We start from the raw sequence: 50,878 nt of genomic DNA, 5'->3' as shown, positions 1-50,878 counted from the left end.
CTCCGACGGCACCCCTCAGACCCGGTGACACCACCCCCCAGGTCATGCGTTCGACAGGGGGCAAAAGTCATGCCGGGCCCGGAGGCCAGCGGTCCTCTTGCAGGACCGCAAAAAAACATAACGGGGGCGGTGCGGCAGCGGCCCGTGTTCGGGTGGTTCGTGGTCGCCGGTTCCTGCACGGGCCTGCTCAACCAGGCCGGCCATCCGGACATCACCATCTGGGGCGACCGGCTGATCGTGGTGGCGTGGCTGCTGCCGGTGCTGGGGCTGGCGCTGCTGCTGGAGCGGCTCACCGCCCCGCGCGCTTCACTCGATGGGGTGACGGTCAGCTAAGCGGATGACCTGATCCGGGAAGGGACGGCAAATGCCCTACACCGGATCTGGTTCCGTCTCCCTGGACGGCGGCGCACGCCCCCGGCGCCGCCCCCGCGGCGCACTCGGGGCCACCGCGCTCCGCGGCGGCCGCACCCGTCTGACCCGACGGCCGAGCCCCTACGTCGTGCTGGGCGGGCTGTTCTGGCTGGTGATGACCCTGGCGTACTGGCGGCTGCCGATGTGCTGCGACACCGGCCAGCACGCGGCGGTGATCGAACGCCTCCGCTGGGATCTGTGGCACCCGGCCCATCCGACGGCGGACCTGCCGGGCGCGGGCAGCCCGTACTACTCCCCGTACGCGGTCGTCCAGGGTGTCCTCGTCCGGCTGACCGGCCTGAGCGGCTGGGCGCTGGTGAGGCTGGCCGGGCCGCTGAACCTGCTGGTGCTGCTCACCGGGGTCGGCCGGTTCGTCAGGGTGTTGACGCCCCGGCCGTGGGCGCCGGTCCTCGCGCTGCTGTTCATGACGGTGCTGTGGGGCACCGAGCGGATCGTGTGGAGCGGCCACCTCGCGCTGATGTCGATGACGACGAACCTCGGCTACCCGTCCACGTTCGCGATCGGTCTGACGTTCTGGGCGTGGGCGTGGACGGGCGCACGCGCGCGGGGCGGCGGTCTGGCGCGCGGGGTGCGGTACGTCGGCCCGAGCGGACTCGGGAGCGCCTGGGCGTACGCGGGACTGGGCGCGCTGTACGGGCTGATCGTGCTGACGCACCCGATCACGGCCGTGGCCGCGTTGGCCGGGGCCGTCGCTCTCGTGGCGGCTTGGCAGGGCGGCTGGTGGGGGCCGGTGGTGGGGCGCTGGGCGCTGACGGGCGCGGTCGCTCTGGCGGTCGCGGTGGCGTGGCCGTACTACAGCGTCCTGTCGCTGGCCGGGAACACGAGCGTGGACGGCATGCATCGGCTGCTGTACACGGACATGGGCGGGCATCTGTGGCTGGCGCTGCTGGGGCTGCCGGCGCTGTGGGCGCGGGCGCGCAGATCGCCGCGGGATCCGCTGGTGCTGATGTTCGGGGCGCAGTGCCTGGTGGTGGCGTACGGCTGGGTCGGCGGGCACTACACGTGCGGCCGGATCCTGGGGCTCGCCGCGGTGCCCGCGCAGTTCGCCCTGGCGGTGGAGCTGGCGGCGCCCCGGCCGTGGGGGTGGGGGCGGCGGGTGCTGGGCGCGGTGGCCGCGGCGGGGGTCTGCGTGGGGTTCCTGACCGTGCAGGCGGGGGCGGTCGTCCCCCGGTCGCTGGACCCGGTCGGTTTCGCGCAGCCGCCGCGCTGGCCGGCGTACGCGTGGGCGGCGCGGCATGTGGGCGCGGGTGAGGTGCTGATCACCGACGGGTACTTCGCGGGGCACGCGATGGCCGGGTACGGGGTGAACCTGGCGGCGCCCACCTGGCCCGATCCGGCGCTGGACGAGAAGGAGCGCGCGCGGCGCCACGCGGACGTCCGGGCGTATCTGGACCCGGCGGCCACGCGCGCGGAACGCACGGAGATCGCCCGGCGGTACGGGGTGAGGTGGCTGCTGCTCACCCGGTCGCGCGAGGCGCCTCAGGAGGCGGTGGTCGTGGACTTCAGTCCGCGGACCGGGGAGGTGCTGGCGCGGATCGCTCCGTAGGGCGCGGATCGCTCCGCCGGGGTGATGCGGAGGCGCGGATCGCTCCGTAGGGGTGGTGCGGAGCGATCCGCGCGCGACGGCCGTGCGGCGACGGGTTACTCGATGACGAGCTCGACCGGGATGTTGTTGCGCGTGGCGTTGGAGTAGGGGCAGACCTGGTGGGCCTGCTCGACGAGCTTGCGGCCGGTGGCCTCGTCGACGCTGTCGGGGAGCTCGACGCGGAGGGTGGCCTTGAGGGCGAAGCCCTCGCCCTGCTTGCCTATGCCGACCTCGGCGGTCACGGCGGCCTCGCTGACGTCGACCTTGGCGGCGCGGCCGACCAGGCCGAGGGCGCTGGCGAAGCAGGCGGCGTAGCCCGCGGCGAACAGCTGCTCCGGGTTGGTGCCCTGGCCGTTGCCGCCCAGCTCCACCGGGAGGGCCAGGCCGAGGTCGAGCTTGCCGTCGTTGGTGACGGCGCGGCCCTCGCGGCCGTGGGTGGCGGTGGCGACAGCGGTGTAGAGCGCGTCCATGGGAAACCCATCCCTTTCACAGTTCACGTCACGTCCGGCGATCCGTCCGATCGCCGTGCACGGCCCCAAGTAGAGCACACAATTCAATTGGGCACAACTAAATGGTGGGCGGCGAGGTACTCTGGGGGCATGACCAGCGCCATCCCATTGCCCGAGGGGGTCTCCGAGGAGGAGTTCCTCCGCCTGGACCGGCAGATCTGCTTCTCCCTGCACGCCGCCTCGCGCGCCTTCAACGGCGTCTACCGGGTGGTCCTCAAGGAGCTGGGGATCACCTATCCGCAGTACCTGGTGATGCTCGTGCTGTGGGAGCAGGGCGAGCTGCCCGTCAAGAAGCTCGGCGAGTATCTGCGACTCGACTCCGGGACCCTGTCCCCGCTGCTGAAGCGCCTGGAGGCCGCCGGTCTCGTCCGGCGGGAGCGCAGCGCCCGCGACGAGCGGTCCGTCGAGGTGCGGCTGACCGAGGAGGGCACCGCCCTGCGGGAGCGCGCCCTGGCCGTGCCGCGCCGGATCTTCTCCGCGACCACGTTCGACGTCGACGAGATCCGCGACCTCCGCGACCGCCTGGACCGCCTCACCGCCGCCCTGGACGAGGCGGCACTCCAGGACCCCACGACCCGCTGACCGTCCCCGTCCCTCTGCCGGCGAAACCGCCCCCGGACGCCCCGGCGGACCACCCTCGGGCGCGGAGGGTTGCCGTCGGGCACGGCCGGCCGCCGTCGGATGAGAAGCACGCCCCAGGTGGCCCCCGTACTGCCCATCGGTCGGTCTTGATCGCTCTTGTCGGCCTTCGACGGCGTATCGCCGCATTCCCGGCTTTCGCGCGCCTTACGATCCGGCCGATGAGATCTCTCACCGTCGGCTGGCTCGCCACCCGCGCCCTGATGCTGTGGCTGCTCGCGCACGACCACCTCGGCCCGCTCGGCGAGGGCGGGGTCGCGCGCGAGGTGCACCAGCTGTACGCCCGCTGGTACGGCGTCCTCACCACCGGCACGTACCCGTCGGGGGACCGGCTGTGGCAGTACCCGCCGGGCGCGGGCCCGGTGCTCCTCTCCCCCGGGCTGCTGCCGGGGCTGACGTACTTCCAGGCGTTCGTGGCCCTGACCCTCGCGGCGGACCTGGTCGTCACGGTGGCCCTCCTGCGCGCGGGACGGCGCCCCGGACGCAGTCTGCGCGGCGCGGCCCTGTGGACGGCGGCCCTACCGCTGCTGATGTTCCTGCCCCTGGTGCGCTACGACGTGCAGGCCACCGCCTTCGCCGTCGTCGCCCTGCTCGCCCTGTCGCGCTCCACGCGCGCGTGCGGGGCGCTGGCGGCGGCCGGCGCGCTGGTGAAGGTGTGGCCGGCACTGACGCTGATCGGCATGCCGAGGGGCCGTACGACGCGGGAGGCGTGGACGGCGGCGGTGGTCACGGCGGGTGTGCTGCTGGGGGCACTGGCCGCGCTGTTCAGGGATCCGTTCGACTTCCTGCGGCAGCAGGGCGGGCGGGGCGTGCAGATCGAGTCGCTGGGCGGCACCGCCCTGGGGCTCGCGCGCCGGGCGGGCTGGCCGGGGACCGTGCGCCATCGCTACGGCTCGCTGGAGTTCGTCGGGCCGTATGTGTCGTCGGTGGCCGCGGCCCTGCTGGGGCTCACCGTGCTGGCACTCGGCGCGCTGCTGCTGTGGCGGACGCGGGCCCGCCGCTGGTCGCCGGCGACACCGTACGACGCCGCCCTGGCCGCCGTGCTGCTGTTCACGGTGACCAGCCGGGTCATCAGCCCCCAGTACCTGGTGTGGCTGCTCGGACTGTCCGCCGTGTGCCTGACCTCGCGGCACACCACCCAGCGGCCGGTGGCCGTCCTGCTCGTGGCGGCGACCGCCCTCACCACCGTGGTCTATCCGGTGCTCTACGACGACGTGGTCGCCTCCACCTGGCGGGGCTGTCTGCTGATGGTGGCGCGCAACGGGCTGCTGGTGATCGCGGCGGGCCTGTCGTTCGCCCGGCTTTGGCGGGGTACCACCGGGAATCCCCACCCGGTCGGCACGAACGCCACCGACGATCCGACGGAATCCCACACGCCCGAACGGAACCCCGACTCCACACGGGCCATCTTCCCGACGGGGCCGCGAAGTCCCTCTTAAGGGAAGATTGCACACAAACCTCTCATAGGTTCGGGGCAACGATGCTTCTTCAGCAGGCGCAGGTCACCGTCGTCGTCATCGGGTACGACGATGCCCTTCACGTGGCGGACGCAGTGCGCTCGGCGCTCGCCCAGGGGCCGGCCGTCCATGAGGTGATCGCGGTCGACGACTGCTCGACGGACGGCAGCGGCGATCTGCTGGAGGAACTGGCCGCCGCCGAACCCCGGCTGAGAGTCGTCCGGCGCGGGACCAACAGCGGCGGCTGCGGCACCCCGCGCAACGACGGCCTGGACGCCGCGACCGCCCCGTACGTGATGTTCCTGGACAGCGACGACGTCCTGCCGCCGGGCGCCGTCACCGCACTGCTGGACGCGGCGGTGGAGGACGACGCGCCGGTGGCGGCCGGGCTGTGCGTCCGCAGGGAGCTGCCTTCGGGGCGCGAGACGCCCTGGCAGCCCGAGGTGTACGCCCGGCGCGCGCTGGTCACCCATCCGGCCCGGCGCGAGCGCCTCGTCCACGACACGCTCTGCGTCAACAAGCTCTACCGAACCGCCTTCCTGCGCGACCACGGCATCCGCTTCCCCGAGGGACGCTTCCCGTACGAGGACTTCGTGTTCGTCGCCCGCGTGCTGGCCGCCGGGCCGCGCGTCGCGCTCGTCCCCGACCCCGTCTACGTGTGGCAGGTCCGGCGTTCGGCGGCCCGGCTCTCGCTCTCCCTCGACCGCTCCGACATCGCCAACTGGCAGGCCCGCATCCAGGCCGACCGGCTGTCGTACGACATCCTCCTCGGCGCCGGCGAGAAGCGCCTCGCGCGGGCCACCCGGACACGCTTCCTCGACCACTCGCTGCGCATGTACGTGCGCGAGCTGGACCTGCGCAGCGCGCACTACCGGCGCGAATGGTGGGGCCTCACCCGCGCGTACCTGAGCTGCTTCGACGAGGGCGACTTCACGCCGGCGCCCGCGCCCGGCCGCGTCGTCGCCCGGGTGATCCTCGCCGCCGAGGAACCGCGCGACCTGGGCCGCCTCAAGGAGATGGCGGCCCGACCGGCGCGGCTCAACCCGCCGTACGCGCGCGCCGGCGACGGCACACCCGTCTGGTCGGCGGACCTGCCCCAGGTGGAGCTGGACCACCTCCTCGTCCGCCCCGTGCACCTGCTGCCGGCCGCCGTCGACGCGGAGCTGCGGCCCCACGCGCGGAGCACCGTCCTCCGGCTGCGCCTGCACGAGCTGTACGGACGGATGGCGGACGCGGGCCCCGAGACGGTGGAGGTGGAGTTCGTCGAGCGGGACGACGGCCGCGTGGGCCTCGCCCGCACGGTGCCCCTCACGGCCTGCCCCGGGGCCGAGCACTGGGCGGCGGAGGTCCCGCTGGACCTGGCGGCGCTGGGCAGCGGCACCTGGGACCTGCGGCTGAGACTGCTGTTCCAGGACGGCAGCCGGCGCGAGACCACCGCCCACGCGGTCTCGGGTGCCGGGCTACTGCGCCGTCGCGCGCTCCCGAGCACCCGGCACGGAGTGCTCCTGGTGCAGCCGTACGCGACCCACGCGGGCGCGCTCGCACTGCGGCTCGCGCCCGGTTGGCGCGGATTCACCGAGGTGGTGCGCCGTCGTCTCAAGCGCCTGCTTCACTGATGACCGACCTGGTCGCACCCGCGCCGTCACCCGACGCGCGCGGCCTCACCCCTGGCAGGACCCCGCGGGTCCATCGACGAGAGGACAGTCGTCCATGACCTGGCTGATCACCGGTGGCGCCGGATACATCGGAGCCCATGTGGTGCGCGCGTTGCTCGACGCGGGCGAGGAGGCCGTCGTCTACGACGACCTGTCCACGGGGATCGCCGAGCGGGTGCCGGAGGGTGTGCCGTTGGAGATCGGCTCGACCCTCGACGGGGAGCGTCTGGCGCGGGTGATCCGCGGCCACGGCGTCACCGGCGTCGTGCACCTCGCGGCGAAGAAGCAGGTCGGCGAGTCCGTCGAACGGCCCCTGCACTACTACCGGGAGAACGTCGAGGGCCTGCGCACCCTGCTCGGCGCCGTCACGGACGCCGGTGTCCCGTCGTTCGTGTTCTCGTCCTCGGCGGCTGTGTACGGCATGCCCGACGTGGACCTGGTCACGGAGGACACGCCCTGCGCGCCCATGAGCCCGTACGGCGAGACGAAGCTGGTCGGGGAGTGGCTGGTGCGGGCCACGGGCCGGGCGACGGGCCTGTCGACGGCGTCGCTGCGCTACTTCAACGTCGCCGGGGCGGCGGCCCCGGCCCTGGCCGACACCGGTGTGTTCAACCTCGTCCCCATGGTGTTCGAGAAGCTCACCGAGGCGGCTCCGCCGCGGATCTTCGGCGCCGACTACCCCACCCCCGACGGCACCTGCGTCCGCGACTACATCCACGTCGTCGACCTGGCCGAGGCCCATGTGGCCACCGCCCGGCGGCTGCGGGAGGCCCCCGGCACCGACCTCACCCTCAACATCGGCCGCGGCGAGGGCGTCTCGGTACGGGAGATGATCGACCGGATCACCGCCCACACCGGCCACTCCCTGTCCCCGGTCGTGGTGGACCGGCGTCCGGGCGACCCCGCCCGCGTCGTCGCCTCGGCGGACCGCATCGCCACCGAACTGGGCTGGAAGGCCCGCCACGGAGTCGACGAGATGATCGCCTCCGCGTGGGAGGGCTGGACGCACCACCACCCTGCCCGGTGAGGGAGGCACCACGGCCCTGACCGGCGAGAGTCGGCCCCGCCGCCGATGGCCGCCCCCGTACCCGTCGCCGCAGCCTTGCCCGTGGCTGTGAGGCACCTCACCGCATTGACGTTGCGCTCGTAACCGCCCCTTTGGTACCAACGATTGACGTGCGCGCCCGTGCGACGGCCGTGAAGTCCCGCTCTCCGGTGGGAACCGAACGGTGCCGGTTGCGCGTGTGTACTGAGGGAAGCGAACGTTACGGGGGTAACGACGATGCCGGCTTGGGACATCGATCCGGTCAACGTGCAGAGCACGCTGAACTCGACCGGTGAGGCGGCGGGCGGTCTGGAGAAGGCCGCCAACTCACTGGTGACGAACATGGCGAGCGCGGCCGAGTCGGCCGGAACAGCCGTACCTGGCGGGCAGTTCAGCGGCCCCATGATCGGACCGGTCGCCGCCGGCACCCCGCGCGTGCCGGTCGGCCCGGTGGCGGCGGCGCTGAGCAAGTACCTGGAGGAACGGCAGAACAAGCTGGCGTTCATGGCGCAGCGGACCATCGACTCCGTACAGGGCGCCGCCAAGGCCACCAACGCGTACGTCACCGGTGACCTGGACATGGCCGCCCAGCACCAGGCCAACGCGCTCAAGGCGACGGTGGTGCCCCCGCCGCCCGGCGTCGGCGGCGACGGCGGGCAGGGGCCGAAGTGAGCGACGACATCCCCGTCATCCCGGAAGAGGTCCCCGAGTTCACCGGCAACCTGGAGCTGCTGGACCAGCACATCAGCGGCATCCGGTCGGCCGGGACCTCGCTGAAGGACTCGGGCTCGGCGATCGACACCCGCTTCGGCGGCCTGTCGGCGTACTACAAGGCGCCGGAGGCGGACCAGTTGTTCGCGACGACGGCGCCGGTCGCGGCGAAGGGCGAGGAGTTCTCCACCGAGTTGGGGACCGTGGCCTCCGCGCTCGACGACTACGCGGCGGCGGTCGGCCCGCTCAAGCAGAAGTTCGAGCAGCTCCGCCGGGACGCCATCGCCTTCCGCGCGAAGATCGCGGACGATGACGAGTGGCGTGCCGACGGTGACCTCGTCGAGGAGAACAACAACCGCCGTTCCGACATCAACGCCGCCTACGCCGCGTTCCAGGCGGCCGAGCGCGACTGCTACAACAAGATCGTCGCGCTGGTCGGCGGTGAGCCGCTGGTCGTCAACGACGGCTCGAACAAAGAGAACATGTACGGCTACCGCGGCGAGGACCTCGACCACGCCGGCGGACTGCCCTGGGGCGACCCGGTGGAGGAGTCCAACCCCTGGTACTACATCCACGAACACGTCTGGGACTTCGCCGTCGGCTTCGTCGTCGACGGCGTCTGGGGCACCATCAAGGGCCTGGGCACCCTCGTCGGCTTCAGCGGCTGGGACGCGGCCGGCCAGGCATGGACCGGCCTGGGCAAGCTCCTGACCGGCATCGCCATCACCGCGACCCCGCTGGGCGCGGCGTACTGGCTGACCCCGGCGGACAAGCTGCCCTCCTGGCTGCGCGACTCCCGCACCGCGGTCGTGGAGACGGGCAAGGCGCTGATCGCCTACGACGAGTGGGGCAAGAACCCCTCCCGCGCGGCCGGGGCGGTCACCTTCAACGTCGTCACCACCATCTTCACCGGCGGAGCCGGCGGCGCGGTCTCCGGCGCGGGCAAGGCGGGCGCCATCGCCAAGGCGATCTCCTTCGCCGGCAAGGCCGGCAGGATCGTCGACCCGATGACGTACATCACCAAGGGCGTCGGCGCGACCGCCGTGAAGATCAGCGACGTCATGGCGAGCCTGCGCGGCATCACCGACGGCACCCACATCCGCCTCGGCGAGGGCACCTACCGCATCGCCGACACCCCGAACCTGACGGACGAGCTCCCGGCGGGCCTGAACCCCGAGAACAGCGTCCGCATGGAAACCCCCAAGGGCGAGGTCGTCTACCTCGACACCAAAACCCTGATCATGCACAACGCCGACGGCACCGTGCGCGAGTCCCTGGACGGCATCAAGCACGAGGGGACGGCGGCGGAGCGGGGCGCCGAAGTACGGACTCCGGAGCAGGAGTTGGTGGGGGCCGGGGCCAGGGTCGGTGACGGCAGTACGGCTGCGGGGCGAGTCGGGGACGACCTGAGCGGCACCGCGCGCGTGGGTGACGACCTCGGCGGCACCGGGCGGGTCGGGGACAACGGCCTCCCGGGTGGGCGTGCCGATGATCTGGGCCGTGGTCCCTCCGCGAGCCATGAGCCGCCGACCGGTCCGCGGGACCCCTCCACCCCGCCCCCGCATGGCGACGGCCCCACGGCGAACGGTCATGCCGACGACGGGGCCCGCCCCGGCACGGGGCACGAGCCGGGCCCCGTCGGACACGGAGACGACGGAGTTCGTCAGGGCGGCCATGGCGATGGCCATGGCTCGGGTAGCCATGCCGACGACGGCACGTCACCGCATGGGCAGCCCGACGGTGCCCACCACGGCGACCGGGACGTACGGGAACCGGGCGGTTCGATCGCGGAGGACGCCGCCCGCCGGGCCGCGCCCCCCACCGAGATCGTCCCGGGACAGCCCTTGCCACCAGCCGGGCCCGGCACGAAGATCCTCGGTCAGGTACCGCCGGGCCGCGTGGAGACAGTGGAAGTCAACGGCTACAAGGTAATTACCAAGGTCGATGGCAAGAACGTCGAGCATTTCCTCAAGGAGCTGGGATATCAGCGTGCCGCTTCCTATCTGGAGGCGAAAGAACTGGGGACGTTTCCCAGGAAGCAAACAGGGGCCTGCGCCGGCCCGGTCATGGATCTGCGGACAGGCATAGTCGCCGAAGGAATCAACGGCAAGGCCACCAACATCATCCCGCCGGATCACGTCCACCCGACCATCGCGGCCCGATACGGCGAAATCGGCGATCCCCCACCGGGGCCGGACCACCCGCTCGGGCACGCCGAGGTCAAGGCAGTCAACGAGTTGCTGTGGGAACGGCAGAAGCGAGGCCTTCCCGACGGGGAGGAAGCGCTCGCCGACATGATCGCCTCCATCGAGTTCCCGTACCTGAACCATATGAAGACGGGGCTTCCCGTACGGCCCGCGGCTTTCTGCGTGAACTGCCACCATATGCTTCACGGTGTGGACAGCCTGCACGGCAGGTTCACGGGCTCCCCGCCGACCGATGACAATTGGATCCCGCAATGACTTCAGTACCACGAATCGACATCGACGACCCCGAGGTCGATATGGATTACGAGCAACGTCTGCTGTATCGGGGGCGCCCCTTCACCGGAGAAGTCGAGGAGCGCTCAGGCGGTGTTGTCATCAGTCTGGACTCGTACGTCGACGGCCTCCAGGACGGTCCCAGCCGCGAGTGGTACAAGGACGGCACCCTTCGCTCCGAGGCGACGGTACGCAAGGGGCGCCCGGTCGGAGTCGCCAGGGAATGGCACCCCAACGGCACGCTCGCCTCGGAACAGGTGTTCGCCGAGAACGGCCTGACCATGCTGCAGGACTTTCACTGGGACGAGAATGGGCAGCCCACCAAGACTTGGCGCAAGGAACCTGAATGACCCTGCCGGTCACCGGCATCGATGCGCTGTAGAGGAACTCTCGGGACGGTGCTGAGTGATGTCGACGCTCCTCCGCTCTCCGAGAGAGTGCGCGTCATGGACGTGGGATCTCGAAGAGTACGCGCCTCCGGGCCTGGAATCCGCGCTGTCCGTCGCCGCTCGGATGTCCGCCGTTCTGCGTGAAGCCGAGCTCCTTGCACCCGAAAGCCTCGAATGGGACTGGTTCGTGGACGGCAGCGGCGGCACCGGGCTCATCACTCGTATGTCACTTCTGGGTCCGATCGACGATAAGGAGGTACCCCCTGCGCGTCGCGCGGAGCCGCCCCGTGGGCTTCCCCGACGCCCAGGTCGGGAGCATCCTCGTCGCGGGTTCCGGGACCTGGATCGACGCGAGGGGGGAGAAGCGCGGGGAACACCGGCTGGTCGAATTGACGGTGGCGCCCGACGCGCCCGGGATCTGGGCTGAACTGGCCGTCTTCCACGACGTCTGGGGCCCCTTCGACTTCCGGGGCCTGCCACATCCGGAGGTCGAGGAGCAGAACGCCCCGCGCCTCGCGGTGGCCCTTCAGACGCTCGACGCCCTGCTGGGGGGTCTGCGCCGAGCCCGGCGACGGTTGGCCGCGTAGAGCCGTTCGGTGCGGCGGTTCCGGCGATATGCGCTTGCGTCGGGCTGGTCGTCCAAGGCAGCGTCTGCGGCCGGCCCAGAAGAACAGGAAGAGGACCATGCGGAGCGACGACGTCGATCACGAGCTGATCCGGGCGGCGGCGCACGTCGCCCGTACCCGTTGTCAGGGCGACAACCACACCATGGCCGCGGCGGCCCGCGCCCGGGACGGTCGGATCGTCACCGCGGTGAACGCCTATCACTTCACCGGTGGCCCCTGCGCCGAGCTGGTCCTCATCGGCGCGGCGGCCTCCCAGGGCGCCTACGAGCTGGACACGATCGTCGCCGTCGGGGACCGGGACCGTGGGGTCGTGCCCCCGTGCGGCCGGTGCCGTCAGGTGCTGCTCGACTACTTCCCCGACCTCAAGGTCATCGTCGGCCGGGCCGACCGCCTCCGCGCAGTCCCCGTCACCGCCCTGCTCCCGGAGAGCTACATCTGGGCCGACCACCAGCTCGACACGGACTAGCTCCAGCCACAGGCCCAGCCGCAGCCCCAGCCCCCAGCCCCCTACAACGCCCGCAACGCCGCCGCCGTGGCCCGCGTCAGCCCCTCCAGATACCCCTTCGGCAGCTTCGGCGTGCGCACCACCACCGACCGCCAGTACAGCGGGCCGGAGATCAGATCCAGCGCCAGGTTCTCGTCGACGCCCTCGCGCACCTCGCCCCGCGCGACCGCCGCCGCGACGATGCCCGTGGCGACGCTCTGCTGCCCCTCGCTCAGCGCCTTCTGCATGGCCTCGGCGATATCGGGGTTGCGGGCGGCCTCCGCCTGGAGGTCGGGGATGATCTGGCCGGCCACGGGGTGCCGCAGGGCGCGCGACGTGACCTCGTACAGCAACCGGAGGTCACCCTCCAGGGACCCCGTGTCCGGCGTCGGCAGCCCCTGGACCGCCACGGCCGACACGAGGTCGAGCACGAGGTGCAGCTTGGAGCGCCAGCGGCGGTATACCGCCGTCTTGCCGACGCCCGCGCGCCGCGCGATCCCCTCGATGGACATCCGGGCGTAGCCGACGGCGGCCAGCTCCTCGAACACCGCCGCCCTGATCGCCTCGGTCACGTCCTCGCGGAGCACGGCCGCCCCGGCGGGCGCCCGGCGGGGCGGCCGGGGCGGCGGCTGGGCCGCGGAGGAGTCGGCGCTGGTCGTCATGCCGACCAGCATAGGGGCGTCACGACGAAACGGTTGCGTTCCGACGTCAGATCCGCTTACGCTCACGTAACGACGATACGGTCCCGTCCCGACGTAAGGGCGGGGCAAGAGAAGTACCGGGAAACACCGAGAAAAGTAAGAGCGGCACCCGCCCCGTCGCCCCACCCCGCCCCGCCCCGTCGCCCGCCCCCACCTAGCGAAAGCAGCGGATGTGAGCCAGGTCCTCGACACACCGCCCCCGACCGACACCGGCACCCCGACCGCCACCGGCACCCCGGCCCCCGCCAAGACCACCGCCGAGACCCCCGCGCAGCTCGCCGCGCGCCACGGCCTCACCGTCAGCGGGGCCCGCCCCTCCCTGGGCGCGTACGTGCGGCAGCTGTGGGCGCGGCGGCACTTCATCACGGCCTTCGCCACGGCGAAGCTCACCGCGCAGTACAGCCAGGCGAAGCTCGGCCAGATCTGGCAGATCGCCAACCCGCTGCTCAACGCGGCCGTGTACTACTTCATCTTCGGCGTCCTGATGGGCACGAAGCACGGTGTCCCGGACTATGTGCCGTTCCTCGTGACCGGCGTGTTCGTGTGGACGTTCACCCAGAGCTCGATCATGGCCGGCACCCGGGCGATATCCGGCAGCCTCGGCCTGGTCCGCGCCCTGCACTTCCCCCGGGCCTCGCTCCCCGTCTCATACTGCCTCCAGCAGCTCCAGCAACTGCTGTTCTCCATGGCCGCGCTGGCCGTGATCCTGCTGGCCTTCGGCGTGCCGGTCACCCTCTCCTGGCTGCTGATCGTGCCCGCCCTGGCCCTGCAGTTCGTGTTCAACGCCGGTGTCGCGATGGTCATGGCCCGCATCGGCGCCAAGACCCCCGACATCTCCCAGCTGATGCCGTTCGTGCTGCGTACGTGGATGTACGCGTCGGGCGTGATGTTCAGCATCGACAGGATCCTCGCCAACCGCGATCTGCCGTACGCCGTGCATCTGTTCCTGGAGTACAACCCGGCGGCGCTCTACATCGACCTCATGCGGTTCGCGCTCATCGACAGCTTCGAGGGCGGCCAACTCCCCCACCACGTCTGGGCGGCCGCCGCGGGCTGGGCGCTCCTCGCGGGCGTCGGCGGATTCATCTACTTCTGGAAGGCTGAGGAGACCTACGGCCGTGGCTGACACCAACACCCTCCCGGGTACACGGCGGGACACGCCGGGCACCACCGACGCGCCCGCCCCCACCGCCGAGCACGAGCACGTTCCCGCCGTCGGGGACGAGCCCGTCCCCACCGTCGTCGTCGACGGCGTCGACATCGTCTACCGGGTCAACGGCACGGGAGCCGGGCGCGGCAGCGCCACGGCCGCGCTGAACCGCATGCTCCGGCGGAAGAAGAGCGAGAGGGCGGCCGGTGTGCGCACGGTGCACGCCGTGCGGAACGTGTCCTTCACCGCGTACCGGGGCGAGGCCATCGGGCTCATCGGCACCAACGGGTCCGGGAAGTCGACGCTGCTCAAGGCGGTGGCGGGACTGCTGCCGGTGGAGAACGGCCGGATCTACACCGACGGCCAGCCCTCCCTGCTCGGGGTGAACGCGGCGCTGATGAACGACCTCACCGGCGAGCGCAACGTGTACCTCGGCGGGCTCGCGATGGGGATGTCCCGTGAGCAGGTCCGTGAGCGGTACCAGGAGATCGTCGACTTCTCCGGCATCAACGAGAAGGGCGACTTCATCACGCTGCCGATGCGGACGTACTCCTCCGGCATGGCGGCGCGGCTCCGGTTCTCCATCGCCGCGGCCAAGGACCACGACGTGCTGCTGATCGACGAGGCGCTGGCGACGGGCGACCGGTCGTTCCAGAAGCGGTCCGAGGCGCGCATCCGCGAGCTGCGCAAGCACGCCGGGACCGTCTTCCTCGTCAGCCACAACAACAAGTCGATCCGCGACACATGCGACCGGGTGCTGTGGCTGGAGCGCGGCGAGCTGCGCATGGACGGGCCGACGGACGAGGTGCTGAAGGAGTACGAGAAGTTCACCGGCGGCAAGAAGTAACCGCCCTCCCGGCCCAGCCCCCCGAACGGCCCGGGCCCCCAACAGCCCGGGCCCCCTCCGACCCGCCCCCCGTCACCTCTCCAGGAACGCGAAGAGGTTCTCCCACCTGTCCACGATCTCGGCCGTCCCGTAACGCCGTACGTTCTCCCTCGCCCTGTCGCCCATGCGGTCCCGCAGGGCCTTGTCCGACATCAGCAGGTCCAGCTTGCGGGCCAGTTCGGCGGTGTTGCCGGGGGGTGCCAGCAGGCCGTCCTCGCCGTCGGCGACGATCTCGTGGACGCCGGGCGCGCAGTCGAACGCGGCGCACGGGACGGCCATCGCCATCGCTTCCATGAGGGCGAGCGGGAAGCCCTCGCCCCGCGAGGAGAGCGCGAAGACGGAAGCCTCCCGGAGGGCGGCCGGGACGTCGGCGGTACGGCCCATCCAGGCCACCGAGTCGTCGAGGCCGAGTGCCGTGCACTGCTTGCGCAGGAGTTCCTCGTCCTCGCCGGACCCGTAGATCCGCAGGGTCCAGTCGGGGTGGGAGGGGGCGACCTCCGCCCAGGTGTCGAGGAGCATGTCGACACCCTTCTCGTCGCTCAGCCGGCCGATGCTGACGACGGCCTTCCCGGTGCGCGGCGAGGGCACGTCGGGCAGCCAGGGCACGGCGTTCGGCATGAACGAGGCGTTGTTGAGGCCCTCGCCGATCCACAGGTCGGCGTCCTCGCGGGTGAGGACGAGCATGCGGTCGACGTCCGCGTAGTACTTCAGGACGCGGCGGAAGCGGGAGCTGGCCTTCGCGGTCTCGTACGACTCGTGGCTCATGCCGATGACGGTCAGTCCGCGGGTGTCGGCGAGCCGCACCCACTCCATCGCCCACACCTGGGTGACGACGACGACCGCTCCCGGGCGGGCGGCCTCGAAGATCCGGGTCAGCCGAGCGGCCCGGTCCCGCATGCTCGCGTCCCGCGCCCGGCCGGGGGCGGGCGGCTGACCGTCGTACAGCCTGGTCGTCGGGTAGGGGAGGTCGCCGAGGTCGTACGGGTCCTCCGGGGTGGCGATGCCGATGACGTGGACGCGGTGGCCCCGCTCGGTGAACAGCCGGGCCATCTGGTGGGTCCAGCTGGTCACCCCGCCCAGTTCGTCGACGCTGTTGGCGACGAGGAAGATGTCCCGCCGCCCGTCCCGCTGCCCGGTCACTTGCGCCTCCAGTCGGAGAAGAACTCGTCGACGATCCGCCGCGCGGCCGTGCCCTTGTCGTACTCGCCGAATGCGGCCGTGAACCGCTCCCGCGCGGCCGCGTACTTCACCGACTGCTCCTCCAGCGAGGAGCCCGCGAGGACGGCGTGCAGCTCGTCCTCCGTGCGGACCACCGGGCCGGGTGCCCGTTCCATCAGGTCGAAGTAGGTGCCGCGGCCCTCGTGCACGTAGGCGTCGTAGTCGTACGTGAAGAACAGCATCGGGCGGTCCAGGAGCGCGTAGTCGAACATCACCGACGAGTAGTCCGTGATCAGCGCGTCGGCGAGGACGAGCAGGGGCGTCACGTCGTGGTGGCCGGAGACGTCGATGACGCGGCCCCGTACGGAGGGCGGGAGCACGACGTGGTTGAGGTAGTGGGCGCGGACGAGGAGGACGTACTCGTCGCCGAAGGTCTCCGCAAAGCGCTCCACGTCGAACGGCAGCGCGAACCGCTTCTGCCCCGACTGGCGGAACGTCGGCGCGTACAGCAGGACCTTCTTGTCGGCCGGGATGCCCAACTCGGCTGCCAGGGGCGGGCGTTCGGTGGCACCTCGGGTCTGGACGAGGACGTCGTTGCGGGGGTAGCCCACCCGCAGCAGAGCCTTCTCGCGGAGGCGGAAGGCCTTGGCGAGGGTGCGCACGTCGTGCTCGGAGCGGATCAGGAAGCGGTCGAAGCGGTCCAGGGTGCGCTGCTGCTCCGCCTGCGCGGCACGGGACTTGAGCCTCCAGCTCGGCTCGTCGAAGCCCATGCGCTTGAGGGCGGAGCCGTGCCAGGTCTGGAGGTACGTCGTGCCGGGCCGCTTGGTCAGCTTCAGCGGGTAGCTCTGGTTGTCGATCCAGAACTCGGCGCGGGCCAGCGCCCTGAGGTAGGGCAGGGACCAGCGGCGTACGAGGGTCGCGTCGGAGGGGAAGCCGTCCGGGCGTCCCGCGTACGACCACACCGCCTCGAAGTCGAGGCCCTGGCGGCGCATCTCCTCGTAGATCGCCCGGGGGCTGTCGCTGTACTGCCGGCCGAGGTGGCTCTCGAAGACCACCAGGCGCCGGCGCGGGGGCAGCCGAAGGAATGCCTCATGATAAAGGCGGATTTTGGTGTCCCCGGAGGTGGCCTTCTTGCGTAGTGCCTTGGCCTTGCGGTAGCCGGTCTTGGCCAGTCGTCCGGGGGTGCCGCGCAGGCCGCGGACGACGAGGTCGTTGGCCTTCTTGTCCGGGACCAGCCGGAAGGCGAGGTGGCCGCGGGCGGAGATGTGCGGCTCGACGCGGTCGGCGACCAGCCGGGTGAGGCGGGGGCGGACCGGCAGCTGCCCGGTCGCGAGGCCCGGTTCGGCGGCGGTGAGCCGTGTCGACGTCCGCTCACCGTCGACATCGAGATGGAGGCGGACGTCCCACACGGCGTCCACGATGCCGAGCGGCCGCAGGACCTTCTCGATGTCGGCGGTGGCCTCCCACGACACGTACGGGCCCTCGTGCCGTACGGCGGCCACCGGCACCCGGAAGGTCCAAAAGCGGACGCCGGGGCGGCGGGCGTAGAACTCCAGCTCGGCGGTGAGCCGGGCGCCGGGCGGGATGACCCCGAGGGGGTTGGTGACGCGGCCGGCGAGCCGGACGACTCCGCTGCGCCCCGGCCGGGAGTACTCGGTGAGCTCGTTGCGCAGGAACATCTTCCCGACCGGCCGTGCGTGGTAGCCGAGTTCGGTGACGTCCAGGATCCGCCGCGCGAAGGGGTCCTCCTCGATGTGCTCGGCACACCAGTAGATCCGCCCGTCGCGCTCGACCATCGGAGCGGACACCTTGTCGCGGTTGGTGAGGGTGTCCACGGCGGGCAGCAGGTTGTCCCAGTCGCGCTCGCGCAGCAGATAGGCGCAGATCGCGTGGATGGGCTCGACCTCGTCGTACGCGGCCGGGTCGATGGACGCCAGATAGGCGTTGGCCAGCGCGGCGAACTCCCGACGGTAGGCGGCGTCCCGGAACGGCAGATCGCGCAGGTGCAGCACCAGGTCGTGCTTGAGGAACTTGACGTCCTTGGCGAACTTCAGCTCCGGCAGCCCCCGGTCGGCGAGGAGCCGGTCGACCCTGCGGTGGATCTCCATGCGGTGCGCGAAGTTGGCGATCTCGGCCCGCCGGTTGCTGATCGACTCGGCGCCGGGCCGCTCGACGACGTTCCAGTCGTAGACCCGGTTGGGGATGAGCGTGATCCGGCGGGCGGCCGCGTACACCTGGGCGGAGAAGAACAGGTCCTCGTAGTGGATGCCGACGGGGAACTCCAGACCGCCCTCGACCAGGAAGTCACGCCGGTAGCACTTGTTGGTCGACAGGGTGTCGTACACCAGCAGGTCGGGCAGCTCGGAGACGGAGTCGAGCGTCCGTGTGCGGGAGTACAGCCACGGATACCACTTGACCTCCTTCTTCGTACGGGTGTCCACGTGGACGCGGACGCACAGCCCGGAGACGAGGTCGGCGCCGGTCGTCTCGGCCGCCTCCAGCATGTTCCGGCAGGCGTTGCGCTCCAGGACGTCGTCGCTGTCGAGGAACAGGACGTACTCCCCGCGGGCCCGCCGGATGCCCTCGTTGCGGGGCGCGCCGCAGCCGCCGCTGTTCTCGGGGAGCCGGTACGCCCGTACCCGGTCGGGGTGGCGGGCGGCGAGCCGGGCGGCCACCTCGTACGAGCCGTCCGAGCTGTGGTCGTCGACGATCACGACCTCGACGCTGCGCAGCGTCTGCTCCAGGACCGACCGGACGGCCGTGGGCAGCCTGGCCTCGTCGTTGTAGACGATGACGACGACGGACACGGCCGGCCCGGCGGGTACGGCAGGCCCGGCGGGTACGGCAGGCCCGGCTGTCGCTGATTGCGGCTGCTGCTCCACGTTCACCCCAAACATCATGCTTTGCTCCCTCTATAAGGCATAGCGCCGTTGAGGGCCACTCAGGTAGAGGCCATGGGAGGTACCCGGGTTGCGTCCGGGGCGGGGTGGGGCCGCGTCCCCCGCGATACCCTCCGAGGGGACGTGGGAGCGGGAGCAGAGGGGGCCGGTCGATGCGCGGGGTGGTGCCTGGGCCGCTGCGGGCGGACGATCCGCGGGAGATCTCCGGGTATCCGCTGTACGCCAGGATCGGCGAGGGCGGCATGGGAACCGTGTACCTCTCCCGCAGCCGGGGCGGCCAGCCGGTCGCCCTGAAATTGGTCCGTCCGGAGTACGCCGACAGCCCGGCCTTCCGGGAACGCTTCGCCCGCGAGGTGGCCGCCGGCCGCCGGGTCTCCGGCTACCACCTGGTGCCGATCGTCGACCACGACGCGGCGGCGAGGCGCCCCTGGCTGGCCACGCGCTACGTACCGGGCGTCCCGCTCGGCGAGGCCCTGGACACCCACGGCCCGCTGCCGATGCCGACGGTGCTGCAACTGCTGGCCTGCGCCGCCCACGCGCTGGACGCCGTGCACACCGCCGGGGTCATCCACCGCGACATCAAGCCCGCCAACCTGCTCCTCGCCACCGACGGGCCCTGGCTGCTCGACTTCGGCATCGCCCGGGCCGCGGGGGCCGCCACCCTCACCACCGCCGGCCGCCTCATCGGCACGCCGCGCTACATGTCCCCCGAGCACGCGCTGGGCCGCCGGGTCACCTCCGCGTCGGACGTGTTCGCCCTCGGCCTGCTCGCCGCGGTCGCCGCCACCGGACGCCACCCGTACGGCCGGGGCAACCCGCTCGCCATCGCGACGCGCATCGCCGCGACCGACGTCGACCCGCCCGCCCTCGACGGCATCGACCGGCCCCTGCTCGACGTGATCCGCCGTTGCCTCACCGCCGACCCCGTCGCCCGCCCCTCGGCCGCCGACATCGCCGAGCACTGCGCGGGAGCGGCCCGCAGGGACGTCCGCGACTTCACCGGCTGGCTCCCGGCCCCGTTCGCGACGTCGGTGGCCATCATCGAGACGGCGTTCCACACCCTGTCGCTCACCGAGGCCCCGACGGCTCCGGTCCCCCCGAGCCTGGCGCAGGCACCGACGGTGCGCGGGGTCCCGGCGACGGCGCCGATCACCGTGCGGGACGAGGAATGGCAGCGCCGGGTACGGCGCGAACCCTAGGCCCTTCTCCGGCATCACGTACCTGTACTCACACGGAACCGTAACGCCAGCTCCAGGTGTCGTAAGTGCCGTATAAGCTTCGGAACCGCTTCAAGTGCCCGCACGCGGCACAGGAGTTCGGCACCGTACCGGGGGAGGCTCCCATTACCACCAGCACTGGCGACATCCTGAGCCCTCTGGGACCGCAGGACCCACGAGAGACCGCCGGCTACCACTTGCAGGCCCGCATCGGCGAGGGCGGCATGGGCACGGTCTATCTGTCGCACACCCGAGGCGGCCAGCCGGTCGCCCTGAAGGTCATCCGCCGGGAGTACGGCCAGGACGCGGACTTCCGCCGCCGCTTCGAGCAGGAGGTGCAGGCGGCCCGCCGCGTGCAGGGCTATCACATCGTCCCGGTGGTCGACCACGACACCACCGGCGAACTGCCGTGGCTGGCCTCCGCGTTCATCGCCGGCATCCCCCTGCACGACGCCCTCGTCGCGTTCGGGCCGCTGCCGCTGCCCGCCGTCTTCCAGTTGGTCGGCTGCGCGGCCCGCGCCCTGACGTCGATCCACGCGGCCGGCGTCATCCACCGCGACCTCAAGCCCAGCAACATCCTGCTGGGCACCCAGGGCCCGTACGTCATCGACTTCGGCATCGCCCGCGCCGCCGACGCCACCCAACTGACGCAGTCCGGCGGCCTGATCGGCACCCCGCAGTACATGTCCCCGGAGCACGCCCTCGGGGAGCAGGTCACCCCGGCGACCGATGTGTTCTCCCTCGGTCTGATCGCGGCGGTTGCCGCCACCGGACGCCACCCGTACGGCGACGGCGGCGCCATCACGATCGCCGCGCAGATCGCCAACACCGCCCAGCGCCCGCCGCAACTCGGCGGGTTCGACGAGCAGTTGCGGCCCCTGCTGGAGCGCTGCCTGACCGCCGACCCGGCCGAGCGCATCGGCACGGAGGAACTGGCGGCGCTCTGCCAGGAGTTGGCGGGCCGCGGCCTCAGCGACTTCAGCGGCTGGCTGCCGGAGCCGCTCACCGCCGAGATCGCCCGGCGCGAGCAGTCCGCGCAGACCCCGCCGCAGCCGACGGCACCGCAGCTGCCCGCGGCACCCCCGACCGCACCTCCGACCGCACCTCCGGTCACCGCTCCCCCGACGGCGCCCCCGGCGACCGCACCTCCGACCACGCCCCCGCCGCACGACCCGGCGGCGGGCACCACCCAGGGCGTACCGCAGCCGACCCCGATGGCGGGCTTCGGCCCCGCCGCCCAGGGCCCGGCCCCGGGCTACGGCTACCCGCAGCCCGCCGCCCAGACGTACAACCTCACCCCGCAGGCCCCTGCCCCCGCCCCGACGCCGCCCAAGAAGAGCCGCCGGGGTCTGAAGGCCGGGCTGATCGCCCTCGTCCTGGTCCTGGCGGTCGGCTCGGGCGCGGCGGCCGCGGTGTACCTGATGAACGGGCAGGACGACGACAAGAGCTCCAGCAACACGGCGAACGGCGATAAGGCCAAGAACGAGGAGAAGGGCAAGCCGAGCCCGACACCGACCGAGTCGGAGACGGGAACGGACGACGGTCAGGGGGACACCACCGGGGGCACCGGTACGACCCCCACGGGCTCCGCGCCGCCCGCCGAGGGCGCCAAGTACACCAAGATCGTCGACAGTGTGCCGATCACGGTCCGGGGCCCCGACTCCGGCCTCGACAGCACGTACGTGGACCTCGACCAGCCGCTGGTGGACCCCACCAGCTCCCAGATGGACTACGAGGACGCGGAACTGCGCATCGACGGCTCGGCGGTGTCGTTCGGCACCTCCATGGGCGAGGCCAGCGGCTCCACGGACAAGGAGTGCCGCGCGGGGGCGGACCAGAACCCCTACACGGACAGCCTGTCCGCCGAGTCCATCAACCGGGACGAGCAGATCGCCAAGGGCGACTACCTCTGCACGATCACCAGTGACGGCAACCTCGCGCTGTGGGAGGTCACCGAGGTGAAGTCGCCCCAGGACCAGGACTACATGCCCGACATCCGCGGCACCGTCACGGTCTGGAAGATCACGACCTGACGCACCACATACAGGGGGGGCGCCCTCGCGTGCGCGCTACGAGTGGCTGCGCAGCAGGGTGCGCATCGTGCGCATGGCCACCGACAGGTTGGCCAGGTCGAACGCGTCGGAGCCCTGGATCTCCTCCAGCGTCGTCCGGGCGCGGCCCAGGATCGGCGCGTTCTTCTGCTCCCACACCTTGAACCGCTGCTCCGGCGTGGACGAGCCGTTGCCGGCGGACAGCACGTCGGCGGTGAGGGAGGCGTGCGCCGCGTACAGGTCCTCGCGGATCGCCGCGCGGGCCATGGACTGCCAGCGGTCGGCGCGCGGCAGCTCGATGATGCGGTCCATGAGCTGGGTGATGCGCAGCCGGTCGGCGAGGTCGTAGTACACCTCGGCGACCTCCATCGGCGTCCGGCCGACCCGGTCGGCGACGGCGACGATGTCGAGCGTCGGGAACGCCGAGGAGAAGCCCGCCACCCGGGTGGCCAGTTCCTCGGGGACGCCGGCGCCGGCCAGCTCGTCGTAGATCTGCTGGTACCACTCCAGGTCCGCGCCGCGCAGCAGCTTGGGCAGCTCGCCCCAGACGAGGTCCACGCCGTCCTTGAAGAAGGCGATGGTCTCGCTCAGTTGCAGCGGCTGCGGCCGGTTGTTGAGCAGCCAGCGCGTGCCGCGCTCGACGAGGCGCCGGGAGTGCAGCCGGATCCGGGTCTGGACGCCGGCGTCGACCTTGTTGTCCAGGCCCTCGACGGCGTCCCACACCGCGCCCGACCCGAAGATCGCGCGGGACGCGGTCTGCGCCCGGACGATCTCCTCCAGCGATGCCCCGGTCTCCTCCCGAAGCCGGTGCAGGAAGCTCGTACCGCCCGTGTTGACGGTGTCGTTGACGAGCAGGGTGGTGACGATCTCCCGGCTCAGCGGGTGGCTGTCGATGTGCTCGGAGAACTGCTGGCGCAGCGCGGTCGGGAAGTACGTGTGCAGCAGGGTGCGCAGGTACGGGTCGTCCGGCAGCGAGGTGTGCAGCAGCTCCTCGGCGACGGTGATCTTCGTGTACGCGAGGAGGACGGCCGTCTCGGGGCCGGTGAGGCCGTGCCCGGTGTTCAGCCGCTCACGGATCTGCCGGTCGGTGGGCAGGAACTCCAGCGCCCGGTCGAGGTGGCCCTCCCTGACCAGGTGGCGCATGAAGCGCTGCTGGGCGTGGAGCATGTCCTTGGACTGGGCGAGGGCGTTGGCGATGGCCGTGTTCTGCGCGTAGTTGTTGCGCAGAACCAGCCGGCCGACCTCGTCGGTCATCTCGGCGAGCAGTTTGTTGCGCTGCTTGACGGTCATGTCGCCCTCGGTGACCAGGCCGTTGAGCAGGATCTTGATGTTCACCTCGTGGTCGGAGGTGTCCACGCCCGCGCTGTTGTCGATGGCGTCGGTGTTGACCCGTCCACCGTTCTGCGCGAACTCGATCCGGCCGAGCTGGGTCAGGCCGAGGTTGCCGCCCTCGCCGACGACCTGGACGCGCAGGTCGCCGCCGTTGACGCGGATGGCGTCGTTGGCCTTGTCGCCGACGTCGGCGTGGGACTCGGCGCTCGACTTGACGTACGTGCCGATGCCGCCGTTCCACAGCAGGTCGACCGGGGCCTTGAGGATCGCCTTCATCAGGTCGGCCGGGGTCATCTTGGAGATCTTCTCCTCGATGCCCAGGGCGTCCCGGATGTGGCTGTTGATCGGGATGGCCTTGGCGGTGCGCGGGAAGACGCCGCCACCGGTGGAGATCAGCTCGGCGTTGTAGTCCTCCCAGCTGGACCGCGGGAGTTCGAAGATCCGGCGCCGCTCGGCGTACGAGGTGGCCGCGTCCGGGTTCGGGTCGATGAAGATGTGGCGGTGGTCGAAGGCGGCGACCAGCCGGATGTGCTCGCTGAGCAGCATGCCGTTGCCGAACACGTCACCGGACATGTCGCCGATGCCGACGACGGTGAAGTCCTCGCTCTGGGTGTCGACGCCCAGCTCCCGGAAGTGCCGCTTGACGGACTCCCAGGCGCCGCGGGCGGTGATGCCCATGCCCTTGTGGTCGTAGCCGGCGCTGCCGCCGGAGGCGAAGGCGTCCCCGAGCCAGAAGTTGTACGACTCGGCGACCTCGTTGGCGATGTCGGAGAAGGTCGCGGTGCCCTTGTCGGCGGCGACGACGAGATAGGTGTCGTCCTCGTCGTGCCGGACGACGTCGGCGGGCGGGACGACCTCTCCGGCGACCATGTTGTCGGTGATGTCGAGGAGCGCCGAGATGAAGGTCCGGTAGCTGCGGATGCCCTCGGCGAGCCAGGCGTCGCGGTCCACCGACGGGTCGGGCAGCTGCTTGGCGACGAAGCCGCCCTTGGCGCCGACCGGCACGATCACGGTGTTCTTGACCATCTGCGCCTTGACCAGGCCGAGGATCTCCGTACGGAAGTCCTCACGCCGGTCGGACCAGCGCAGACCACCGCGGGCGACCTTCCCGAACCGCAGGTGCACGCCCTCGACGCGCGGCGAGTACACCCAGATCTCGAACGCCGGGCGCGGCGCCGGCAGATCGGGGATGGCCTGCGGGTCGAACTTCATGGAGACGTAGTCGTGCGGCTTGCCGCCCGCCGCCTCCTGGAAGAAGTTGGTGCGCAGCGTCGCCTTGATGACGGTGAGGAAGGACCGCAGGATGCGGTCCTCGTCGAGGGAGGCCACCTGGTCGAGCGCGGCGTCGACCTCTTCGAGGAGGGCGTCGACGATCTCGCGTCCGGCCCGCTGCCGGTCGGGCGACATCCGCGCCTCGAACAGCGACACGAGCAACCGGGTGGTGTGGACGTTGTTGCGGAGGGTGTCCTCCATGTAGTCCTGGCTGAAGGTGGACCCGGCCTGCCGCAGGTACTTGGCGTACGCGCGCAGCACCATGGCCTGCCGCCAGGTGAGCCCGGCGCTCAGCACCAGGGCGTTGAACCCGTCGTTCTCGGCCTGCCCGGTCCAGGTGGCGGCGAACGCCTCCTGGACCCGTTCGCGGGCGTCGCCGCCGAGGAAGTCGCCGGCCGCCGACCGGGGCATGCGCAGCCCGAAGTCGTAGATCCAGGCGGTCGTACGGTCCTCGCGGCGCAGCTCGTAGGGCCGCTCGTCGATGACCTCGACGCCGAGCCGGTTGAGGACGGGCAGCACCGCGGAGAGCGAGACCGAGCCGCCCTTGCGGTAGATCTTGAACCGCCGTTCGTCGGGCGCGGCGCCCACGGGCTCGTACAGGCTGAGCGCGAAGTCCTCCTCCTCGCCGAGCTGTTCGATGTTGACGAGGTCGGCGACGGCGGAGCGGGGGCTGTGGTCGGCCTTGTAGCCCTCGGGGAAGGCGTTGTGGTAGCGGCGCAGCAGTTCGGCGGCGCGCTCCTCGCCCAGTTCGGCGTTGAGCGCCTCGCCGAAGCCGTCGGCCCAGGAGCGGGCGGCCTCCACCAGGCGGGCCTCGACGCGCTCCTTGTCGGCGTCGGTCAGCTGCGGCAGTTCGGTGCCCTGCGGGACGCGGACCACGAAGTGCAGCCGGGAGAGGATCGACTCGGTGTTCCAGGCGGTGAAGTCGACGCTGGTGCCGCCGAGTTCCTCCTTGAGGATGTCGATGATCCGCAGTCGTACGCCGGTGGTGTACCGGTCGCGCGGCAGGTAGACGAGGGCGGAGTAGTAGCGCCCGTACTCGTCCTGCCGCAGGTAGAGCCGCAGGCGCCGGCGTTCCTGGAGGTAGAGCACGGAGGTGACGATGGACCGCAGCTCGTCGGCGGGCGTCTGGAACAGCTCGTCGCGCGGGTAGGTCTCCAGGATCTGGAGGAGGTCGCGTCCGTCGTGGCTGTTGGGCGAGAACCCGGCGCCCCTGAGGACCTCGTCGACCTTGCGGCGGACGACGGGGACGCGGCGGACGGACTCGGTGTAGGCGGCCGAGGAGAACAGTCCGAGGAACCGTCGCTCACCGACGACGTTCCCCTCGCTGTCGAACTTCTTCACGCCCACGTAGTCGAGGTAGGACGGCCGGTGGACGGTGGCGCGGCTGTTGGCCTTGGTGAGGATGAGGAGCTTGTGCTCACGGGCCTTGGCGCGGGCGTCGGCGGGCAGCCGATCGAAGGAGGAGCTGACGGGGTGGTGGTCGGGCCCGGCGTGGTGCGGGTCGGCCCGCAGGATCCCGAGCCCGGTCCCCGGCACGGCGGCGAGCGTGTCGTCGGAACGCAGTTCGTACTCGCGGAACCCGAGGAAGGTGAAGTGGTCGTCGGCGAGCCAGCGCAGCAGCTCGCGGGCCTCCTCCACCTCCTGGTCGCGCAGGTCGTCGGCGGTGGGTTCGGTGGGCAGCCCCTCGGCGATCCGCAGCGCCGCGTCCCGCATCTTCTCCCAGTCCTCGACGGCCTCCCGCACGTCGGACAGCACCCGCAGCAGGTCGTTGGTGATCTGCTTCAGGTCGCCCCGGTCGGTCTCGCGGTCGATCTCGACGTGGATCCAGGACTCGATGTGCGCGTCGTGCGGAAGCGTCTCGCCGGCGGCCACGGCCGCCGCGGCGGCGGCGACGGCGGACGGCTCGCTGACCAGCTCGACGAGCTTGCCGGTCACATCGCGTCGGACGACGACCTGCGGGTGGATGACGACGTGGATGCCCCGTCCCTGCCGTGACAGCTCATTGGTCACGGAGTCGACGAGGAAGGGCATGTCGTCGGTGACGACCTCGACGACGGAGTGGCTGCAGGTCCAGCCGTTCTCCTCCACGGTCGGGGTGTGGACCCTCACATTGGCCGTGCCCTGAGGGCGATTCTCGGCCAGTCGGTAGTGGGAGTAGGCGGCTCCGAAGACGTCGACCGGGTCACGGCCGCTCAGGTCCTCCGGGGCGGTGTGCAGGTAGTAGCGCTGGAGGAACGCGAGCACGGTGTCGTGGTCCGGGGTGTCCGGTGCACCCGTGGCACTCTCGCTCGTCGTCCCAGTCGGTAGGTGCCCCCCGACCGGGCTGTTCTCAGCTACCCGGGCGGCCCTCTCGAGCAACTCGGCCTTGGCTTCGTCCAGCTTGGTCTGCATTGTCCTCTGGCTCCTGTCGCGCGCCGTTGCGTGACGTAGAAGGAAGTACGGCCTCGGCCCCTCCGACGCGACGGCACAACACGGGGTGTCCGGTCTGCTCCGACGCTATGCCGCGGGGTGAGATGAGCGGGAGGGAATCGGCCATTCTGGCCGCCGAACAGGGGTGTGACGCTGCTCTCGGCGTCGGCCTCGTGACGTCGTTCGGCGCCTCGGGGGCCTTCAGGACCCCCACCCGCCCGCAAGGACCAGCGACCGCCGCCCGGTCACGGATGTCGTCCGTGCTCACCGGGCGCGGGGCAGGGACGACGACGTCCCCGCGAACTATCGCGCTGATCACGCCACTAAGGCTATCGCTCCTTACAGGCCCCCCGTCATGAGCCGTATGTGTACAAAACCGGGGCCAGAACTTTGACATTCCACACAGAGACAAGCACCCGACCTCCACACTCACCCCGCCCACCCGAGCATACTCCCGCTCAACTGTGCCGCCCGGACAGGGCGCGGTCAGCGTTTCTCCCCAGGAAAGGGCCCGATCCGGGGGCGGGGCCGGACGCCGGGTGGCCGGAATGCGCCGGGTGACGGGTCGAGGCGACAATCGGAGAGTGAGGTCGCCGCCAAGCAGGTGGCGAAGGCCCGCGCCGGCACCGCACCGCCGCACACCCCCTTGGCAAACCCCCACCCTGGATGCACGTTGCCCAGGACACCCCGACGAGACGAACCACCACGAGGCCGAGGGGAACCCGCCATGACAGCCAAGATCCTCATCATCACCGGCGACGCGGCCGAGTCACTGGAGGTCCTGTACCCCTACCAGCGCCTGCGGGAGGAGGGGTACGAGGTCCACATCGCCGCCCCCAGCCGCAAGCAGCTCCGCTTCGTCGTCCACGACTTCGAGCCCGGTTTCGACACCTATACGGAGAAACCGGGGTACACCTGGCCCGCGGACCTCGCCTTCTCCGAGGTCGACCCCGGCCAGTACGTCGCCCTCGTCATCCCCGGCGGCCGGGCCCCGGAGTACCTCCGCAACGACCCGGAGCTGCGCAAGATCCTGAAGTCGTTCTTCGACACCGACAAGCCGGTCGCCCAGATCTGCCACGGGCCGCTGCTCACCGCCGCCGTGGACGCGCTCCACGGCCGCCGCGTCACGGCGTACCCCGCGCTGGAGCTCGACATGCAGTCCGCGGGGGCGACCTTCCAGGACACCGAGACCGTGGTCGACGGCACCCTCGTCTCCGCACGCGCGTGGCCGGACCACCCGAGCTGGATGCGCGAGTTCCTGAAGATCCTACGGACCAAGGCGCCGGCGACCTGAGGTCGACGGGGGGCAGGAGCGGGCGGCGCCGGTGACGCGCTACGCCGCCAGCCGCTCGGCCTCCACGACCGCCTCCTCCAGGGTGTCCACCACGGGCACCCCGGGCACCGTCTCCAGACTCGCCCGGCTGTGGGACCCCCCGGTGTAGAGGACGGCGCGCGCCCCGACGTGCCGGGCGGCGACGGCGTCGTCCGCGGCGTCCCCGATCACGACGGTCCGCTCCGGCTCCACCCCGACGAGTCGGCGCAGGTGCCGCACCATGTGCTCGGCCTTGCTGCCCCCGGACGGCCCCCGCCGCCCGTCGACCCGTATGAAGTGCGGCTCGATCCCGAAGCCCCGTACCAGCGGCACGAGTTCCTCGTGCACGTACATGCTGAGGATCGACTGGCTGTGCCCCTCGGACCGCCAGTCGGCGAGCAGCGTGGGCACCCCGTCGGTCAGCCCGCACGCGACCCGGTGCTCGGCGTAATACCGATGGAAGACGACGTCCATGGCCTCCCACTCCTCATCGGTGGGCAGCCGCCCGATCAGCCGCTCGTAGAACTTCGGCACCGGCACGCAGTACAGCTCCCGGTATCGCTCCAAGGTGAGCGGCTCGATCCCCAGCTCGGCGAACGCCGCGTTCGTCGCCCCGATGATCGCCTCGTTGTCATGGAACAGCGTGCCGTTCCAGTCCCAGACGATGTGCGCCCCAGCGCCGTGCTTCCCCATACCGAAAAACTACCCCTCACCACTGACAACGCACCGTGACCTTGAGTGCGCACCCCGCAAACGCGTACGCGTCACCGGCCGCGCGGCGTCGGAGTCACTCCCCGAGCCCCACCAGGTTCGGGATCTCCTGCGTCGCGTACCACAGCAGCTCGTGGTCGTCCGCGCCGTCGACGATGAACTGGGCGTCGTCGTCGCCCTGGTCCGCCGCGCCGAGCGCGTCCGCCGCCTCGGCCACCTCGGCCTCGGCCTCCGCCGAGTCGACGTGCACGGCCGCCGCCTTGGACAGCGGCACCGGCCCCGCGACCCGCACCTCGCCGAGCGCCGTCGGGTCGAGCCCCCGGTCGGGGTCGGCGACCGCGTCCCGGTCGGCCACGTCCACCGCCACGACGACCCGGCGCCGAACGGCCCCCGGCTCCACGGCGACCAGCCGCAACGACGCGAGCGCGGCGCGATTCAGGGCGGCGTACTCCAACTCCTCGATGTCGTCGGACAGGTACCACTCGCGCAGCGCCGGCGTGACGGCGTACGCGACGAACGGCCCCTCCCCCAACTGCCCCGTCTTGTACGCCTCGGCGAGCCCGGGAAGGGTCAGGGGGACGTAGACGCGCATGGCAGGCCGCTTTCGTAGTCGTGTTCGCTGTCAAGGCTCCGCGGAGGGCTCCGACGTGGGGTCCACCCCCACCGGGAACGATCCGTACCCCGCAGGGATCGCTCCCGCACCCCGGAAGGCGCCCGGGGCCGTACGAGGAGTCGGTCCCGACGGTCCTTCAGGATACGTGCGGCGTCCCCTTTCGAGCCCCCGCCCGCCCCTCCTGCCCCGTCCACCCCGCACCCACCGCCTCACCCGGCCCACCCTGACCGCCACGGGCCGGAACACCGCCTCCATCACCCTGATAGGTGAACATTCCGGGGCCTCCGCCGCTCGTCGCCGTTCCTTGCGGCGCCGGCCTCCCGCCTCGTACAAGATCCCCAACGCGAAGTTACCGAGTGGTACCAGCGGCTCACCGACTCCGAGGAACGGGGACCCCGATGAACAAGGTCATGACCAGGACCCAGCGCCGCCCCGGCACCCGCCCGCCCGTACGCCACGACACCCGCCGCCCCGGCCGCACCCCCGCCCGCACGACACCGGGCGGCGGCCGGTCCAGGGCACGCGACGGCCGTGTGTCGACCGCCGAGCGGAGCACGACCGCCGCCCTCCTCCCCGAGGTCCTCACCGCTCCCGCCGCCCAGCGGCCCCGCCCCACCGACCGCTTCGCGGATCTCCTCCTGGCCGTCCTGAGCGGCCGCCGCCCCGTCCACAGCATGCTGCGCCACACCGCGGGCCGCGCCTACGACGAACTGGCCTGGCTCGCCGAACAGGGCCCCCTGCGCGCCGTCCACGGCGCGGACCCGGTCATCCGCGACATCGGCTACTACGTGGCCGCTCCCGGCGCTCTGGAGGTCTTCGCCCGCGTCAGCGCGGGCGACCGCCTCAGCGCCATGGCCTTCCGCCTGGAGCACGGCCCGGACCACCGCTGGCGCTGCACAGCCGTGGAACTGGGCGGCCCCAGGCGCCCCCACACAGACGACTGACCCCCATCTACCGAGCCTTCAGGGGCGCGGGCAACTGCGCGAGAAACCACACACCACCCGCACCCGCCAACGAACCCGCGCACCCACCCGCACACGAACCCGCGCACACAGAAGGGCCGGGCACCCGAAGATGCCCGGCCCTTCCCTGCCTCACGGCCTGCGGCCCACCGCCGGCCTCGCTCCCCGCGGAGCGGCCCGCCCGCTACTTCTTGCGGCGGCGGCCGCCCGCCCTGCCCTGCTGCTTGCGGCGCTCCGCGCGGGTGAGGCCGTCGGCCTCGGAGCGGATGGGCTCGTCCTCGGGGAGGTCACCCTCCACGATGCCGCCCTCGCCGTCGACGGTCGGCGCGGAGAAGTGCAGACGGTCCCGGCGCTGCGGGGCCTCCAGCCCCTTCGCACGGATCTCCGGCCGCGACGCACCCGCCTGGGCCGGCACCGCGTCGCCCTTGTCGAGGGACGGCTTGGTGTCCTCGACCGGGACCTCCTCGACCTGCTGCTCGACCTGGACCTCCAGGTTGAACAGGTAGCCGACGGACTCCTCCTTGATGCCCTCCATCATCGCGGTGAACATGTCGAAGCCCTCGCGCTGGTACTCGACCAGCGGGTCCTTCTGGGCCATCGCGCGCAGGCCGATGCCCTCCTGGAGGTAGTCCATCTCGTAGAGGTGCTCACGCCACTTGCGGTCCAGGACGGAGAGGACCACCCGGCGCTCCAGCTCACGCATGATCTCGGAGCCGAGCTGCTCCTCACGAGCCTGGTACTGCTCGTAGATGTCGTCCTTGATGGACTCGGCGATGAACTCGGGGGTCAGCCCGGCCCGGTCGCCGGCCGCCTCCTCCAGCTCCTCGATGGTGACCTTCACCGGGTAGAGCTGCTTGAACGCGCCCCACAGCCGGTCGAGGTCCCACTCCTCGGCGAAGCCCTCGGCGGTCTCGGCGGCGATGTACGCGTCGATCGTGTCGTCCATGAAGTGCTGGATCTGCTCGTGCAGGTCCTCACCCTCCAGGACGCGGCGCCGCTCGCCGTAGATGACCTCGCGCTGCCGGTTGAGGACCTCGTCGTACTTGAGGACGTTCTTACGGGTCTCGAAGTTCTGCTGCTCGACCTGCGACTGGGCGGACGCGATCGCGCGGGTGACCATCTTGTTCTCGATCGGCACGTCGTCCGGCACGTTGGCCATGGACATCACACGCTCGACCATCTGGGCCTTGAACAGGCGCATCAGGTCGTCACCGAGGGAGAGGTAGAAGCGGGACTCGCCCGGGTCGCCCTGACGGCCGGAACGACCGCGCAGCTGGTTGTCGATACGGCGGGACTCGTGCCGCTCGGTGCCGAGGACGTAGAGACCGCCGAGGGCCTCGACCTCCTCCTTCTCCGCCTTGACCGCCGCCTCGGCCTTCGCGAGGGCGTCGGGCAGGGCCGCGGCCCACTCCTCGATGTGCTCCTCGGGGTCGAGCCCGCGCTGGCGCAGCTCCGCCTCGGCGAGGTCCTCCGGGTTGCCGCCGAGCTTGATGTCCGTACCACGGCCGGCCATGTTGGTGGCCACGGTCACGGCGCCCTTGCGGCCGGCCTGGGCGACGATGATCGCCTCACGGTCGTGCTGCTTGGCGTTCAGCACCTCGTGCTGGACACCGCGCTTGCTGAGCTGCTGGGAGAGGTACTCCGACTTCTCGACCGACGTCGTACCGACGAGGATCGGCTGGCCCTTCTCGTGCTTCTCGACGATGTCGTCGACGACCGCCTCGAACTTCGCGACCTCGGTGCGGTAGATCAGGTCGGACTGGTCCTTGCGGACCATCGGCCGGTTCGTCGGGATCGGGACCACGCCGAGCTTGTAGATCTGGTGGAACTCGGCGGCCTCGGTCATGGCCGTACCGGTCATGCCGGACAGGCCGGGCTGCTCCTTGCCGTTGTGGTCGTGGCGCTTGTAGAGGCGGAAGAAGTTCTGGAGGGTGATCGTGGCGAGCGTCTGGTTCTCGTCCTTGATCGGCACCCCTTCCTTCGCCTCGATCGCCTGGTGCATGCCCTCGTTGTAGCGGCGGCCGGCGAGGATACGGCCGGTGTGCTCGTCGACGATCATGACCTCGCCGTCGATGACGACGTAGTCCTTGTCCTTCTTGAAGAGCTCCTTCGCCTTGATGGCGTTGTTCAGGTAGCCCACCAGAGGCGTGTTCACCGACTCGTAGAGGTTGTCGATGCCGAGCCAGTCCTCGACCTTGGAGACACCGGACTCGTGGATGGCGACCGTGCGCTTCTTCTCGTCGACCTCGTAGTCGCCGGTCTCCTCGATGCCCTTGAGGGGATTGCCGGGCTCGCCCTTCTTCAGGCGCGTCACCAGCTTGGCGAAGTCGCCGTACCACTTGGTGGCCTGGTCGGCGGGGCCGGAGATGATCAGCGGCGTACGGGCCTCGTCGACGAGGATGGAGTCGACCTCGTCGACGATCGCGAAGTTGTGGCCGCGCTGGACGAGCTCGTCCTGGGACCACGCCATGTTGTCGCGGAGGTAGTCGAAGCCGAACTCGTTGTTCGTGCCGTACGTGATGTCGCAGTTGTACTGCTCGCGACGCTGGGCCGGCGTCATGTTGGCGAGGATGCAGCCGACGCTCAGGCCCAGGAACTTGTGGACGCGACCCATCATCTCGGAGTCGCGCTCGGCCAGGTAGTCGTTGACCGTGATGAGGTGGACGCCCTTGCCGGACAGCGCGTTCAGGTACGCGGGCAGGGTGCCGACGAGGGTCTTGCCCTCACCGGTCTTCATCTCGGCCACGTAGCCGAGGTGGAGGGCGGCGCCACCCATGATCTGCACGTCGTAGTGACGCTGGCCGAGGGCGCGCTTGGCGGCCTCTCGGACGGTGGCGAACGCCTCGGGAAGCAGGTCGTCCAGGCTCTCACCGTCGGCGTACCGCTGCTTGTACTCATCGGTGAGGGCCCGCAGCTCGGCGTCGGAGAGGTCGACGAAGTCCTCTTCGATGGAGTTGACCTGGTCCGCGATGCGGTGCAGCTTGCGCAGGATCTTGCCTTCGCCTGCACGCATGATCTTCGAGAGGACGGACACGGGGGTTTGTCTCCTTGCCGGTCGGGCCTGGGACGGTCGGTTTCAATGACAGATTCAAATCACAGCTTGAGCAACGGCCATCGTAAGCGAGGACCCCGCCGTGCCGGGAGGTCTGGCCCTGACAGCCACTAGGACAACGGGCGGGCGTCGCCGATGGTGCCGCGTTCCGCCCACGAAATGCACGAATTGTGACTGCCTCGCCCCTCCCGCGTCACGGGCCCGTTCACAGAACGGGCGCAAATGAGATGGCGCCCTTCCGCCGCCCCGAGCACAATCACCCGATGGACCCCGTCACCCTGACCACCGAGCGCCTGCTGCTGCGCACCGTGGACGCGCGCGACACCGACACGGTGTACGCCGCCGCGCAGGACCCGGAGATTCAGCGCTGGACCACGATCCCCTCGCCGTATCTGCGCGAGCACGCGGTGTCCTTCGTGGAGCACGCGGTCCCCGAGGGCTGGGTCAACGCCTCCATGTTCACCTTCGGGGTCTTCCTTCCCTCCGGGGTGCTGACGGGCATGCTCGGCATCACCATGCGGTCGCTCGGCACCGCCGAGATCGGCTTCTGGACGGCCAAGGAGCACCGCCGCAACGGCTACATCACCGAGGCGACCCGGGTAGCCTCCCGCTGGGCGTTCACCGCGCTCGGCGTCGACCGCCTCGAATGGCGTGCCGAGGTCGGCAACACGGCGTCCCGCTCGGTCGCCGAGAACACCGGCTTCACCGTGGAGGGCACCCTCCGTTCCGCCCTCAACAACAACGGCACCCTCCGCGACTGCTGGGTGGGCTCCCTCCTCCCCTCCGACCTGAGCCTCCCCTCCGCGTCCCCCTACCTACCGGCCCCGCGCTGATGCCCGGCCTCCCCGATCACCGACGCCCGGCCTCCCGGTCTCGGGGCGGGTTCTCCCAGCTCAGCCCCGCTTGTCAGTGCCCTGGCCTACCCTGCGGACCATGACTCCCCTGCCGCCTCCCACGATCGAACTCACCGCGGACGAGGCCCGCCGCATCGCCCTGCGGGCCCAGGGTTTCCTCGGCGCCCCCGACCGCAGAGCCGGCGTCCGCGGTGTGCTCCGCCACCTGGGCGCGGTCCAGCTCGACACCATCTCGGTCCTCGCCCGCTCCCACGAGCTCGTCCCGTACGCCCGTCTCGGCGCCATAGGCCGCTCCACGGTCGACCGGGCCTACTGGGCCACCGCCCCCGCCGGCGCCCCGGCGCGCCCGCACGCCTTCGAGTACTGGTCCCACGCCGCCTGCATCCTCCCCATCGAGGAGTGGCCCCACTTCGCGTTCCGCCGCCGCGCCTACCGCGCCCGCCCCCAGTGGGGCCATGACCTGCCCGACGGCGCCTACGACCGCGTCATCAAACAGCTCCGCGACGAGGGCCCTCTCACCGCCACGGAGCTGGGCGGCGCGAAGCGCACCAGCGAGTGGTGGGACTGGTCCGGCGAGAAGGTCGCCGTCGAACGGGCCCTGATGTACGGCGAGGTGGTCTGTGTGGAGCGCCGCGGCTGGAAGCGGGTGTACGACCTCGCCGAGCGCGCCGTCCCCACCGAGCTGCTCCATGACGAGCTGGACGACACCGAGTGCCTGCGCCGACTGGTCCGCCTGGCCGGTGAGGCCCTCGGTGTGGGCACGCGCGCGGACATCGCGGACTATCACCGCCTCAAGGGCGAGCAGTTCGACGCGGTGGTCGCCGACTCGGGCCTCGTCCCGGTGACGGTGGAGGGGTGGGCCAAGCCCGCCTGGGCCGACCCGGCGGCCCTGGCCACGCCCGCGCGTGGCCGCCACCGCACGACGCTCCTGTCCCCCTTCGACTCCCTGATCTGGGAGCGGGCACGCACGGAACGCGTCTTCGGCTTCACCCACCGTCTGGAGGCCTATGTCCCCAAGCAGAAGCGGGTGTACGGCTACTTCGCGATGCCGGTCCTGGCCGGCGGCCAACTCGTGGGTCGTGTCGACCCGGCCCGTGACGGCCGCACCCTGGTCGCCAAGCAGGTCACTCTGAACGGCCCGAAGGCGGTCCCGGCGATCGCCCAGGCCCTGCTGGAGGCGGCGAGCTGGGTGGACTGCACGAACGTCCGTGTGGAGCGGGTGGACGCCCCCGAACTCCGCGACCGCCTGGTCGGGGAACTCACCCGCGCCCTGGACTGACCCGGGTCAGCGGATCTCGAGGATCTTCTCCCGCATCGCGTACACCACGGCCTCCATCCTGGAGTGCAGTTGCAGCTTCTCCAGGATGTTCCGTACGTGGTTCTTCACGGTGTTCTCGGAGATGAACAACTCCTTGGCGATGTCGCGGTTGTTCATCCCGGTGGCCACGAGTTTGAGGACTTCCAGCTCCCGGTCCGTCAGTCGCGGCGCCGGCACGAGCCGCCGCTCGTCGGTCCGCTGGATCATCGACTTGAACTCGGTGAGCAGCTTCGAGGCCATGGACGGGCTGATCTGCGACTGCCCGTCGGCGACGGCGCGGATCGCGGTGGCCACCTCGTCGGTGGAGATCTCCTTGAGGAGGTAGCCCGTCGCCCCGGCCTTGATCGCGTCGTAGAGGTCGGCCTCCTCGTCGCTGATCGTCAGCATGATGATCTTCGCGCTGGGGGCCACCTCCTTGATGGAGGTGCATGCCTCGATCCCGCCGCGCTTGGGCATGCGGACGTCCATCAGCACGATGTCGGGGAGCAGATCGGCCGCCTTGTCCACGGCCTCGGCCCCGTCGCCGGCCTCACCGACGACCTGGATGTCCTCCTCGGCGGCGAGCACGATCTCCAGACCGCGGCGGAAGAGCGCGTGATCGTCGACGACGAGGACCCTGATGGGCTCCTTGCGGGAGCCCGCCGCGGGGCCCATGCCGACGGAACCCTCGTCGGCCGCCGCGTCTCGCATCGGTCCGAAGCTGCTGTCCGCCATCGTTCCTCCCCCTGAAGGCCGTGGCCTGTGTTTCTGTGCCATCGCCAACCCAAGGCAACGACCCGCCGGTTGGGGCCGGTTCGGCCATGATTTCATGCCGGGGCGACCGTGCGGTGACAGAGCGGGCCTCTGGGGGTCGCACACCGGTGCCCCTGGGGGCGCACGCGCGCTCCAGGGGCACCTGCTCAGCTGTCACCCGGCATGGTCAGCCGCCGAGCGTGCCGCCCGCGGCGTTCGAGTGCGCCTCTGCCACCATCGGGTCCGTGCTCAGGTGGATGACGCCGTAGTCGTAGGCGTGCCGACGGTAGACGACGCTCGGTTCCTTGGTCTCGGAGTCGACGAACAGATAGAAGTCGTGCCCGACCAGTTCCATCTCGTAGAGCGCCTGGTCGAGGCTCATCGGGGACGCGACGTGGGTCTTCTCGCGGACGACGAGGGGGCCTTCGCCCTTCACTTCGAGCGAGCCGATCCGCTTGGTGGGTACGCCGTCGGCCTTCTCCTCCTCGACGACATATCCGTTGCCGTTGAGAGTCGCCACGCCCGGAACGTGGTCGGCGACCTCCGCGGCCGTGAGCCTGCGCGCGCCCCTGCGCGTGTAACGCTTGTCGTGCTGCTTGCGCAGCCGGGCCTCGAGCTTGTCCGCCGCCAGGTCGAGCGCCGCGTACGGATCGCTCGCCGCTGCCTCCGCCCGGATCACCGGTCCGCGGGAGCGGAGCGTGATCTCCACTCGGTCACTGCGGTCGGCCTGTCGGGGGTTGGGCTCCTTGGACACCTCGACGTCGAGGCTGATCACCTTGCCGTCGAGCTTCTGGATCTTCTCCAGCTTCAGCTTCTCGGCCACGTGCTTGCGGAACCGCTCGGGCACCTCGGTCTTGCGGCCCTTGACGACGATGTCCACGCAGAACTCCGTTCCCGGATCGCTCCGCTCCACTGGCGGAGCATCTCCCTTGTGCACCAGGTTCCGGCTACTTCCGGAACCGCGGACTCGGTGACTCCACCTCCTCCTCCCCCGTGGACAAGATCTCCACCCCACCGCTGCGGGTGATTGCAGAAAACCCGCAGTACAGCATCCGGATATGTGGTGAACGGCCGGGGCCATTCCCTCACAACCGAACATATCTCGCCCGGACGGATGTCGTCACCCTCTACCGAGACGTACCTCCGTTCAGGTGAATTGACCCTCTCATTACCTGCAACGATGCAAGTTCTCCGTCAGTTCCGGTTTATGTGGAAAGCATCGGGCGACGCGGCGACCACCGCCGCGCACAGCCCCTCACCTGCATGGTGGACCCCGTACATTCCCTTGACGCCTCGCATCCGGACGGCCTCCTGAACCGTTAGCCCAGCGTCTTTCCCGTCTGCCGCCGACGACACCACCCTTCTGTGCCGCGCCGCCCGGACCGCCCGTGCCGCCTCCGCGAGCGAGGCCCCGGTGGTCATCAGGTCGTCGACGAGCACGACCCGGCCGCCGCCGAGCAGCGGGACGCCCCCGGCGGCCACCTCCAGGGCACCCGCGAGGTTGTCCAGCCGCTGCCGGGAGTCCAGCCCCGCTTGATCGGCCACGGCACGCCGCTGCCGCAGCACCGCGAGCACCCGGGCCGGCGTCCCGGCGCGCCGCAGCACCCGGGCCGCCGAGAGCGCGATCCGCCGCGCCGGGTCATGACCGCGCGCCCGCACCGCCCGCCGCGCGGACGGCACCGGAACGAGCAGCACGTCCCCGCGTGGACCTCTCCCGTCACCTCCCGACGAGGCGCCACGCCCCGGCGGGAAGTCCTCGGCGCCCCCGCCCCACACCTCGCCCAGCCCGGCCCGTACGGCCCCCGCCAAGGCCGTGCCGAGCGGTTCGGCGAGCGCCAGGGCGCCCCTCTCCTTGTGCGCGAGCAGCGCCGCCCGTACCGCGTCCTCGTACGGGGCCGCCGCGTGCACCTCGGGCAGCCCCACCGGCTCCGGCGCCGGTCGCACCCGGCTCGGTGCGGCCCCCATCAGGGCTGCGCGGCACTCCGGGCAGAGCACCTCGCGAGGCCTGCCGCAGCCTCCGCACTCGGCCGGCAGCACCAGATCCGTGAGGTCCTGCCACCACGCCCGCATGCCCCCACTGTGCCAACGCGCACGAAACCCTGCCACCCCTGTGGAAAACCCCCTGTGGACAACGCCCCGATCACCAACAGGCCTGTCACCCACACGAGTTAGCGCCAGCCGCGGAAGGCCACGAGCACACGACGGAACGGGGTCGGCTGCCTCGGCGGGCGCCCCGTGGCTCACCCCGGAACGGGCTCGGCTCCCTGCCGGCCGACGCCCCCGGGCTCACCCCGGATAGACCGGGGCCGACCCCTCCTTGACCACCGTCTGCCACTGCTCCCCGGGGGCGAGCCGGACGATGCCGTCCGCCGAATGGGCGACCAGCGGCTGGCTCTCGTCCTCGGACGCCGCGATCTCCTCCACACCGGTCAGCGCGGAGGGCGCCGGACCCGGCAACGTGGAGCCGTCGACCTGCACGTACCGCGTCTGCTGCACGCCGCCGGGCTCCCGGCCGACCACCACGAGCCGGCTGTCACCGGCCCACGACATGGCCGAGACGTCCTCGAGGTCCGGTGTCACGGACCGCGGATCGACGATGGAGACGGTGGTGCCGTCCGCGTCCGCGTCCCGCTCGACGCGCCCGATGAACAGCGACCGCTTGCCGTCCTTCTCCACGATCAGCGCGGCTCGTACCCCGTCGGCGGCCACGCGCACCGCCTCGATACGTCCGTCGAGCCCCGTCGTCCGCACCTCCAGCGGCTCGCCCTTGCCGTCCGCGAGGACCAGCAGGCGCGGCTTCTTGGGATCGCGGTCGGCCACCCACAGATCGCCGCGCCCGTCCCAACTGGGCGTCGTCAGCCGATCCTTGGCGGTGGCACCCGCGCTGCGCAGCACGGGTTCGCCGATGGCGCCGCCCGAGGTCAGCGGCGCCACGTACAGCTCGCTCCCGTCGGCCGACACCCCGGCCGCCCGCTCCTGGTCACGCGACACGGCGGCCGAGCGCAGCTGCTTCACCCCCTCGCCGAGGTCGCCCGGCACGGGAGTCGGCGTGCTCTCCCCGGCGGACAGCCGTACGAGCCGGTGCTCGCCGTCGATGAAGTACTCGTACTCGATGCCCTTGCCGGGCCGGTTCGCCGCGTCGGTGTCGGTCTCGTCCTCTCGGAACGCACACAGCTGCGCCCCGGTCGACCCCTGCAGCTCCACCTCGTCAATGCCGTTGGGCATGTAGTCCTGAAGCGTGAACAGCAGCTGCGCGGCCATCTCCTGGCACCGGCTCGCCGAGACCCGGTCGGCCTTCGCGTTGAGCGGCACGACCAGCTTGTTCTGCTCGTCGGGCGTCAACTGGGCGGTGCCCTTCCGCAGCGCCGTACCCGAGGGGAAACTGGTCCGCGCGACCCAGTTCAGCCAACGGGTGGGGCCGTTCAGCAGGTCCCGCACGATCTGCGTCACCGGGTCGACCTGGCTGCGCACGTACACCGGGTCGGCGACCCTGCCCGCCTCACCGGACTGCGCGGCGGAGGTGAAGTAGTACTTGTTGATCGACTTGTAGTTGCGCTCGAAGTCGGACCTGCCGAGCATCACACCCTGGGGCAGCTTGTCGATGCGCCACTGCTCCGTGTCCTTCACCTTCGTGAGGTGCACGGTCTCCTCGTACTCGCCGCTGGCCGGCGTGTACGCGTGCTGCCCGTCCACGCGGGCGACCTTCTCGCCGGTCAGCTCGTACCGGTACGAGGTGCTGTCCGGCTCGCTCCCCGTGACCTTCGTGAACGGGGTCGGCGCCTCGACGAGGACCGTGGTCGACGTGCCCGGGTCCCACGTCTTCAGCGCGCCACCGGTCAGGTACTTGCGGGCCGTCTCGTAGTTGGGGTCGTCGCTGGTCAGGGCCTCCAGGAAGCCCTGCACGATCTCCAACGGTTGGGCGTCCTCGGCGGGCGGCAGCGCGAAGACCCGCACCTGCGCGTCCTGCCGCGGGGTCGACTCGACGTCGCGCATGTCCCCGCTGTCCGGCATCGAGGCGCACCCCGCCAGCAGTACGGCACCGATGCCGACGTACGCCGTCGCCCGCACCGGACGCCTGCGGCCGCGTTTCGCGCGGTCAGCGCCCACGGAATGCCTCCCCCTGCTTCTCCTGCTGCTGCCCGGAGCCGGCCTCGGAGAGCCGTTCCTCCGCCTGCCCCGCACCCTCGCCGCTCCGCTGCGCGGGCGGTGCCGTGGGCGACGCACCGGGCCGGGACACCACACGCGCGCCGTTGCCGGGCAGCGCCGTCGGATCGGCCGTGGGCACCTGCCCAGCGCCCGGCAGCGGCCCTATGGGCGCCCTGGTGACCCCGTGCTCCCCCGCCTGCACCGGCACCGTGGCGAGCTTGCCCCCGCCGTGCCGCACAGCACCGTCGCCGGCACCGCGGCCACGCCGGGAGTCCTTCGGTTCCAGGGGTATCGGGGAGCCACGCAGCGGCTCGTCCGCCGTCCGCGGCAGGGTCAGCCGGAACTGCGACCCGCCACCGGGCTCGCCCCACGCCTGGAGCCAGCCGCCGTGCAGACGGGCGTCCTCCAGAGCGATGGACAGTCCCAGTCCCGTGCCGCCGGTGGTACGCGCGCGTGCCGGGTCGGCCCGCCAGAAACGGCTGAAGACCCGCGTCGCCTCGCCCGGCTTGAGCCCCACGCCGTAGTCGCGCACCGCGACCGCGACCGCTCCGCCCGCCGCGGCCAGCTTGACCACGACGTCCTTGCCCTCGCCGTGCTCCACGGCGTTGACCACGAGGTTCCGCAGCACCCGCTCCACCCGCCGGGCGTCGGCCTCGGCGACGACGGGCTGCTGGTCGCCGAGGACCCGTATCCGTGTCCCCTTGCGCTCGGCGAGCGGCTCGGCTCCGCTGACGACCTTCCGCACGACCTCGCGCAGGTCTATCGGCTCGGCCTCCAGGGCCGCCGCGCCCGCGTCGAACCGGCTGATCTCCAGCAGGTCCGCGAGCAGCGACTCGAACCGGTCCAGCTGGTCGGCGAGCAGTTCGGCGGACCGCGCGGTCACCGGGTCGAAGTCCACGCGCGCGTCGTGGATGACGTCGGCCGCCATCCGTACGGTCGTCAGCGGGGTGCGCAGCTCGTGCGACACGTCGGAGACGAACCGCCGCTGCATCCGCGACAGGTCCTCCAGCTGGCTGATCTTCAGCTGCAGGTTCTGCGCCATCTTGTTGAAGGCCTCACCGAGACGCGCGATGTCGTCCTCGCCGCTGACCTTCATCCGCTCCTGCAGGCGCCCGGCGGACAACCGCTCGGCGATCCCCGCCGCCATCCGCACGGGCGTGACGACCTGACGCACCACGAGCCAGGCGATGGCCCCGAGCAGGACGACGACGAACAGCCCCGCCGTCGCCAGCGTGCCCTTGACCAGGCTGAGGGACTTCTCCTCCTGGGTGAGCGGGAAGAGGTAGTACAGCTGGAACGGCCTGCCGTTCGGGTCGTTGATCTGCTTGCCGATGATCAGCGCCGGCTGCGACTCCTGGCCGTTGGTGTAGAAGATCCGCGTGTAGCTCTGGACGGCGCTGGTGCCGTCGTCGACCCGGTCGCGCAGCTCCACGGGCACGCTGGGGTCCCAGGCCACTCCGCCGGAGGCACGCGGTGCGAGCCCGCCGGTCTTGCCGTCCGCGGAAGCAGGGCTGAGCGTCACGACGTCGAACGCTCCCTGGCCACCGCTGGACAGCGACTTCACCAGGTTGGTCATCCGCTCGACGACGTTCTGCACCCGATCGCCGTCGTCGGTGCCGTCGTTCCCCGCCAGGCCCGCCGCGCCGTCGGACCGCTGCTGGGCCACCGTGAACCCGCCCGTGGCCTGGCTCTGCGAGGCCTTGACCTTGGCGTCCAGCAACCCGTTGCGCACCTGGCCGATGACGACGAAGCCCAGCAGCAGCACCACGCTGAGCGACATCAGCAGGGTCGTGACGACGATCCTGAGCTGGATGTTGCGCCGCCACAGCCGCATCACGGGCAGCAGCGGACGGCGCACCCAGCGCATGAAAAGCCTCAGGAACGGGCTGCCCTGGACTCCGCCATGGAGCAGCCCGCCCTCGAGAAAACGCCCCCAGCGGGAACCCGACGCCTTCCGGCCGACAGGCCGCTCCGTGCGGGTCCCGGACTGGCCGGGCGCCGAAGCGGCGCTGTCCCCGGACATGTCAGCTGGGTCCTGCCTTGTATCCGACACCACGGACAGTCACCACGATCTCCGGCCGCTCCGGGTCCTTCTCGACCTTGGAACGCAGCCGCTGCACATGAACATTCACCAGACGGGTGTCCGCCGCATGGCGGTACCCCCAGACCTGCTCCAGCAGGACCTCTCGAGTGAACACCTGCCACGGCTTCCGCGCCAGCGCCACCAGAAGATCGAACTCCAGCGGCGTCAACGCGATCGACTGCCCGTCCCGCTTCACGGAGTGCCCCGCCACGTCGATGACCAGGTCTCCTATGGCGAGCTGCTCCGGCGCCGGCTCCTCCGACCTCCGCAGCCGCGCCCGGATCCGGGCCACCAGCTCCTTCGGCTTGAACGGCTTCACGATGTAGTCGTCCGCGCCCGACTCCAGGCCCACGACCACATCGACGGTGTCGCTCTTCGCCGTGAGCATCACGATCGGCACCCCGGACTCCGCCCTGATCAGGCGGCACACCTCGATCCCGTCCCGGCCCGGCAGCATCAGATCGAGCAGCACCAGATCCGGTTTGACCTCACGGAACGCGGCCAGCGCCTTGTCGCCGTCGGCTACGAAAGACGGCTCAAAACCTTCACCACGCAGCACGATGCCGAGCATCTCGGCCAGTGCGGTGTCGTCGTCGACGACAAGGACTCGTCCCTTCATAAACGACATCATCCCATTAACTAAATCGTTACCTGTCGTGACCTGCCACACAGCTCCGCAAGAGCACCAGCCGTCACCGGCGACACAGCCCCCTCCTCGGTGACGATCGCCGTCACCAACTCCGGCGGTGTCACATCGAACGCCGGGTTGTACGCCTGGGTCCCCAGGGGTGCCACCGGGATACCGCCTCCCGCCTCCGCTCCCGCCACCGGCACCTGAGGTGCTGTGATCTCCGTCACCTCATGGCCTGCGCGCTGTTCCACCTCGATGGACGCCCCGTCCGGGGTGTCCGGGTCCACGGTCGTGACCGGCGCCACCACGATGAACGGCACATGGTGGTACCGGGCGAGCACCGCGAGCGGATAGGTCCCCACCTTGTTCGCCACCGAACCGTCGGCGGCGATCCGGTCGGCCCCCACCAGTACCGCGTCGACCTCCCCGGCCGCGAACAGCGAGCCCGCCGCGTTGTCCGTGAGCAAGGTGTACGCCATCCCGTTGCGCGCCGCCTCGTACGCCGTGAGCCGGGCGCCCTGCAGCAGCGGCCGCGTCTCGTCGACCCACAGCCTGCGCAGCCGCCCCACCCGGTGCGCCGCCAGCGCCACCGCGAACGCCGTGCCCTCACCGCCCGACACCAGCGCCCCGGTGTTGCAGTGCGTGAGCACCCGGTGCCCGCCGCCCGGCAGCAGCTCGTCGAGCAGCGCCAGCCCATGCCCCGCCATCCGGGCACTGGCCTCGGCGTCCTCCCGGTGCAACGCCCGCGCGGCGGCGAGCGCGGCGCCCGCGGCCAGCTTCTGGTCACCGGTCCGACCGAGCTCGTCCCGGTACGCGCCCTGCGCACGCCGCACCCCGACGGAGAGGTTCACCGCGGTCGGCCGAGCACCGGCCAGCGCCTCGGCGGCCTCCTCCACGGCGAAGCCCCGCGCGGCGGCGAGCGCGACACCGTACGCCCCGGCGATGCCCAGCAGCGGCGCCCCTCGCACGGCGAGCGACCGTATCGCCTCGACCAGCACGGACGCGTCCGTGCACACCAGCTCGACCTCCTCGGCCGGCAGTCTCGTCTGGTCCAGCAGGACCACGACGGGGCCTTCGGGTGGCTCCTCCCATCGGATCGCAGGGGTCTCGGTCGGCCGGGTGTCGTCGCCGGTTCGCGCGTACTGATCAGCCATGCGGCCAGTCTGCCCCGTATCCGACGGACAATTGAAGGTGCGCAGCCCATACGGCCCCCCGCCCCTTCCCGGACACCGCGTGGCACGATGGGCGCCAACCTGCCGCCGCGACCGCGGACGAGCACCGTGAAGGAGCGACGATGAAGGACACTCCGGGCTGGGCCTCGCCCGGATCGACCCCCTCGGACGGTCAGGACGCGGGCCGGCAGGACACCCCGCAGCCGGCCGACCAGAGCGGCGCGGACCAGACGCAGCCTCCGTCCAAGTGGTCCAAGGAGCAGCCCCCGCCCGCCCAGTGGAGCAACCCGAGCCCGCAGGGCCCCGGCCAGGCCCCGCCACCACCGCAGCCCACCCCGGGCTGGGGCGGCCACCCCGGCGGCCCGTACCCCGGCCCCGGCGGCTACGGCCCGCCCGGCGCCTACGGAGCCCCCGGCGGCCATCCCGGCCACGGCGCCCCCGGCTGGGGCGGCGGATGGGGCGGTCCCCCGCCCGCGGCCAAGCCCGGCGTGATCCCGCTGCGCCCCCTCGGCGTCGGTGAGATCCTCGACGGCGCGGTGTCCACCATGCGCACCCACTGGCGCACGGTCCTCGGCATCTCCCTGACCGTCGCCGTCGTCACCCAGATCGCAGTCATCCTGCTCCAGGGCTTCGTCCTCAACGACGCCGCGAACGCCGACGTCCTCAACGACCCCACCGCCACTCCCGGCGAGCTGAGCCGCGCCCTCGGCGAGACCCTGCTGAGCACCTCCGCCGTCCTGGTGATCTCCCTGCTCGGCACCATCATCGCGACGGCCCTGCTCACGACCGTGACCAGCCGAGCCGTCCTCGGCAAGAAGGTGACCACCGGCGAGGCCTGGCGGGACGCCCGCCCGCAACTCCTCAGGCTGGGTGGCCTCACCCTGCTGCTGCCGCTGATCGCCGTGGTGGTCATGACCGTCGGCATCCTGCCCGGCATCCTCCTCGTCGCCGGTGGCGCGGAAGGGGCGGGCGTGGTCCTCGCCGTGTTCGGTGGACTCGGCGGTTTCGTCCTCACCGTGTGGCTGGTGATCCGCTTCTCGCTCGCCTCGCCCGCGCTGATGCTGGAGAAGCAGGGCGTCCGCAAGTCCATGGGCCGCTCCGTCAAGCTGGTGCGCGGCTCCTGGTGGCGTGTCCTCGGCATTCAGCTGCTGGCCGGGATCATCGCCTACGTCGTCGCGTCGATCGTCGTGATCCCCTTCGCCGTCCTCGGCACGGCCCTGGACGGCGAGGGCTTCTCCGGCCTCCTCACCGGCGGCACCCAACTCGGCTGGACTTACCTCGTGATCAGCGGCGTCGGCTCGGTCATCGGCTCCACGATCACCTTCCCGATCAGCGCCGGCGTCACCGTGCTCCTCTACATCGACCAGCGCATCCGCCGCGAGGCCCTCGACCTCGAACTGGCCCGCGCCGCCGGCGTCCAGGACTACGGCGGCAACGCCTCCACCGCCACTCCCGGGAGCTGATGCGGTGAGACTCTCGGGGGGAGTTCTGACCGCCGTACCCACCGGCTGGCGCTCGGCGGACGAACCACCGGTCACCCTCCCGCGCGACCCCGCGCGGGAGGCGGCCCGGCGCGAGCTGTCCAAGGGCATGTACCACGAGAACGACCGCAGTTGGTACGAGCGCGCCATGGACGCCTTCTGGGACTGGATCGGCAAACTGTTCGACACGGCCTCCGCCGCCACCCCCGGCGGCGCGATCGGCCTCACCGTCATCGTCCTGGCCGTCCTCGCCCTTGTCGGCGCCCTGTGGTGGCGCCTCGGCACCCCGCACCGCACCCCCGTCTCCTCCGGCCGACTCTTCGACGACCGTCCGCGCAGCGCCGCCGAACACCGAGCGGCAGCCGAGGCACAGGCCGCCCAGGGCCACTGGGACCGGGCCCTACAGGAACGCATGCGCGCGGTGGTCCGTTCCCTGGAGGAACGCGCCCTCCTCGATGTGCGCCCGGGCCGCACCGCCGACGAGGCCGCCTCCGAGGCGGGCCGTGCGCTTCCCGCCCACGCGGACCGACTCCGCACCGCCGCCCAGGACTTCGACGACGTCACATACGGTGGCCGAGCCGCGGCCGAAGGAACGTACCGCCACCTCGCCGCCCTCGACGACGACCTGGAGCGCGCCAAGCCCGCACTGGCCGGCAGCAGCGCCAGCAGCACGACGAGCACGGCCCACCACAGCCGCCAGGGGGCCGCCGAATGACCACCGAGGCCACGCTCCCGAACACCTCGGCCTCGCCCACCGCCCGTCAGCTGTGGGGTCACGCACGAGGTGTCGTCATCGCCTTCGTGATCCTCCTGACCGCGGCCATCGTCATCGCGGTCATCCGCTCCGGCGGCGAGCACGGCCGTCTCGACCCGCGCTCCGCCGACCCCAACGGCAGCCGCGCGATCGAGCAACTCCTCGACGACAACGGCGTGTCCACGCGCGTGGTCACCACCCTCGACGAGGCGACCGCCGCCGCGGCCCCCGACACGACGCTCCTGATCGCCGTCCCGGACCTGCTCACCGAGTCCCAGCAGCGCCGCCTGCGCACGGCGACCGCCACGTCCGGCGGCCGTACGGTCCTCGTCGCCCCCGGCACCCCGTCCGTCGGCACCCTCGCCCCCGGCGTCACGGCCGACCCCGCCCCGAGTTTCGACTCCACACTCGCGCCCCGCTGCGACCTGCCCGCCGCCCGCCGTGCGGGCACCGCCGACCTCGGCGGCGTCCGCTACCAGGTCACCACCCGCGACGCCGACACCTGCTACCCCGAGAGCGGTCTGCCCAGCCTCGTACGCCTCCCGGCGGCCGAAGGGGGCGGCGACACCGTCGTCATCGGCGCCCCCGACATCCTCTACAACGACCGCCTCGACGAGCAGGGCAACGCCTCCCTCGCCCTCCAACTCCTCGGCTCGCGCCCCCATCTGGTCTGGTACCTCCCCTCTCTCTCCGACGACTCCGCCGCCGGCACCGGCGACCGCAGCTTCTTCGACCTGCTCCCCTCGGGCTGGCTCTGGGGCACCCTGCAACTGTTCGTCGCGGGTCTGATCGCGGCGCTCTGGCGGGCACGCCGACTGGGCCCCCTGGTGCCCGAGAAACTCCCCGTCGCGATCCGTGCCTCCGAGACCGTCGAAGGCCGCGCCCGCCTCTACCGCAAGGCCAACGCCCGTGACCGCGCGGCCGCCGCTCTTCGCTCCACCACCCGCACGCGCCTCGCCCCTCTCGTGGGTGTCCCCGTCTCCCGGGCGCACGCGCCCGAGGCCCTGCTCGCCGCTCTGTCCGCCCACCTCCACGGCGACGGACAGACCCTGCACGCCCTTCTCTTCGGCCCGCCGCCCAGCGACGACACGGCCCTCATCGCCCTCACCGACCAACTCGACGCCCTCGAAAGAGAGGTACGCCGTTCATGATGGACCCGACCACTGACAACGCCGGGACCACCGGGGACCCGGGCTCCGCCCGCGCCTCCCTGGAGGCCCTGCGCGCCGAGATCGCCAAAGCCGTGGTCGGCCAGGACCCCGCCGTGACCGGCCTCGTCGTCGCCCTTCTCTGCCGCGGTCACGTCCTACTGGAAGGAGTCCCTGGGGTCGCCAAAACGTTGCTCGTCCGCGCCCTCGCGTCCGCACTCGAGTTGGACACCAAGCGCGTCCAGTTCACCCCGGACCTGATGCCGAGCGACGTCACCGGCTCCCTCGTCTACGACACCCGCACCGCCGAGTTCTCCTTCCAGCCCGGCCCGGTCTTCACCAACCTCCTCCTCGCGGACGAGATCAACCGCACCCCTCCGAAGACCCAGTCCTCCCTCCTGGAGGCCATGGAGGAACGCCAGGTCACGGTCGACGGCACCCCCCGCCCCCTCCCGGACCCGTTCCTGGTCGCCGCGACCCAGAACCCGGTCGAGTACGAGGGCACGTATCCCCTGCCGGAAGCACAACTGGACCGTTTCCTGCTCAAGCTGACGGTTCCGCTCCCGTCCCGCCAGGACGAGATCGACGTCCTCACCCGCCACGCCGCCGGCTTCAACCCGCGCGACCTGCGCGCCGCCGGCGTACGCCCCGTGGCGAACGCCGCCGACCTCGAAGCCGCTCGCGCCGCCGTGGCCAAGACGACCATCTCCCCCGAGATCACCGCCTACGTCGTCGACATCTGCCGCGCCACTCGCGAGTCGCCCTCGCTCACCCTCGGTGTCTCTCCCCGAGGCGCCACGGCCCTCCTCGCGGCGTCCCGCGCCTGGGCCTGGCTGACGGGCCGCGACTACGTCATCCCCGACGACGTCAAGGCGCTCGCGCTCCCGACCCTCCGCCACCGGGTCCAGCTCCGTCCGGAGGCGGAGATGGAAGGCGTGACGGCCGACTCGGTCATCAACGCGATCCTCGCCCACGTCCCCGTTCCCCGCTGATGGCCCCCACCGGACGCGCCGCGCTCCTCGCGGCCCTCGGCACCCTCCCGGTGGGCATCTGGGAGCCCAGTTGGACGGGCGTCCTCGCGGTGAACGCCCCACTGGCCCTCGCGTGCGCCTGCGACTACGCCCTGGCCGCCCCCGTGCGCCGTCTGGGCCTCACACGCTCCGGGGACACGTCAGCGCGCCTCGGCGAAACCGCAGAGGTCACGCTGACGGTCACCAATCCCTCCAAGCGCCCCTTGCGCGCCCACCTCCGTGACGCCTGGCCTCCGAGCAGCTGGCTGCCCGGCAGCGAAGTGGCCGCCTCCCGCCACCGGCTCACCGTCCCCACAGGCGAACGACGCCGCGTCACGACTCGGCTGCGCCCCACGCGACGGGGCGACCGCCAGGCCGACAGGGTCACGATCCGCTCGTACGGTCCGCTGGGCCTGTTCACCCGCCAGGCCGGCCACAAGGTTCCCTGGACCGTGCGGGTCCTTCCTCCGTTCACGAGTCGCAAGCACCTGCCGTCCAAGCTGGCCCGTCTCCGCGAACTGGACGGTCGCACCAGCGTCCTGACGCGGGGCGAGGGCACCGAGTTCGACAGCCTTCGCGAGTACATCCCCGGCGACGACACCCGCTCGATCGACTGGCGTGCCACGGCCCGACAGTCTTCGGTGGCGGTACGGACCTGGCGCCCCGAGCGCGACCGTCACATCCTGCTCGTCCTGGACACGGGCCGGACCGCGGCGGGCCGTGTGGGCGACATCCCCCGCCTCGACGCCTCGATGGACGCCGCCCTCCTCCTGGCCGCCCTCGCTTCCCGCGCCGGCGACCGCGTGGATCTCATGGCCTACGACCGCCGCGTCCGGGCGCTCGTTCAGGGGCGTTCGGCAGGCGACGTCCTTCCCTCCCTGGTCAACGCGATGGCCCCACTCGAACCGGAACTCGTCGAGACGGACGCCCGAGGTCTCACCGCCACCGCGCTACGGACGGCCTCCCGCCGTGCCTTGATCGTCCTGCTGACAAGCCTGGACGCGGCCCCCATCGAAGAGGGCCTCCTCCCGGTCCTGTCCCGCCTCACCCAGCGCCACACGGTCCTCTTGGCTTCCGTCTCCGACCCGCATATCGCCCGCATGGCGAATGCGCGGGGCACCACGAACGCCGTCTACGAGGCGGCGGCAGCGGCGCAGGCCCAATCGGACCGCCACCGCACCGCCGAACAACTCCGTCGGCACGGTGTCACGGTCGTGGACGCCACCCCGGACGACCTGGCACCGGCTTTGGCAGATGCCTATTTGGCACTGAAGGCGGCTGGACGCCTCTAATTCACTCGGAACAGCCCCGAGGAAGGGGCGGCACTCCCCGACAGGTGCCGTGAAAAGATGCCGGAAACGCAGAAAGCCCCCGCCGGTTTCCCGGCAGGGGCTTTCTCAAAAATTGTTCGGCGGCGTCCTACTCTCCCACAGGGTCCCCCCTGCAGTACCATCGGCGCTGTGAGGCTTAGCTTCCGGGTTCGGAATGTAACCGGGCGTTTCCCTCACGCTATGACCACCGAAACACTATGAAACAATCAACCGCACCACGCTCTGTGACAAACGCGGGGTTGTTCGTGGTTTCAGAACCAACACAGTGGACGCGAGCAACTGAGGACAAGCCCTCGGCCTATTAGTACCGGTCACCTCCACACGTTACCGTGCTTCCAGATCCGGCCTATCAACCCAGTCGTCTACTGGGAGCCTTACCCCATCAAGTGGGTGGGAGTCCTCATCTCGAAGCAGGCTTCCCGCTTAGATGCTTTCAGCGGTTATCCCTCCCGAACGTAGCCAACCAGCCATGCCCTTGGC

At 71.2% G+C, this 50,878-nt stretch carries 38 protein-coding genes, 2 rRNA genes and 1 pseudogene; 24 read left to right on the top strand and 17 right to left on the bottom strand.

Annotated elements, in window-relative coordinates; all coding sequences use genetic code 11:
* Positions 1-123 precede the first annotated feature (123 nt).
* A pseudogene (locus M8J73_RS40415) lies at positions 124-333 on the top strand (hypothetical protein); the annotation flags it as partial.
* A 31-nt stretch (positions 334-364) separates the two neighbouring features.
* Positions 365-1,978 (top strand): hypothetical protein, encoded by a 1,614-nt coding sequence (locus tag M8J73_RS40410; protein WP_249829750.1) that lies wholly within the window; start codon positions 365-367, stop codon positions 1,976-1,978.
* Between the two features lie 95 nt (positions 1,979-2,073).
* Here the strand turns inward: M8J73_RS40410 and M8J73_RS40405 are convergent, their stop codons facing one another.
* Positions 2,074-2,487, bottom strand: a complete 414-nt coding sequence (locus tag M8J73_RS40405) for an organic hydroperoxide resistance protein (protein WP_249829749.1) — start codon at positions 2,485-2,487, stop codon at positions 2,074-2,076.
* A gap of 129 nt (positions 2,488-2,616) precedes the next feature.
* On the opposite strand from M8J73_RS40405, the gene M8J73_RS40400 reads away from it, so the two are divergent.
* The 9 genes from M8J73_RS40400 to M8J73_RS40360 all read left to right on the top strand — a co-directional run bounded on the left by M8J73_RS40400 (position 2,617) and on the right by M8J73_RS40360 (position 11,994).
* Entirely contained in the window at positions 2,617-3,108 is a 492-nt protein-coding gene (locus tag M8J73_RS40400) for a MarR family winged helix-turn-helix transcriptional regulator (RefSeq protein WP_055539985.1), read from the top strand.
* A gap of 218 nt (positions 3,109-3,326) precedes the next feature.
* A complete protein-coding gene (locus tag M8J73_RS40395; protein ID WP_079054969.1) occupies positions 3,327-4,604 on the top strand; it encodes a glycosyltransferase 87 family protein in 1,278 nt (425 codons plus the stop codon).
* 41 nt (positions 4,605-4,645) lie between these two features.
* Entirely contained in the window at positions 4,646-6,238 is a 1,593-nt protein-coding gene (locus M8J73_RS40390; RefSeq protein WP_055539984.1) for a glycosyltransferase family 2 protein, read from the top strand.
* A gap of 94 nt (positions 6,239-6,332) precedes the next feature.
* Entirely contained in the window at positions 6,333-7,304 is a 972-nt protein-coding gene (gene galE, locus M8J73_RS40385) for a UDP-glucose 4-epimerase GalE (protein ID WP_055539983.1), read from the top strand.
* A gap of 255 nt (positions 7,305-7,559) precedes the next feature.
* The gene (locus M8J73_RS40380) at positions 7,560-7,994 is read left to right on the top strand and encodes a DUF6507 family protein (RefSeq protein ID WP_055516803.1); all 435 of its coding nucleotides are present in this window, start codon (positions 7,560-7,562) and stop codon (positions 7,992-7,994) included.
* Positions 7,991-10,495, top strand: coding sequence for a hypothetical protein (locus tag M8J73_RS40375; protein ID WP_063799238.1), 2,505 nt, complete (start codon positions 7,991-7,993; stop codon positions 10,493-10,495). The genes M8J73_RS40380 and M8J73_RS40375 overlap by 4 nt, the downstream gene beginning before the upstream one ends.
* Entirely contained in the window at positions 10,492-10,863 is a 372-nt protein-coding gene (locus tag M8J73_RS40370; RefSeq protein ID WP_055539982.1) for a toxin-antitoxin system YwqK family antitoxin, read from the top strand. The genes M8J73_RS40375 and M8J73_RS40370 overlap by 4 nt, the downstream gene beginning before the upstream one ends.
* 326 nt (positions 10,864-11,189) lie before the next feature.
* A complete protein-coding gene (locus M8J73_RS40365) occupies positions 11,190-11,489 on the top strand; it encodes a hypothetical protein (RefSeq protein ID WP_240501432.1) in 300 nt (99 codons plus the stop codon).
* A 97-nt stretch (positions 11,490-11,586) separates the two neighbouring features.
* Positions 11,587-11,994 (top strand): cytidine/deoxycytidylate deaminase family protein, encoded by a 408-nt coding sequence (locus M8J73_RS40360; protein WP_249829748.1) that lies wholly within the window; start codon positions 11,587-11,589, stop codon positions 11,992-11,994.
* Positions 11,995-12,035: 41 nt separating this feature from the next.
* Here M8J73_RS40360 and M8J73_RS40355 read toward each other — a convergent pair whose 3' ends face one another.
* Positions 12,036-12,674, bottom strand: coding sequence for a TetR/AcrR family transcriptional regulator (locus M8J73_RS40355; RefSeq protein WP_249829747.1), 639 nt, complete (start codon positions 12,672-12,674; stop codon positions 12,036-12,038).
* A gap of 211 nt (positions 12,675-12,885) precedes the next feature.
* Here M8J73_RS40355 and M8J73_RS40350 point away from each other — a divergent pair, with 211 nt between their 5' ends.
* Together M8J73_RS40350 and M8J73_RS40345 are read left to right on the top strand one after the other, a co-directional pair.
* Positions 12,886-13,839 carry an ABC transporter permease gene (locus M8J73_RS40350; RefSeq protein WP_249829746.1) on the top strand — a complete coding sequence of 318 codons (954 nt, stop codon included), beginning with the start codon at positions 12,886-12,888 and terminating at the stop codon, positions 13,837-13,839.
* Positions 13,832-14,710, top strand: a complete 879-nt coding sequence (locus tag M8J73_RS40345; protein ID WP_372504095.1) for an ABC transporter ATP-binding protein — start codon at positions 13,832-13,834, stop codon at positions 14,708-14,710. The genes M8J73_RS40350 and M8J73_RS40345 overlap by 8 nt, the downstream gene beginning before the upstream one ends.
* 72 nt (positions 14,711-14,782) lie before the next feature.
* Here M8J73_RS40345 and M8J73_RS40340 read toward each other — a convergent pair whose 3' ends face one another.
* Together M8J73_RS40340 and M8J73_RS40335 are read right to left on the bottom strand one after the other, a co-directional pair.
* Entirely contained in the window at positions 14,783-15,889 is a 1,107-nt protein-coding gene (locus M8J73_RS40340; protein ID WP_249829745.1) for a glycosyltransferase, read from the bottom strand.
* Complete coding sequence (locus tag M8J73_RS40335) at positions 15,886-18,807, bottom strand: bifunctional glycosyltransferase/CDP-glycerol:glycerophosphate glycerophosphotransferase (protein WP_240501050.1); 2,922 nt, start codon at positions 18,805-18,807, stop codon at positions 15,886-15,888. Before M8J73_RS40335 ends, M8J73_RS40340 begins: the two co-directional genes overlap by 4 nt.
* A 152-nt stretch (positions 18,808-18,959) precedes the next feature.
* Here M8J73_RS40335 and M8J73_RS40330 point away from each other — a divergent pair, with 152 nt between their 5' ends.
* Together M8J73_RS40330 and M8J73_RS40325 are read left to right on the top strand one after the other, a co-directional pair.
* Positions 18,960-20,006: a serine/threonine-protein kinase gene (locus tag M8J73_RS40330; RefSeq protein WP_206187779.1), complete on the top strand. Its 1,047-nt coding sequence runs from the start codon at positions 18,960-18,962 to the stop codon at positions 20,004-20,006.
* A 65-nt stretch (positions 20,007-20,071) separates the two neighbouring features.
* Positions 20,072-22,057, top strand: coding sequence for a serine/threonine-protein kinase (locus tag M8J73_RS40325; protein ID WP_308408378.1), 1,986 nt, complete (start codon positions 20,072-20,074; stop codon positions 22,055-22,057).
* Positions 22,058-22,093: 36 nt separating this feature from the next.
* On the opposite strand, the gene M8J73_RS40320 is transcribed toward M8J73_RS40325, so the two are convergent.
* Positions 22,094-27,070, bottom strand: coding sequence for an NAD-glutamate dehydrogenase (locus tag M8J73_RS40320; RefSeq protein ID WP_055540096.1), 4,977 nt, complete (start codon positions 27,068-27,070; stop codon positions 22,094-22,096).
* Positions 27,071-27,815: 745 nt separating this feature from the next.
* On the opposite strand from M8J73_RS40320, the gene M8J73_RS40315 reads away from it, so the two are divergent.
* On the top strand, positions 27,816-28,382 hold the full coding sequence (locus M8J73_RS40315; RefSeq protein ID WP_055540095.1) for a DJ-1/PfpI family protein: 567 nt from the start codon (positions 27,816-27,818) through the stop codon (positions 28,380-28,382).
* Between the two features lie 39 nt (positions 28,383-28,421).
* On the opposite strand, the gene M8J73_RS40310 is transcribed toward M8J73_RS40315, so the two are convergent.
* Complete coding sequence (locus M8J73_RS40310; protein ID WP_055540094.1) at positions 28,422-29,093, bottom strand: HAD family hydrolase; 672 nt, start codon at positions 29,091-29,093, stop codon at positions 28,422-28,424.
* A 94-nt stretch (positions 29,094-29,187) separates the two neighbouring features.
* Complete coding sequence (locus M8J73_RS40305; RefSeq protein ID WP_055540093.1) at positions 29,188-29,703, bottom strand: DUF6912 family protein; 516 nt, start codon at positions 29,701-29,703, stop codon at positions 29,188-29,190.
* Between the two features lie 419 nt (positions 29,704-30,122).
* On the opposite strand from M8J73_RS40305, the gene M8J73_RS40300 reads away from it, so the two are divergent.
* Positions 30,123-30,668, top strand: a complete 546-nt coding sequence (locus M8J73_RS40300; RefSeq protein ID WP_249829744.1) for an Rv3235 family protein — start codon at positions 30,123-30,125, stop codon at positions 30,666-30,668.
* A 202-nt stretch (positions 30,669-30,870) separates the two neighbouring features.
* Here M8J73_RS40300 and secA read toward each other — a convergent pair whose 3' ends face one another.
* A complete protein-coding gene (secA, locus tag M8J73_RS40295; protein WP_055539980.1) occupies positions 30,871-33,720 on the bottom strand; it encodes a preprotein translocase subunit SecA in 2,850 nt (949 codons plus the stop codon).
* Positions 33,721-34,001: 281 nt separating this feature from the next.
* On the opposite strand from secA, the gene M8J73_RS40290 reads away from it, so the two are divergent.
* Together M8J73_RS40290 and M8J73_RS40285 are read left to right on the top strand one after the other, a co-directional pair.
* A complete protein-coding gene (locus tag M8J73_RS40290) occupies positions 34,002-34,571 on the top strand; it encodes a GNAT family N-acetyltransferase (protein ID WP_055539981.1) in 570 nt (189 codons plus the stop codon).
* A 100-nt stretch (positions 34,572-34,671) separates the two neighbouring features.
* Positions 34,672-35,871 carry a winged helix-turn-helix domain-containing protein gene (locus M8J73_RS40285; protein WP_055539979.1) on the top strand — a complete coding sequence of 400 codons (1,200 nt, stop codon included), beginning with the start codon at positions 34,672-34,674 and terminating at the stop codon, positions 35,869-35,871.
* A 6-nt stretch (positions 35,872-35,877) separates the two neighbouring features.
* Here the strand turns inward: M8J73_RS40285 and M8J73_RS40280 are convergent, their stop codons facing one another.
* From M8J73_RS40280 to mtnA, 7 genes are all read right to left on the bottom strand, one after another.
* Positions 35,878-36,624: a response regulator gene (locus tag M8J73_RS40280; protein ID WP_055520708.1), complete on the bottom strand. Its 747-nt coding sequence runs from the start codon at positions 36,622-36,624 to the stop codon at positions 35,878-35,880.
* A gap of 205 nt (positions 36,625-36,829) precedes the next feature.
* On the bottom strand, positions 36,830-37,522 hold the full coding sequence (gene hpf / locus M8J73_RS40275; protein WP_240501431.1) for a ribosome hibernation-promoting factor, HPF/YfiA family: 693 nt from the start codon (positions 37,520-37,522) through the stop codon (positions 36,830-36,832).
* 314 nt (positions 37,523-37,836) lie between these two features.
* Positions 37,837-38,712, bottom strand: coding sequence for a ComF family protein (locus M8J73_RS40270; RefSeq protein ID WP_055539977.1), 876 nt, complete (start codon positions 38,710-38,712; stop codon positions 37,837-37,839).
* A gap of 216 nt (positions 38,713-38,928) precedes the next feature.
* Complete coding sequence (locus M8J73_RS40265; RefSeq protein WP_055539976.1) at positions 38,929-40,749, bottom strand: LpqB family beta-propeller domain-containing protein; 1,821 nt, start codon at positions 40,747-40,749, stop codon at positions 38,929-38,931.
* On the bottom strand, positions 40,739-42,811 hold the full coding sequence (gene mtrB, locus M8J73_RS40260; RefSeq protein WP_055539975.1) for an MtrAB system histidine kinase MtrB: 2,073 nt from the start codon (positions 42,809-42,811) through the stop codon (positions 40,739-40,741). The genes M8J73_RS40265 and mtrB overlap by 11 nt, the downstream gene beginning before the upstream one ends.
* Before the next feature lies 1 nt (position 42,812).
* Positions 42,813-43,502, bottom strand: a complete 690-nt coding sequence (gene mtrA, locus M8J73_RS40255; protein WP_206187907.1) for an MtrAB system response regulator MtrA — start codon at positions 43,500-43,502, stop codon at positions 42,813-42,815.
* An 8-nt stretch (positions 43,503-43,510) separates the two neighbouring features.
* Entirely contained in the window at positions 43,511-44,656 is a 1,146-nt protein-coding gene (gene mtnA, locus M8J73_RS40250; RefSeq protein ID WP_249829743.1) for an S-methyl-5-thioribose-1-phosphate isomerase, read from the bottom strand.
* A 140-nt stretch (positions 44,657-44,796) separates the two neighbouring features.
* Between mtnA and M8J73_RS40245 the strand changes: the two genes are divergently transcribed.
* Genes M8J73_RS40245 through M8J73_RS40225 form a run of 5 tightly spaced genes read left to right on the top strand, consistent with a single transcriptional unit; the run spans position 44,797 to position 50,359 of the window.
* Positions 44,797-46,137: a DUF7847 domain-containing protein gene (locus M8J73_RS40245; RefSeq protein ID WP_249829742.1), complete on the top strand. Its 1,341-nt coding sequence runs from the start codon at positions 44,797-44,799 to the stop codon at positions 46,135-46,137.
* Between the two features lie 4 nt (positions 46,138-46,141).
* Positions 46,142-46,870 (top strand): DUF4129 domain-containing protein, encoded by a 729-nt coding sequence (locus M8J73_RS40240; protein WP_055542946.1) that lies wholly within the window; start codon positions 46,142-46,144, stop codon positions 46,868-46,870.
* Positions 46,867-48,060, top strand: coding sequence for a DUF4350 domain-containing protein (locus M8J73_RS40235; protein ID WP_249829741.1), 1,194 nt, complete (start codon positions 46,867-46,869; stop codon positions 48,058-48,060). Before M8J73_RS40240 ends, M8J73_RS40235 begins: the two co-directional genes overlap by 4 nt.
* Entirely contained in the window at positions 48,060-49,049 is a 990-nt protein-coding gene (locus M8J73_RS40230) for an AAA family ATPase (protein WP_107423936.1), read from the top strand. Before M8J73_RS40235 ends, M8J73_RS40230 begins: the two co-directional genes overlap by 1 nt.
* Positions 49,049-50,359, top strand: a complete 1,311-nt coding sequence (locus M8J73_RS40225; RefSeq protein WP_055537943.1) for a DUF58 domain-containing protein — start codon at positions 49,049-49,051, stop codon at positions 50,357-50,359. The genes M8J73_RS40230 and M8J73_RS40225 overlap by 1 nt, the downstream gene beginning before the upstream one ends.
* A gap of 114 nt (positions 50,360-50,473) precedes the next feature.
* Here M8J73_RS40225 and rrf read toward each other — a convergent pair.
* Together rrf and M8J73_RS40215 are read right to left on the bottom strand one after the other, a co-directional pair.
* Positions 50,474-50,590 (bottom strand): 5S ribosomal RNA (gene rrf, locus M8J73_RS40220).
* Between the two features lie 89 nt (positions 50,591-50,679).
* Positions 50,680-50,878 (bottom strand): 23S ribosomal RNA (locus tag M8J73_RS40215); the annotation flags it as partial.

The organism is Streptomyces neyagawaensis (genome assembly GCF_023516595.1).
GTDB lineage: Bacteria > Actinomycetota > Actinomycetes > Streptomycetales > Streptomycetaceae > Streptomyces > Streptomyces neyagawaensis.
This window is presented reverse-complemented; position numbering and strand designations above follow the sequence as displayed.

Bases quoted from the DNA above. Each gene is read 5' to 3' on its own strand.
- M8J73_RS40335 (WP_240501050.1), bottom strand. From the start codon at position 18,807: ATGATGTTTGGGGTGAACGTGGAGCAGCAGCCGCAATCAGCGACAGCC.
- galE (WP_055539983.1), top strand. From the start codon at position 6,333: ATGACCTGGCTGATCACCGGTGGCGCCGGATACATCGGAGCCCATGTG.
- M8J73_RS40280 (WP_055520708.1), bottom strand. From the start codon at position 36,624: ATGGCGGACAGCAGCTTCGGACCGATGCGAGACGCGGCGGCCGACGAG.
- M8J73_RS40410 (WP_249829750.1), top strand. From the start codon at position 365: ATGCCCTACACCGGATCTGGTTCCGTCTCCCTGGACGGCGGCGCACGC.
- mtrA (WP_206187907.1), bottom strand. From the start codon at position 43,502: ATGATGTCGTTTATGAAGGGACGAGTCCTTGTCGTCGACGACGACACC.
- M8J73_RS40330 (WP_206187779.1), top strand. From the start codon at position 18,960: ATGCGCGGGGTGGTGCCTGGGCCGCTGCGGGCGGACGATCCGCGGGAG.
- M8J73_RS40285 (WP_055539979.1), top strand. From the start codon at position 34,672: ATGACTCCCCTGCCGCCTCCCACGATCGAACTCACCGCGGACGAGGCC.
- mtrB (WP_055539975.1), bottom strand. From the start codon at position 42,811: ATGTCCGGGGACAGCGCCGCTTCGGCGCCCGGCCAGTCCGGGACCCGC.
- M8J73_RS40225 (WP_055537943.1), top strand. From the start codon at position 49,049: ATGGCCCCCACCGGACGCGCCGCGCTCCTCGCGGCCCTCGGCACCCTC.
- M8J73_RS40390 (WP_055539984.1), top strand. From the start codon at position 4,646: ATGCTTCTTCAGCAGGCGCAGGTCACCGTCGTCGTCATCGGGTACGAC.
- M8J73_RS40395 (WP_079054969.1), top strand. From the start codon at position 3,327: ATGAGATCTCTCACCGTCGGCTGGCTCGCCACCCGCGCCCTGATGCTG.
- M8J73_RS40230 (WP_107423936.1), top strand. From the start codon at position 48,060: ATGGACCCGACCACTGACAACGCCGGGACCACCGGGGACCCGGGCTCC.
- M8J73_RS40400 (WP_055539985.1), top strand. From the start codon at position 2,617: ATGACCAGCGCCATCCCATTGCCCGAGGGGGTCTCCGAGGAGGAGTTC.
- M8J73_RS40305 (WP_055540093.1), bottom strand. From the start codon at position 29,703: ATGCGCGTCTACGTCCCCCTGACCCTTCCCGGGCTCGCCGAGGCGTAC.
- M8J73_RS40290 (WP_055539981.1), top strand. From the start codon at position 34,002: ATGGACCCCGTCACCCTGACCACCGAGCGCCTGCTGCTGCGCACCGTG.
- M8J73_RS40245 (WP_249829742.1), top strand. From the start codon at position 44,797: ATGAAGGACACTCCGGGCTGGGCCTCGCCCGGATCGACCCCCTCGGAC.
- M8J73_RS40370 (WP_055539982.1), top strand. From the start codon at position 10,492: ATGACTTCAGTACCACGAATCGACATCGACGACCCCGAGGTCGATATG.
- M8J73_RS40405 (WP_249829749.1), bottom strand. From the start codon at position 2,487: ATGGACGCGCTCTACACCGCTGTCGCCACCGCCACCCACGGCCGCGAG.
- M8J73_RS40360 (WP_249829748.1), top strand. From the start codon at position 11,587: ATGCGGAGCGACGACGTCGATCACGAGCTGATCCGGGCGGCGGCGCAC.
- M8J73_RS40315 (WP_055540095.1), top strand. From the start codon at position 27,816: ATGACAGCCAAGATCCTCATCATCACCGGCGACGCGGCCGAGTCACTG.
- M8J73_RS40355 (WP_249829747.1), bottom strand. From the start codon at position 12,674: ATGACGACCAGCGCCGACTCCTCCGCGGCCCAGCCGCCGCCCCGGCCG.
- M8J73_RS40300 (WP_249829744.1), top strand. From the start codon at position 30,123: ATGAACAAGGTCATGACCAGGACCCAGCGCCGCCCCGGCACCCGCCCG.
- M8J73_RS40380 (WP_055516803.1), top strand. From the start codon at position 7,560: ATGCCGGCTTGGGACATCGATCCGGTCAACGTGCAGAGCACGCTGAAC.
- M8J73_RS40310 (WP_055540094.1), bottom strand. From the start codon at position 29,093: ATGGGGAAGCACGGCGCTGGGGCGCACATCGTCTGGGACTGGAACGGC.
- M8J73_RS40270 (WP_055539977.1), bottom strand. From the start codon at position 38,712: ATGCGGGCGTGGTGGCAGGACCTCACGGATCTGGTGCTGCCGGCCGAG.
- mtnA (WP_249829743.1), bottom strand. From the start codon at position 44,656: ATGGCTGATCAGTACGCGCGAACCGGCGACGACACCCGGCCGACCGAG.
- M8J73_RS40235 (WP_249829741.1), top strand. From the start codon at position 46,867: ATGACCACCGAGGCCACGCTCCCGAACACCTCGGCCTCGCCCACCGCC.
- M8J73_RS40320 (WP_055540096.1), bottom strand. From the start codon at position 27,070: ATGCAGACCAAGCTGGACGAAGCCAAGGCCGAGTTGCTCGAGAGGGCC.